Here is a 44,707-nt window from a genome sequence, read left to right on the forward strand (position 1 = left end):
TTTTCTCCCCTAACTGGGCCGCCACCGAGGACTGGGCCCACCCCTGGCCGAGGCTGGCCGAGGCCAGTCCCCTCGCGTCCAACCTCACTGCCGAGTGGACCATGTCCATCCCCCTCCGCACCGAGTACGAACGCCGGGCCGCCCTCGTCGAGTTGGATGCCCTCGTCTCCGTCCAGCTCGGCATCACCGCCGAGCAGCTGGCGGCGATCTACCGCGCCCGCTTCCCCATCCTCGCCGACTACGAGGCCGAGATGTGGTTCGATGCCAAGGGCCGCAAGATCGCCGGCAACCACAACACCTACGGCTACGGCCAGACCAAGGACGACTACCTCCAGCTCCAGGCCCACCTGGCCGACCGAACCGGCGCGACCCCACCCCCCGAGGGCTATACCGCCCCCTTCTACAAGGCCGACCGCGTCGCGGAGATGACCGCCGCGCACGCGCTCTTCCAGGCCCGGGTGGACGACGCGATCGCCGCCGGCGCGTGGACACCGCCTGCACGTTCCGACGCCACCTCCACGGACGGGATCACCTCATGACGGACCGTCGGCTCATCCGGCTTCAAGTCGAGAACTTCCGCAGCCTGCGGAGCATCGACCTGCCCCTCGGTGAACTCACCGTCCTGGTCGGGCCGAACGGCACCGGGAAGACAAACGTCCTCAAGGTCTTCGGCTTCCTCGCCGACGTGATCCGCTTCGATCTGGAGAGCGCGCTCGCCATGCGCGGCGGGTACGACGAGGTCGCGTTCTGGGGCGGGTCCCGGCCGCCAGAGACGATGCGGATCGCCCTCGACGCCGTGTGGACCGACCGGGCCACCTCCACCGTGCCCGACGAGTACGAGCTGGTGATCCGCCGCGCCGCCGACCTGGAGACCCCCGAGGGCTACCGCCTCTCCCGAGAGGAGACCTTCGCCTTCCAGAGTGCCGAAAGCCAGGCTCGCCGCATCAAGGTCAACGGCGAGGACGTCACCGTCACGGAACAGGAGGAACGCGAAGAGCCACCGTTCGCCTGGCGTACGGCGTTCGACTCCCCACCGCCCGCCGACCTCGACGACTCGGCCCGCCGCAGGCTCGGCATCCAGCGGCTCTCCTCCGGCCTGTCCACCCTTCCCCGTCTGGCGAGGACCGAGGGCAGCGAGGAGGTGGCGACCGTTGCCCAGCACCTGGCCGGTTTCCGGGTCTTCGACGTGGACGTCGAGTCCGCCCGGCAGCCCTCCCGGTTCACCGGGCGCGCGACACTGGGCTCCGACGCCGCCAACCTCGCGGACTTTTTGCTCACCCTCAGCCTGCACCACCCCGACGCCTGGGCCCAGCTCGCGGAGGACGCCCGGCGCGTCGTCCCGAACCTCGACGAGATCGTCTTCTCCCAGGGTGGCAGCTCCGCCCGCGAGGTCCGGGTCGAGCTGCGCGAACGCGGGCTGCGGCACACCACACCGCTGGCGGACGCCTCCTTCGGCACCGTCCGTCTGCTCTCGCTGCTCGCGCTGTTCCACGATCCCAACCCGCCCGCGCTCACCTGTATCGAGGAGATCGACCACGGCCTGCACCCGCACGCTCTCTCCCTGATCGTGGAGCGGCTCCGCGAGGCCAGTCAGCTGAGTCAGTACCTCGTCGCGACCCATTCACCGGCACTCGCGGACCGATTGCGGCCCGAGGAGCTGGTGGTGTGTGAGCGTGACGAGGACGGCGCCTCGCTCATCCCTGCGGTGGGTCTCGACCATATGCGGGAGATCGTCACCGCCGGAGACGGCCTGCCGCTCGGCGAGTTGTGGTTCAGCGGAAGCCTCGGCGGCGGCCTTGACTAGGCACCAACAGCCGTCGGGCAGGAACCGCAAGCAGGTGGTCGTGGTCGTGGGCGAGAGCGTCAACGACCGGGAGGTGCTCATCGAACTGACCCGGGCCCGCCTGGGCACGGCGACGGCAGGCGACTACACCTTCGTCCAGGACAAATCCGTCCATGCTCTGCGCGATGCTTCCGGGGCCGGCCTGGACTTCCGGGTCGGCAAGATCGTCTCACTGGCGAAGGCCCACGCGGCCCGTCAGCGCGGCACCCTGGCCGGGCTGCTGGTGCACTTCGACCTGGACCAGCAGATCGGGCCGCAGTACGACCAGATCCGCAGCCGGGTCGCCACCGCATTCCGATCGGGTACGGCCGCCCGCGTCGCCCTCGCTCTCGCCGCGGTGGAGACCGAGAGTTGGCTGTTGCTCTACCCGGACGCCTTCACTGCCGTGCACGCCGGCTGGAAGGTCCCTCAGCAGCAGCGTGGCAAGAACACGGCGCTGTCCCCGGATGATCCCAAGCGCATGCTCCAACGCGAGCTCGGCAAGCCCGTCTACCGTGAGTCGGACAGCCCCGCCGTGATCCGCAAGGCGATGGCACTGGACCTCCAACCCCTGGGCAGCAACCGCTCCCACCACGACTTCCTGACCGATCTGACCGACTGGTAGTCCGTCAGCCCACCGCCCCCGAAAGGCCGGAGCATCACCGTGAGGCCCACCCTGCAGGCACGCGGGCTCAAGGAGAGCCTGCTGCAGTACCTCTCCACCACCTACGCCCTCGTGGACGAGGGCGCGCGCGAGGCGCTGTACCGCTTCCTGGCAGACGACTCTTCCGGCATGTTCCGCGGGCCCTACCTCCGTATCCGCACACCGTTCCGCCCCGCCGACGAATCCTGGCGGCAGCACCTGGAATGGCAGCGGCCGGGTTTCACCCCGTACCTGCACCAGGCCCGCGCGTTCGCCCGGCTCACGAGTGCACACGGCCACACGCCGGAGCCCACCCTGGTGACCACCGGCACCGGCTCCGGCAAGACCGAGGCCTTCCTTTACCCGGTGCTGGACCACTGCGCCCGCGCGAACCGGGAGACCGGCCACAGCGGCGTCAAGGCACTGTTCCTCTATCCGATGAACGCTCTCGCCACCGACCAGGCAGAACGCATCCAAGGTCTGCTGACCATCAACAGCGAGCTGGAGGGTCTGCGCGCCGGCCTGTACATCGGGGAGAAGGCCGGCACCACCTACACCAAGGTCGCCACCCGTCGCTCGGAGATGCAGGTGTCCCCGCCCGACATCCTTATCACCAACTACAAGATGCTCGACCTCCTGCTCCAGCGCCCGGATGACGCCGCAATCTGGCGTGACTCACAGATCCGGTACGTGGTGGTGGACGAGTTCCACAGCTACGACGGCGCCCAGGCCACCGACGTGGCGATGCTGCTGCGCCGACTGGCCGCCGCGGTCGGTGCCTCCCGTCCGGGGGCGCCGCTCGGTTCGATCTGTCCGGTCGCGACCTCCGCGACCCTGGCGTCCGGTACCGACAACGAGGGCTCCGCCCGTCTGCTGGAAGTCGCCACCGACGTCTTCGGCACTCCCTTCACTTCCGAGGCCGTCATCGGCGAGGACCGGCTCGGTGTCGAGCAGTTCCTGGTCACGCCGAGCTTCGAAGAGCGCCGTGACATGCTGCTCCCGACCCCGGACGAGATCCTCGCCCTGCGCCCGCCCAAGGCCGATCCCGCGGACGAGGGCCTGCTCGATCTCATCGAGCTGGTGACGGGCGAGCGCGACGCCGACCCGATGCGCCTCGGTGAGCGTCTGCGCAGGCACCGCTACACCCGGGCCCTCCTGCTGACGCTGAACGGCGAGCTCAAGTCGACTCCCGAGGTGCTGGATCTGCTCGGGTGGAACGGCGCGGCCAGTTGGGACGAGACGATCGCATTCCGTCCGGAGCGGGCCGGCGAGGCGCTGGCCCGTTTCGTCGCGCTGCTCTCCTATGCGCGCGCCGATGCCGACGGCCGCCCCTTCGTCTCGATCGAGGTGCACCAGTGGGTGCGCTCGATCAGCCGGGTGCTGCGCGGGGTGCTGGCGAGTGGAAAGGCCGAGTTCCGCTGGGACTCCGCAGGGCAGGCAGCGGTGGCCCAGGGCGCCGACCGGACGGCACCGCTCACCACGGCGACCTCCGGCCAGCGTGCCAACCTCTTTCTTCCCGCTGTCTACTGCCGCGACTGCGGACGCTCCGGCTGGGCGGTCTTCTCGCCCGAGAGCGACAACCTCGCCGTACAGTTCGACAGTGTCAAGATCCGGCGGGCGACAGCCAGCCAGGACAAGGCCCGAGTGCGCAACCTGATCGCCGCCACCGACGGAGAGGCACGCGAAGGCTCCGGCGCGGCCTCGATGAGCCGGACCGGCACCGGCGCCGGGCTGCTGATGATCCTTGACGGGTCGAAAGGCCGGCTCCGGCTGCCGGACCCGGTGCGCGACTACGACCAGGCCACCGGCGCACCGCAGCTGACGGACGGTGACTCCACGTTCGTACTGGTCCACCTGTCCGACACGGCCGACACCGCGGCCCGTGAGGACTGGTGCCCGGCCTGCACCGGACGTAACGCCATCCGGTATCTCGGTACCGGCTCGGCAGCCCTGGCGGCAGCCTCGATCACCCAGCTGTTCACCGGTGGCGAGCTCGACCAGAACGCCGGCGAGGACAAGACCCTGATGTTCAGCGACTCGGTGCAGGACGCTGCGCACCGGGCCGGATTCGTCGCCGACCGCTCCTACACCTTCTCGCTGCGGGCACTGCTCACCGACCATCTCTCCACCGAGCGCCCCACCGCCCTCAACGACCTGGTCGCCAACGTGGTCGAGGCCACCACGGACCCAGACACCCTGGCCGCCGTCGTGCCGCCGGACCTGCACGGGCTGCGGGGCGTCGACCGGCTGCTGTCCGGCGCCGGACGCGGCGGCGATCTGGCCACCTGGCGGCTGCTCGGGCAGCGGCTCGCCTTCGACACCCTCATGGAGTTCGGGCACCGCTCACGCAACGGCCGCACCCTGGAACTGACCCGCACCGCCGCCGCCCAGGTCCGTATCCCCGACCCGGGTGCCGTCATCGCCGCCGCCCGTGCCGCACACGAGCAGGCGGTGGAAGGCAAAGTGCCACTCGTCGAGCACTCGGACGCCGACTACCTCGCCCTGGTCCGCATCCTGCTGGAGCGGGTACGTACCCGCGGTGGCATCACCCATGCCTGGCTGGCCAAGTACCTCGACGAGGCCGGCACCAGCCGCTACCACATCTGGGGAAAGCGCCCCGAGGGCATGCGTGCCTTCCCCAGAGGCATCGCCGCCCCCGTCTTCCTGCTCTCGGCCCACAAGAAGGACAGCGAGTTCGACTTCGCCGCCGGGCGGCTGTCCTGGCCCGAGCGCTGGGCAGGCAGAACCCTCGGCATCCCCCGCGAACTCGCTGCCGTCTTCTGGCAGCAGCTGCTGCCCGCGCTGGTCGGCCTCGGTCTGCTGGCTGTGCGCACTCCGAAGGACAGTTCGCTGCGCGTGTACGGGCTGCTCCCGGGCCACATCGCCGTGCGGCTGCTGGCCGACGAGGAGGCGAACACCGCTTTCGTCCGCTGCCCTGACTGTCTGTGGGAGCAGACCGTCGACCCCGAGCTGCTCGACCAGTGGCACGGGGCGCCCTGCCCCGGTTACCGCTGCCGAAGCGGGAAACTGCTCGCGGGAGACCGTGGTGAGGAGTCCGGCCGGCACCGCCGGGACCGTGACTTCACCAAGGACTACTACCGCCGCCTCTACCGCGACGCCGGCACCTACCAGGTGGTCACCGCCGAACACACCGGTCTGCTGACCCGCCCTCAGCGCGAGAAGGTCGAGAGGGCGTTCAAGCACCGGGCCGGGTTCAAGGACCCCAATGTCCTCTCCTGCACCCCCACGCTCGAGATGGGCATCGACATCGGCGACCTGTCCGCCGTCATCCTCGCCGCCCTGCCGCGCCGCGCCGCCTCCTACGCCCAGCAGGCGGGCCGTGCAGGGCGGCACACCGGCAACGCCTTCCTGCTCACCATCCCGGACCGCCGCCGGCGTGACCTGTACTTCCTGGAGCAGCCGAAGGAGTTGATCGCGGGCACGATCACCCCGCCGGGCTGCTACCTCTCCGCGATCGAGATCCTGCGCCGCCAGTACCTCGCCCACCTGCTCGACCTCGCCGCGGCCGGACGCCTCGCCCGGGAGGTCCAGGGTGAGAGGCTGCCGCTGCGGGCGCTACCACAGAAGGCCGGTCAGCTGTTCGGGCCATCGGGCTACCTCGAAGACCTGATCGCCACCGTTCTGCCGCCGGGTGAGGCACTTGCGGCGGGGTTCCTCGCCCTGCTGCCCACCGGCGTGAGCGAGCAGTCGCGGCAGAGCCTCCTCGCCTTCGCCCGAGGTGGGCTGCGCTCCCGCATCGAGGAGGCCGAGCGCGGCTGGTACCGGGGCCGGCAGAGCCTTCGCGACCGGCTGGCCGCCATCGCCGAGGCCGTGACGGACCTGCACGACACCGACCCCGAGCAAGCCCGCCAGAAGGCAGAGCTGGAGGCCGAGCAGCGAAGCCTCGGCAGCCGCCTCGCCTCGCTCGACCAGGAGCCCGCCCAGAGCACGCTGTGCGACCTCGGGCTGCTGCCCAACTACGCCCTGATCGACTCGACCACGGTGCTCTCCGCCACCCTCTACGGTGAGGACGGCGTCGACCCGAAGACCGGGAAGGTCAAGTACCGCTCCAAGCCGGAGGAGTACGAGCGCCCGCGCAGGCTCGCGCTGTCCGAATTCGCCCCCGGCAACACCTTCTACGTCAACGGTTACAAGCACCGGGTCACCGGCATCGAGATCACCAATGGTGGCCGCCAGGCCTGGCGCACCTGGCGCGTCTGTCCGGCCTGTGGGCACGTCCGTACCGAGAACGCAGCAGCCGATCGGACCCCGTGCCCGCGCTGCAACGGCACCCGTATCCAGGACGACGGCTGCCTGTTCCAGGTGGTCGAGCCCGCGGTGGTCACCTCCCGGGCCCGCCGCGAGGATGCGCGTATCCGGGACGACCGGGACGAGCGCGAGCAGCGCTCGTACACCCTGACCGACGCGGTCGACATCGACCCGGCCACCATCGAGCCCGGCGCCTGGCGGCACACCACGGCGACCTTCGCCGTCGAGTACACCCGCAGTGCCTGGATCCGCCGTTTCAACCTCGGGCCGCTGCGTTACGACACCCCGGCCCGTGACGCCTTCGCCGGGCAGGAGGTCCGGCTCAACCCCTTCCACGTGTGCACCGGCTGTGGTGCGGCCACCGCCGACGGCAAGCCGGTCTTCGACGAGGATTCCGACGCCGTCGAGGCGTCCACAGCAGCGGCGCGGAACCCGGAGCTACGGCACCACCGGCCCTGGTGTCCGCTGAGGCGCGGCAAATCCCCCAGGGAAAGCGGCGTCAGCCAGGAACCGGTCGTGCTCGCCCATCAACTGCCGACCGAGGCACTGCGGGTACTGCTCCCCGCAGCGGTCGTCGACGTCGACGCCAAGGTCCACTCCTTCCGGGCTGCACTGCACCTCGGCGTCGACCTCCACTTCGGCGGCGAGCCGCAGCACCTGGACACCACCCTCGCGGTGATGCCCGGCCCCACGCCTGGGGAGACCCGGCGCTACCTCGTACTCTTCGACCGGCTCCCGGGCGGCACCGGCTACCTGGACCGTCTCAAGGAGCCGGCGCCCTTCCGAGAGACGCTCGCGGCGGCCTACCGGCTGATCAGCACGTGTCCGTGTGCTGCCGAGAACCGACCGGCCTGCCACCGCTGCCTCTACCGCTACACCCCGGACCGTTTCCAGGACCTGGTCACCCGTCAGCAGGCGATGGAGATGCTGGAGGAACTGCTTTTCGCCCCGGGCGGCGGCGACGGCTGGGCGACGGACGCCATCGCCACGACTGCCGACGTCGGTTTGGAGGCCCAGGTCGACTCAGAGCTGGAGCGGCGCTTCCTGGCCGTGCTGCGCCGCTGGGCCAACGTCACCAAGGGCGTCTCGATGGACGAGGACGGGAACCTCAGCGCGCACCTTCGGCTCACCAATGACGAGGAGACCGTGCACTGGCGGCTGGTCGGCCAGAAGCGACTTCCCGGTACGGTCACCGACTTCACCTTCTCCCTGGTGGACGGTCCGCGCCGCGTCATCCACGCCTACCTGGAGGGGTACCGCTACCATGCGAGCCCCGAGCACAACCGGATCGCATCCGACGCGGCGAAGCGCACCGCCGTGCGAGCCGGAGGCGAAGCCATCTTCCAGATCACCTGGGACGACCTGGACCGATTCGAGGACCTGCCGGTCACTGGCGAGCCAGCCTGGCCGCCCTACCACGGCCAGGCGCAGGACCAGGCCAGGAACGCCTACGAACAGTACGGAGGCCGCCGCTCGGACTTCGGCGGCGCGGTCTTCGTCAATCCGCTGGAGACCCTGCTCGGCTATCTGCGCGACCCTGATCCCCAGCTCTGGGCCCGCCGCGCCCAGGCACTGGTCACTGGGCTCACCCGGCACTCGGGCACCCGTCCCGTGGCCCAGGCCTCGAGCCGGGAGGAACTCGTCGCAGCCATCCGACGCGAACTGTCCGGCCACGACGAGGCCGGCGGTGCCCCAGCCGCGCGAACGCCGATCGGCCCCGTGCACGTCTTCCGCAGCACCGACACCGCCGGGCTCGACCTGCTGGTTCTGCTGAACGCAGCACGGCCGGACCGGCTGCGCTGGAGCCTCATCGCCGTGCTCGACGACCGCCCGGCCGTCTTCACCGACGAAGCGGCGCACAAGAGGCGTTGGCAGGCCTGGCTCTACTGGACCAATCTCACCCAGTTCCTCCCCGACTCGGCGGCCGGTGGTGATGCCGTACAACTGGCGGTGAGTACGGGGGTCGAATTCGATCCCGAGGTGCTCGCTGCGTGCAGCGACCCTGTGCCCGACCAGGCGACGCCGTTGGAGCAGGCCGTGGCCCGGCTCGTCCGCGACGCCGCCTGGGACGAGGAGATCCTCGACCTCATGCGCGAGGATCCGGACGAGGCGCCGGAGTTGCTGCGGCTCGCCGAGCAGCTCGCCGACCGTGGCAAGCGCGCTCCGGTGTACGGCTACGAACTGGGCAGCGGACGCTGGCCGGCTGATTTCGCCTGGGACTACGGCGACGCGAAGATCGCCGTGGTGAGTGCGCGCGTGGGTGACGACGACCCTGAGGCCCAGCGCCGTGACGACGCCTACCTCGCCGCAGGGTGGACCGTCCTGACTCCCGCCGAGTGGCTGGCCCACATCGACGAGCTCACCGACCGCCTGCCGGACACCGATGCTCCTGAAACCCCCTCAGCTGACAACCTGGAAGGCAGTCTCCGATGACCGCTCGGCTGACTCTGTACCGCAAGGCCGAGGACGAGATCTACAAGCTTGACCGGCTGGTCAAGGCGAAGTTCTACGACTTCTGCCACATCTTCCGTCACAACCCCCACCACCCGGGCCTGCGACTCAAGAAGCTCAAGGGCGACTCACAGATCCACTCCGCGCGCATCGACCAGTCCTACCGCGCCCTGCTGACCCCGACCGGTACGGACGCCAACGGCACGTCGAGCTGGCTGGTCCTGGCCGTACGACACCGCAGGGACGTCTACCAGGAGCTTGAAGTCGCGGTGAACCGGGTGACCGGCGCGCTGGAGTTCGTCGACCTCGCCGTCGTCGGCGACAGCGCCCTGCGCCGGGCGGGTATCACGCTGACCCCGGTCGCTCCCGACCCGGACGAGCCCCCCGTGGAGGTGCTCGAGGCCGGACCGCTGGAGCCGGATACCAAGCGTCAGACCGCGCAGCCGCTGCTCGGCGAGTACGACGCGGACCTCCTGCGCGAGCTCGGTGTTGCCGAACAGCTGATCCCGGTCGCCCTCGTGGTTGTCGACAGCGATGAACTCGACCGGCTACTGGAGAACGCCCCGCTGCTCTCCAAGGACGTGCTGACCGGACTCGCCTCCGGCATGCCGGTGGAGGACGTACGCCAGGAGATCCTCGCTGCCCAAGCACTCGATCAGGCTCCTGATCCCGACGACTTCGCGGCGGCGCTAGCTCGCACCGAAGTCACCACCGTCGACGACGACGTACGCGCGAAGCTGGAGGAGGGCGACTTCCGCGCCTGGAAGGTCTTTCTGCACCCGTCCCAGGCGCGCGTCGTCGAGCGGGAATACAGCGGGCCGACCCGCGTCTCCGGCGGTCCTGGCACCGGAAAGACCATCGTCGCCCTGCACCGTGTCAAGTACCTGGTGAACCGCCTCCCTCCGGGCCAGGGCAAGCCGATCCTGCTGACGACCTACACGAAGAACCTCACCACGGACCTGCGGCAACGCCTCGCCTCACTGCTGGAGCCGGAGCAGCTCGCCCGCGTGGAGGTTGCCCACATCGACCAGCTGGCCGCGAAGGTCCTGGGTGAGAACGCCGTGCCGGGCCGATCCCGGCAGCGGATCACCGGCAAGGTCGCCCTCGACGAGATGCGTCAGCTTCTCGCCGAGCTCGGGGAGCAGAAATGGGAGGCGGAGTTCCTCCTGGAGGAGTGGGAGCAGGTCATCCTCGGGCAGGCCGAGCCCACCCGCTCGGCCTACTTCCAGGCACGCCGCGCAGGGCGGGGCCGGGGCCTGACCAGGCCCGAGCGGAATCAGGTCTGGCGGATTGTGGATCGCTTCACCGCGCGTCTGGACGACCGGCGGGTGGAGACGTGGAGCCAGGCGGCCGAGCGCGCCGCCCGCTACGAGATCGAACGGGCCCGTGGCATCGAAGAACGGCGGAAGGAGCTTCAGGAGGCGGGCAAGCTGGATTCCGTCGCCCTCGACGACCGATCCGGAGCACGGTCGCTCGTGAACTTCCGCTACCGGCACATCGTGGTGGACGAGGCCCAGGACCTCAGTCCGGCCCACTGGAAAATGCTGCGCGCTATGGCGGACCCGAAGCAGGCCAACGACCTCTTCATCGCCGGGGACACTCACCAGCGCATCTACGACAACCAGGTGGCACTCGGCTCCCTCGGTATCCACATCCGCGGACGCTCCTCGCGGCTGACCCTCAGCTACCGCACCACCAAGGAGATCCTCGCCGAGGCCCTGCGCCTGGTGGAGGCTCCCGGGATCTCGTACGACGACCTGGACGACGGAACGGACACCCTGGCCGGATACCGTTCCGTGCTGCACGGGCCTGCCCCCGAGCTTGTGCCGTGCACGAGTTGGGACGAGGAGCTGAACAGCCTCGCCGAGACCTTGGGGCAGTGGCGTGCGGAGTTGTCCCTGGACGACCGCGGTGCTCCACGTGACCCCGCAGGCCGGATCGCGGTATGCGTCGCAGACCGGGAACTCGTCAACGAGGTACGGCACCGACTCGGGAAAGCCGGTGTCACCTCCGCCGAACTCTCCAAGGACGGCCCCGTCGGAGACGGCATCGTCCATGTCGGGACGATGCACCGCTTCAAGGGCCTCGAGTACCAGCGCCTGGCCATCGTCGCTGCAGCGGATGGGGTCCTGCCCCGCAGGTCACACGAGCGCCTGCGCAGCGACGACCTGGCTAAGTACAACCGCGAACTGCGGAAAGCCCGTTCCCTACTCTTCGTGGCGGCCACCCGTGCCCGCGACACCCTCCGCATCAGCTGGCACGGGAGCCCCAGCCCATTTCTGAAGATCCCGGTTGAACAGGTCAGGTGAGTCCCCAACTCTCGGCTCCCTGCGGGCCAGCGCCTTGCGCGCCGTTCCTGAGAATGGCGAGATCATCGGGGTGGTAACAGCTCTGCGCGACCGGTATGGCTCGGGCGTTCCGAACCCGTCCGCCCGGTGGTGACCCAGTCGGTTCTTAGCCACCACCGACTCAACTGCCCTGGGGAGCGCACTTTTTACCCATCGCCGGTAAACGCGCCTGAGCAAGCTCTCAGTAACGGCCTGACAGCTCGATCCAATCAGCACACTTGCGTGATCATGGCGTATGGAAGGGTGTTAAGTCCGTTTCTGATAGCGACCACGCCCGGATCGGTCGAGGCATCCCTGACGAACGAGTCATCCCAGGCGGGAGCCGGTGACGTTGATCGAGGGCTCGTCGGTGGGCAGCCCGAGGAGTTTGTGTAGGTTCCGACCCCGAAAGCCCGCCCGGGATGCTCGTTGAAGGCGGTCACGATGCGCTGGCAGACGGTGGCGGCCAGGTTCACCTCGTCACCCCGGGCAGGGCTGGGGGGTGGTGAGGCGGCGGAGCATGCTGGCGGTGGAGGCCCAGTAGGCGCGGGAGGCGGCGTTGTCGGGCGGTGGTCGTGGCCGCGGGCGAGGCGCCAGTGGAGCATGAGCGTGCCGTTGGCCTGCTCGACCACCCAGCGCTTGGCCCTGGTTGTCGGGGTTTCGCCGGACCACCTCGATGGTGATGTCGTTCACTGCCCCATGGATGATCACGGCGTCCTAAAAGGCCTGGTCGACCAGGGCCTTCTCCAGGCGCGTCCCGCACCGTTCGGCCGCCTGGTCCAGCAGGGCGATGCCGGCGTCGTTGTCGTGCGCGCTCGTGGTCAGGACCACAACACCGATGGCCAGGCCCAGCACGTCGACGGCCAGTCCCCGCTTCCTGTCGGGCGCCTTCTTGTTCATTGCTGCGCCAAGCAGCCGCCCCAGCGATCGCAGACAAGCTACGACCAGCTGGCCTCGGCTTACGGGAGCGCGCCAATCGCCCTGTCAGGTTTCAACAACAGCAACTACATCACCGGGGTCGAATGACACATGCCCGAACCGAGGCACCAGCGGGGTACCCGAGCAACACAGGCACGCACAAGATTGCTCCCTTCGGAAGCGCTCGGCACAAGAGCGCCGCCGCCTTATCGCCACATCCGGGTTCACCCCGACCCTACAGGCATAGGCCGAAATCCAGCCGCTCATCGCCCGCCTGCGGAATTCGGAGCCACTTCCGACAAGGCGGATAATCCGCCCACCCACATAGCGATGCACAGCCTCGCCGCTCCTGATCCGCAAGGCCGGAACTTTCACGCGGTTTGCGCGGATTTGCCACCCACTAGCACACTTGACTCGAGCGCCCGGCAGGTCAAGGTGCACCATCATCAAACTCCCCACCCATCCAAGACATGACAGTGCACCAGCAGCAATCCGGGCAATCCGGGCACAAGCTCCGATATGGACGCCCTGGCGGCGCACCCGAGGACGCACCGTGACCGCGATTCCTTGGCCTTGATCCCCAGGTGGTCCCCAGCAAGATCGCCAGGGAGTGCTTGTCGCGGGCCCGATCCACTGACGTATCATCAGCAAAAAGGCCGCTGACCTGGGATTTCTCCCGGCCAACGGCCTTTCCGACTCCCGTCGGGACGACAGGATTTGAACCTGCGACCCCTTGACCCCCAAGTCAAGGGGTTCAACTATTGTCGGCAGCCGAGGCCTCAAAGCCTCGGCTGTTTTGTTGCTCAACTATCCTGAAATACAAGTGAGTTGGGACTTCTCGGCGGAAGCGGCGGCACAGAGAGCTGACAGTTGCTCAGTGTTTACTTCGTACAGAAGTGTCCGTTTCGGACCATCGGCGTCCATAGGCGCTCATCAGGTGTGGTCCCAAAGTGGTCCCAGGCCGACCGCCCCGCGACAGCTACGGCCCGTGATCGAGACCTGTCGGCCCTTCAGCAAGCGGCGTCGTTCCGGCCCGATTGCCCCCCGTGGCGATGCCGTTAGCCGGCCCACGGAGCCGGCGCCTGCGGGCGGATCACGGTCGCTTACCCACCAGTTGCGGATAGTGATCTTCCGGGCGGTGTGTCGTCTTGAGCGTGTCTTCGCCGTGTGGTTCTGACGTGCCTCGCGCGCTGCCCCTCACGCTCTGCCGCCACGCCCGGTCAGGCGGCGACTCTTGGCCCCAGGATCACCCGATCGGGAGAAGGGGAAGCTCATGGGACAGCGTGCACGGCGGGGCCGGGTCTATCGGCGGTGTGGTTGTTCGGACGGGCACTGAAAGCAGCTGGGTCCGTGGTGTGTGCGACTTCTGGAGGAGGCGGGTCACGGGTCGTGGACGTACTGCGTCGACCTGGCCCCGGAGGACGGGAGGCGCCGCACTCGCCGTCGGGGCGGTTTCGCCACCCGGGCCAAGGCGGCCCGGGAGATGAAGGCGGTGCTCGACGGCGAGCTGGGCGGGGTCTACGAGGACCGTCGGGCCACCGTGGCGAGCTTCCTGCGGGAGTGGCTCGCGGCAAAGAAGGAGGTGCTCGCGCCGAACAGCTACGCCGGGTACGCGGGCTGCGTCGAGCGGTACCTGATCCCCGCGTTCGGTCACTACCGGCTCCCCGACCTGCGCCTCAAGCATGTCGACGCCTGGGTCACGGCCCAGCAGCAGGCCGGCCGCGGCCGGGTCACGATCTACCGGGGCGTGACCACGCTGCGCAACGCGCTGAACCACGCGGTGTGCTCGTGGCGGCTTCGCTACAACCCGGCCAAGCACTCGGTCCCGTCCAAGCCCCGTGCCGCCGAGCGCGTCTGCCGGACGCCCGACGAGGCGGCAGCGTTCCTGCGCCACAACGCCGAGCACTATGCCGACCGGCTGACCGACCTGTTCGAGGTCAGGCTCGGCACCGGCATGCGCCGCGGTGAGATCCTCGCCCTTCACTGCTCCGACGTGCACCTCATGGACCGCAAGCTCTATGTCCGCTGGACCCTCTCCGCCGTCAACAACGGCAAGCTTCACCTCCGCGAGCCCAAGACCGAGGCCAGCCGCGCCTGGATCAGCCTCTCCCCCAGAGTCATGGCCGCCCTCCAAATGGCCGCCCACCCCGACGGCCGGCTGGAAGGCCTCGTCTTCGCCCACCAAAGCGGCCTGCCCCTACGCCCGCAGTGGGTCCTCGACCAGCTCCGCAAAGGCACCACCGAAGCCGCCCTCCCCACAATCGGCCTGCACGACCTGCGCCACACCGCCGCCAGCATCATGGTAGCCGAAGGCATCCCCCTCGCCGTCGTCTCCAAGCCCCTGCGCCACGCCACCCTCGCCACCACCATCAACCTCTACGGCCTCCTCCTCAAGGACTCCGCCGACCAGGCCGTCCAGGCCCTGAGCAGAGCGCTCGACCGCGCCGAAGCCAACCAACCCCGGGCCCGCTCACAGGATGTGCACCGACCCAACGGAGTCCAGGAGCTGGTTAAAGTCACTCCCTCATCACGCCCTGCGGCTCGCCATTGATTGTTACGGCCGGGTCGGTCTCCACCACGCGCACGGACATGTCGATCGGGGCGGGGCGGGCGTTGGCCGTTTCGGCCGCCGAGAGGTGTCGGACGTTGGCGGAGCCGTCGGCGAACGGGCGGACGGTGTGGGCCAAGAGGCGGGTCAATTCATCGTCGAGGCCGTGCTGCAGCGGGGTGCCGTCAGGGCCGAAGGAATCGATCTCGCGCTCGGCAAGCACCAAGCCGGTCTCCGCATGGGTGGCGGTGAAGCGCAGGATGCCGCTCTCGTTGTAGCGAAACTTGATCTCGATCTTGTTCCGTCGGATGTCCTGTTCGCGGGTCGGGAGATTCACCTCGATGTTGGCCAGGGGGAAAGCACGGTCGCTGTCGGCCGAGTGGCCGACCTCGCCCTCGATCACCGGAACGCGCACGAAGGAAGCGCCCGGCGTGTCCGGGTAGAAGTTGGCCGTACCCTCCGCGGGCAGCGTGGCGTTGCGTCGGATGATGGTACGGAAGCCCCTCTGTTCGCCAGCGCTCACGGCCGTTCCCAGGTCGTAGCTGGTCACCAGGGAGAAGTCGCTGTCGTCGCCGAGTTCGCCGTCGAGGGAGGCAGCATAGATGGCTGCCCCTCGGGCAACGGCGGTCATAGGCCGGCACAGACCGCTGTCGACGATGCGGTCATGGCCGAGGAGCTTACCCAGGGCGTGACGTACCTGGGGGATCTGCGAAGTGCCGCCGATCATCAGGACGGAGTCGATGTCGTCCGGGGTGATGGCCACGTCTTTCAGGGCCTGCTGAACCGGCGCTAGGGCGCGAGTGATGAGCGGGGTGATCACCTCGGTGTACTCGGCCGCGGTGATCGTGACTTCACGCTTCGAGATCGAGGAGGCGAGGCCGATCGGGAGGTCGAAGAAGAGCGCGCCGTCCATTGGCACGGAGGACAGGGCGATCTTCGTCAGCTCGACCGACCGGCGCCACCTGCGTCGTTCGGCCTTGGTGAGCTGGTCCGTGGTCAGGCCGATTTTCTGCTGGATCAGCTGGGCCAGCGCGTTGTCGAACTCCAAGCCTCCGAGGGCAGTGATACCGCGAGAAGTCTGTTCTTCGAAGAGGCCGTCGTCGTATTCGAGGACGGTCACGTCGATGGTGCCACCGCCCCAGTCGAAAACGAGGAAGCGGCCGGGGATCGGGACGTCGTGCGCGTACGAGATCGCAGCCGCGGTGGGCTCGTTGAGCAGGGCTCGAACCCTCAGTCCGCCGAGCGCTGCCGCGGCGCGGGTGCGGTAGCGGGCGCCGCCCGTGGCGTTGGCGGGGACGGTGACGACCGCGTCGGACAGATCGAGCAGTTGAGCGGAGGCGCCTTCCTTCATTCGACTGAAGAGGGAGGCGGCCGCGACCGTACTATGGAACTTCTCCGAGCCGACCCAAGCATGGTGCTCTTCGAGCCGGGCCACGACCTCGAGGCCGTCGATGTCGTCGCCCTTCTCGGCACCGGAGCGGGTGCCGAGCATGCGCTTGACGGCGTCAAGCGGCTCGCTGGTGGCGGTCTTCGCCTCCCAACCGAAGCAGAGGGTCCGCTGGAGGTCGCGAACGGACAGCACGGAAGGGAAGAGCTGCTCGAATTCCGACATCCGCCACTGGGCGGGTACGTTGTCGCCGTCGACCGGCAGCACTTCGGTGGTGTGACCGTTCCAGCGAGCCACCACAGAGTTGCTGGTGCCGAAGTCAATACCGAAGCTCATCGCGATTCCCTCCAAGTCATTCCGATCCGCCGGCTAACTGCGGCGCGCAGCGTCTGCCTGTAGGTCGGCTCCGGAGCCGTGACCGCCGTGCTTGACGGGGCATCGAGATCTTCAGCCTGCCCTGTACCCGGATCGCTGATTGCCGCTGCAGGAGCCGGTTGCTCAGCCGGGAGAGCCCTCAACCAACCGCGTTCGACGAGCTTCCCGGACTCCTTGTCGACATAGGCGGGCGCGACAAGTTCAAAGGTGACCGGGCCGCTCTTCATCACACCGGGCTGATCCTCCACGACGTTGAACAGCGACTGATCACCGGTGTCGCCGACGATCTGCAGGCCGGCCTTCGCCGCCTCGTGGTCGAGGCGGGTCAGCACCACCTGCAAGCTCTTCGCGTCCAGCGCCTGCCGATGCAGGACGGCCAGCTGCGCCAGGTGCATCTGACGCATGCAGATGCTCTCCAGCACGCCCTTGCGTACTGCTTCGGTGAACTGGGGAAGCACTCGGCGCATCAGCTCGGCCCGAAGAGTGGATACCAGATCGGCCTCGGTCTCCTTGTCGGCCAGAGCCGCGCCCAGATTCTCCGTCGCCCTCTCCAACTCCTTCTCCACCACGGGCAGGAGCGTCTCGTTGACCGACTTCAGGATCGCGGCGGCGTCCAGGGCCCCCGGGGTGAACTCGGGTAGGTGGCTCTCGGTGAACCGCCAGGGAGCAACCTCGGCTGCCCTGCACTCACCACGACTCCGCACGCTTCCGATGTTCGGCCCGCGTCCCCGGTCCCGCTGGGAGCCGTCATGGGGACTGGAACCACTGTCGCCGTTACCGGCTCCGTTGCTCACGATGTGCTGCTCTCTGGGTCTTCAAGGGCTGTGGTGTCTTCAGTACCCGGGGAGAGGCGTTCTGCCGCCCTGGTGATTATTTCTCTGGCCGCCTCGGCACGAGACCACGCACGGTCGCTTCCCGTGGGCGGCTCGGTGAGCCTCTGCAAAGGCTCGGGCGGGAGTTCCAGCCGATGGCTCGTGCCTGTGGGATCCTTCCAGCGGTACGGTGCGAGCGGAACGGCGAACCAGGGAACTTCCTGCTGTCCCCGCTCGGCCTTCTCGATCATGTCCTTGGCACGGTTGATCCGGACGCGGCCATTGTCGTCGAGTTCCTTCCTCAGGGCTCGCCAGGCCGTCTTCCAGTCGTCCGCCCCGTCGGGCACGCCGAGCACCAGATAGGGGTTGAGCGGCTGGTCCCGTTCTCCGAGGTGTCGGTCTTCCAGGAAGTCCCGATTCTTCCGCAGCACGGCCACGACACCTCCGCCGAGCTGGTCCGGCGCCGGGAGACGGCCTTCGGCGTCCTGCTTGAGGAGTTCGAGGGACTCCGTCATCTCCTGGCCGGCGCGCAGGTAGGCCTGGATGTTCTGAGCCTCCCAGCGCACCGGCTGCGAGTTATGGCGGAGCCTTGCGGTCATGGTGAGCGCCGCTTTCCTCCGCTGCTCCGCCATCTCGTAGGCCCCGCGGAGGAGGGCACGATGCATCTGCCGCACGGCCCTGATCAGGGTCCGAACACCGATCCAACCGTTGAACTTCTTGTTGCTCGCGCTGCGCACGCCGGGGTGGATCCGCTCCAGGAGGACCCACAACCGCTCGTCGGCAACGAGGTCGTCCGGGGCCTCCCCAATCCGCCGCACCTCGCGCAAGGCTTCGAGGAGCTTCTGAGTCGGCGGCAGGAGGTCGGTCCACTCCTCGGCGATGGCCTTGGCGTCGTTGGCCTGTAGCTTCACCAGTAGGTGCCAGTCCTGCGGCCAGTCACGGCCGGGTTCCGTTCCCGGACCGGCCTCCCGGCGCTCCCGTTCCAGGGGCCAGGCCAGCAGGTCCATCTCCTCGTCGCTGAGGGACACCGGGTCCAGGCGGGCGCGGAAGTAGGCAGCGCGGGACGTGCCGTCGCGCTCGGGTACCGCGCCGATCCACTCCTCGTCGATGTAGTCGTCGAGAAGCGGCCGGGGAAGCTTCACCAGGAGCGCCCTCTGCCGAGGGGCCGGCAGGTTGGTCCCCATCAAGCGACGGTCGTCCTGGTAAATCTGCCACATACTGCCCGGCTCCCCCAGGAGTGGCAGCGGCTTGTCCTCCATCAGAGCGCGGGCCCGGTCCAGGAGCCGGCCGTTAAAGACGTCCAGCCCGTGCTCCTGTGCCACGACGAGCAGGGAGACGCCCGCGACCGGGTCCTCCTGCCGAGATGCTGTCTCGGCCACGGCCCGGGCCAGCTTCTGCCCGGAGAACGCGCTGATCTCCGCCTTCAGCGCATCGGGCAGCACCATTTCGGTGAAGGAGCGGGCGCGCTCCCAGGCCTCCCGGTCGGTGAATCCTTCGGGGACCGGCTGGTGCATGACCGGTTCCGGCGCCGGCTGCCTCTGCGGCGGAACGACCGGAGCAGGACTGCTGGGGCCTTCCGACACCTCCGGGGCATTCCCAACGGTCCGGGCCTGGCGGAGGGCGAGACGGCGGGCGATCTCACGCTGCCGCAACTCCTCCAGGCGGGCCTGCTCGTCCTGGCCCGCTCCCAGCGGGATCCCTGCCGTCATCAGAGCTCCTCCGCGAAGATGTGCACCTGCTCGATCACCGCGGCAGGGGTCCGGTCCAGGCTGTAGGAGTCGGCGAAGGCGATCCTGGCTGCGAGGCCACCGCCACTAACCTCCTGACGGAGGGCCTGGAGTCGTTCGTTTCCGCACTCCTCGCCGGCGGACTCCAACGGATGCTTGACGCCGACCGCGACGGGCTCGCCGGTGAAGTCCGACCTGAAGAGCGCCACCGGTCCGGCAGCGGTCTCCTTCAGGCTGACAGTGGGCTCCTCGTCCGCCCAACCCTTCAGCAGGACGGCGTGCTCGTCCGGATCGATCTGCAGTTTCCGGCCGCGAAGGGCGTCGGTCAGATCGCGAGCGAGCCGCCAGTCGTACAGCGGGTGCAGGCGCATGTTCGAGTAGTCGCGCAGGCAGGCGTAGCAGGAGCTGCGGCAGTTCTGCGCATGGTGGTCGGCCTCCAGGTCGCGCACGTAACGGTCGACCGCCTGGAGGAACTCCTCAATGTGTTCCTCCGAACCGAGGTAGGTGCTGAAGCCAGCGCCGTTGTCGAGGCTGTCCGCCAGGTAGGCCATGACGGGAGCGGCCACCGGGGCGTCCGAGCCGTGGATGCCGCTAAGGAGTTCCTCCGGCTGCACGTCCAGGTGTGGGGCGGCGGCACGGCGCAGCAGGGCCGCCAGCGAGTACCAGGCGGCGCGCCGGCCGTAGTAGGCCTCGGGGAAGCCGTCGATCTGTTGGGACTTCGAGATGTCGAAGCGGAGGCCCCGGCCCGTGTCGAGGGCGCCCTTAGCCCCGATGAAGAGCATGTCGGTGTGCTGGGTGGCGCCGAGGGCGATCTCCATGTCGGCTTCCGCCTTGGGGTGGTCCAGAGCGACGTAGCCGCGCCACGGGCCGGTGTTCTTGGCGAACCGGAAGAGCTTTCCGGCGTTGGTGTTGACGATGTAGCGGTCGCCGCTGCCGGTGTGGACGACCATCCAGTCGTCGGCGGCACGGTGGATGCGCGGGGCGGTCTTCTCCAGGTCGGTGGCGGTCCGTGCGCTGGTGGCGTTGGAGCCGAGCTCCCGGTAGCCGTCGTAGTCCCGTGCTTCGCGGGCAGCCCGAAAGCCTGCGGGCTCTCGGAAGGGTACGGCCCTGTAGTACTTGCTCTCCGCGCCGCAGGCGGGGCAGGTGCCGGCGTTCCCGGTCTCCATGTCGACGGCGGCCTGCGGGTCCACGTGGGAGCAGATCCGGCACATGGCGATCAACTGTTCCGGCCCGAAAGGGTCCTCAGCGGCCTGCACTCCGCGACCGCTCGGGACGAGGGAGACCACTCCCATGGAGCGGAGCAGACGACCGTCCTGCGGGGTTTCGCTGCCCGGTGCGAACTTGCTGAGGGCGACGGCCAGGTCGCGGTTGACGGAGTCTGCCGGCGGCCAGGGGAAGGTCTTCTGCGGGATGTTCCGGTAGAGGAGACGGGAGCGGGTCGGGAAGCCGAACATGGGTAGGAGACCCGCCTCTGCAAGACGCTGGCTGAGGTCGGAGTGGCCGACCGTCCGGGCTGCCACTTCGTCGATCTGGCCGAGGAGTTCGCCGACGGCGGCCACCGGGTCGATGGCGGCGATGTTCTCGGGTGTTCCAGTCCGGAGGGCAGCGGCAGCGGCTCGGATGCGGTCCGTGCGCTCGGCGGTCCAGCGGCGGACGGCACCGCGGTGCACCGGCCAGTCGGCGGCCAGACCGAACTGTCCGTGGACGTTGGTCGTCATGTCCGGTCCCTTCCGCCGGTCTTCCGGCTGCAGCGGCTCGAAGGCCTGGCGCAGGACCTCTCCCAGCAGGACCCGTCGGAAGACGGAGACCATGCCGAGGACCAGGTAGGGCGGCGGGGTCGGGTCGTTGGTGATGGCTTCCGGTCGGGCGAAGTAGTGCTCGTCATGGCTGCGACCGCGGCAGACGGTGAGGGCCACGGCGACCGGGCTGTTGCGTCGGCCTGCGCGCCCCACCCGCTGCTGGTAGTTGAAGCGGGTGGGCGGCATGTTGGCCATGATCACTGTGTTGAGGGGACCGATGTCGACCCCGGCCTCCATGGTCGTGGTCACGGAGAGCAGTTCCAGGCCGTCCGCCTGCGGGACGTCGTTGTCGCCAAGGAAGACGTCCTGGAAGAGGCCCTGGCGACGCTGGGCCTCCAGCCGGTCCGTCTGGCCGGTCAGCTCCGCGGTGCGTAGGGGGAAGTCACCGGTGCGGTGGGCGGCCTTCCATGCGTAGTAGTCGCCTTCGAGGACTCCGCTGTACTGCTGGGGCACAGCGGGCAACGGGGTCAGGCACTTGGTGCACAGCCCCGTGCCCGGGTGGAGGTGCGGACGGTGGCAGGAACGGCATGTCCAGGTCTTGTTCTCGCCGGGGCGGAGCGCCACCTTCTCCGGCTTGATGACGTAGTCGACCACGGCGTCCTTCCAGACGCCGAGCACCCGGTCCTCAATCGTCTGCACATCGGTACCCTGCCGTTCGGCGACCTGCTTCCAGAAACGCTTCAGAGGCGCAGGCGGCCTCTGCAGGGAGGCACGTATCCGGGTGAAGCGCCGCATCAGGCCGATGATCCGCAGGCTGGCACGCGCCACGGCCTGATCGCTGTCCAGGCCGCCGATCTCCAGGGGCGAGCGGTCGTCGCTCAGGCAGAGCCAGCCGAGTCCGAGCGACTCGAAGTCACGGCCGCCGCCGGAGAAGAGACTGCCGATCGCCTCGAGGCGGAGGCGGGAGCGGAGCCGGTTGAGGAGTTCCTCCTGTGCCTGGGTCTCCACCACCGCTTCCCGGTCCCGGTCCCAGTTGTAGAGCGCGGTCCAGGGTTGTCCGGCCGAGGTCTGTTGGAGCGAGGCCGCGGGACCGGCGGGGTTGGTGCCGTACTTCAGCAGCATGCCTTCGAGGTCGGAGGCGAGGTCGTCCAGCGAGGGCAGTTCGGAGAACTTCCGCTCCAGGTCGGGCAGGAGTTCCGGTTCCGCGTCGAGGTCGTCGGCGAGGATCGCCTTCAGGCGTCCCCAGTCCGCCGGGTTGCGGTCCCTCAGTCGTTCCATGGCGGCACGGGTGCCCGCACGATCGACCGGTTCCCCGGCGTAGTGGGCCTTCACCAGTTGGAGGTCTCCGAACGGATCCCCTTGGTGCTCGACGGCCTGGGCGCTGAGCAGGCGGAGAAGGTCCTGGTGGTGGCGCAGGGCAAGACCGCTGGCGAGCTCGGAGGCGTCGTCACGGCTGTCGGAGAAAGCGATCGCCTTGCGCCGGCCGTCGGGAAGGTGGCCGAGGGCTTCGGTCACCAGCACCTGGTTGATCTTGTAGAAACCGGTGCGCATCCGCCGGACCGGCGCGTTGCGCAGCCGGTCAGGGGATTCCAGCGGAACGAAACGGCCGTCCCTGTCGTACTTGATCTCCCAGTCGTCGCCGCAGGCGGGGCAGCGGGTGGGGAAGGCCTGTAGCCGGGCCGGGTCGTAGGCCGGCTTCTTGCCCTCCTTGTCCAGGGGCACGGAGATGTGGAACGACCACCCGGTGTGCTGGACGTCCCGGTTCTCCAGGCGACCGGTGCCGGGCTGGTAAGCGCTGCGGCGGAACTCGAACTCGACCTGCGGCCCTCCGTCGGACAGGCTCGCGTGCCAACCGGGGGCGTCGAGGCCGAGACCCTTGGTGCGCGGCCAGTACACGACGTAGTTCGCTGCCGTAGGTGCGCCACTGGCCTCGTCGGGGAGCAGGTCCAGGTCGGGGAAGTCGGTGTGGAGGGCACCGGTGAACTTGCGCCGCCGGGTGTCCTTGGGGCTCGCGTACCCACCGAGCATGAGGTCGCCGCAGGCCTGGCAGGAGAGGAGTTCCAGTACGCGGGCCCCGCAGGTGCAGCGGGAGGTGGGCTCGGCGAAGAGCCGACCGACCCGCCGTTCGAGGCCGTGTTCCACGGGGATGTCGGGACAGTTCGGGTCGGAGCAGGCCCAGATGCCCTCGATGTTCCGGAAGAAGAAGTGGGCTCGGAGCTGGGGAAGTTCGGGGTCCTGGGCCGAGCCGATTACGCGCAGAACGCCGTGGAGGGCGGCTTGGCGGCGTTCGTCGGGGCTGTCCGGGAATAGGTTCTTCGCCAGTTCGGGAGCGGGCAGGGCACGCGGCTTGCCGCCGGGAGTGAGTGCGTGTTGGAGCGCCGGGCCGAGGCCGGTCTCCCGGGCCAGGGCGACGGCTCCGGCCTGGGTGACGGCGACCTCCGCCGCCTGCGCGAGGCGTTCGGTGTGCGCGGCAAGGTCGCCCCCGCCATGGATCTCCTTCGCCTTTCCAGGAATGACCACGCGCCGGGAGCCGGGCAGGGCGAATAACCCATTGAGGAAGTCGTCGTCCCGACCGGCCTCCAGGGAGGCGGAGGCTGCGAGCACACGCAGCTTCTCGGGGTTCTTGTCGAGGCCGAGGCGGTGGCGGAGGTTGCGCAGCAGGTAGGCCACCTCGGTGCCAGCCGTGCCGCGGTACATGTGGAGTTCGTCGAGGATCAGGGTGAAGCGGGCGTCCGGGGTTTCCTCCAGCCACTTCCTCGTGGCGCGGAAGATGTGCTCCTCCTGCTTGCGGAGCAGCATGATGTTCAGCATCGAGTAGTTGGTGACCATGATGTCCGGCGGCGCTGCCTGCATGTCCCAGCGGGCATGCATCTCCGCTCCGCCGAGGCGCGGGATGAAGGGCCGCAGCTCCTCGTCGAGCTTCTCGTCGGCCTTGCGTTGCCGTTCCTGAACCTCCCGTAGGTACTGCCGGAGACGGAAGTTGGCCGGCTCGGAATCGCGGCTGCCGGAGACGGGGGTGGCTCCGGTGTAGCGGCCGAAGTAGAAGCGGTGTCCGTTGCGCTTCCGGTCCAGCCACCCGTGGGCCTCACGGCTGTCCAGCGACTTCCGAAGCCGGGTCAACTGGTCGTCGGCGAGGGCGTTGGTGGGGTAGAGGATCAGCACCCGCATGGCGGCGGGGTGCCCGTGCTCGCCCCGTCGGCTGGGCACGTAGTCGCCGTCTCCTTGCCACCATTCCCGCTGTACCGCACGGGTGCCCGGCCAGTGGGCGGACTCGGCGACCAGGTCGGCGAGGACCGGCAGCAGGAAGGACTCCGTCTTGCCGGAACCGGTGCCTGCGGTGACCACGAAGTCCTTGCCCTCGCACGCGGCGACCAGCGCGTCGTGCTGATGCTGGTAGAGGCTGGTCACGCCGTCGGGGAGGGTGAAGCGGGCGAACTCGGCCGCGTCGGGGTGCGCTCCTGCTTCGGCGAAGGAGTCCGCGATGCTGACTCCCCGGGAGGCGTACTGCGGGCGCAGCTCGATCAGCGGGCTGCGCCAGGCCCCGTTGTCCCGGTCCAGCAGGTTGCGCCGTTCCTCCATGACGGAACGGTCGTCGACGCCGAAAGGTGTGTCGTAGTAGCGGAAGAGCGCGCTGCGTAGGTCGTCGAAAGTGCCCATGACGTCTTGAACATCGGTGTCCGCCACCGCCGCTGTCTGCTGTTCGACGCTCACTTGGTCCTCCCGCCGGTGGCCGCCACCGATCGCGGCATGATCTCCAGGTTCTGCTGCAGCGAGGCTGCGATCGCCTCGGCGAGCGTCCTCGGTACGTTGTCATACGCGCGGGTCTTCGTCTGCGCAGCCGCCGAGGGCGGGAAGCCGCTGCACAGGACGGCTGCGCGCTCGTGCAGGGCGGGGAGGGGCGCGTACCGGTCGACGAGGAGCCGGCCGATACCGGCGCGGCCCTTGCCGGACTCTGGCCGCCACCGCATCGCACCTGTGCGATGGCGAGCGAGCTCCAGGTAGACGCCCGCCTCGCGTTCCACCACATGAAAGACACTGTTGTGGCGGACGCGGGTCAAGCGTGCGTAGTCGGCCCCGCGCCACCGGTACAGGCCGTCCTCGTCGTCCCTTTCCACGGGGACGAACCGCTGGAGGCGTAGCTCGTACTTCTCCAGCGTGTTGGCGGTGCTCCCACCGGGCGGTGCGGACTCGGGGCCCATCGCCGCCTGCGGAAGGAGCTCCGTCAGCTGCCGAGCGGCGCAGGGCACGTAGCGGGCGCCGAGGAGCTCTGCGGCGCCCTGCAGGGTCCGCAGGTCCTCGTACTGGAACAGGAGGGTGTCAGGCAGCGGCGCCTCACCGGCCTCTGGCCGGTGAGGGACAGTGATCAGCTCCATCCACTCCTGTGCCGCCTCCTCGATACGCGTGCTGATCTGCGCGGTGCGCGCACCGGTCAGCAACGCGAGCCCGTCGGCGTGGGGCAGCCGGGTCAGCACCGGTGGGGCCACCGACCAGCGGTCGGCGCGCAAGTCCACGTCGATGAAGCCGAGAGCGGCCGCCTTGCGCATCCAGTCCCAGTCGGCGTACTCCTTCAGCTCCAGGCTCCATGCCCGGGCCTGGTTGCGGACCCCTTCGCGCAGCGCGGACGCCTTGCCGCTGCGGCTCTCGCTCAGCCAGCGCACGAGGATCCCACCGAACTCGTTGCTGCTCATCGGTCCAGCTCCTTCGCCGCCTGCACGTACGCGGCCCAGGAGGGCTCGACGGACGCCTGCTGAGCGTTGACGACGGCGCGGGCCCAGGCCCGCGGGTTGCCGGCACTCCTCGGCTTCGGCGTTCCGGGATTCACCGGGTGGCCCTTCCAGCGTCCGCTCCGGCGCTCTAGGAGCCAGCCGCCGATGCCGTGGAAGTCGGCCTCGAAGCGGAGCGGGGCGGGGGTGTCAGGAAGACGTTCCGTCCACCAGTCCGGTTGTTCCGGGGCCTCCAATGTCCACAGCCGCCCGTCGGCCGCCGCGAACAGCACCTCGTCCGCGTCCCGACGGCACAGCTCCATGACGGCTGCCGCGTCCTGGGGCGTGGCGCTCGTGCAGTCGGCGCCGGTGATGCCGGTCGGCAGGGTCTGCTCGACGAGGAGCGAGGGCGACTCCGAGGCCTTGCCGTCCACGACGGCGAAGCCGCAGATCTTCGTGGCCTTTGGCTCGATGACGGCCTGGTCCGTGGTGGCGAAGCCGATCTCCCCGCCTACGTAGTTCACCGTGTGGCGGCCAGGATCCAGCCGCAGCAGGGCCAAGGGGACGGGGCGGCCCGCGACGATCGCCTTCCTGAGCTCGGGGCGCTCCTCGCCGTCGATCAGGAGGGTGCCAGTGCCCTCCGTGACGTCCGGGAGGACCACCTGGGGCTCACCTCCCCGAAGGTACAGGTGGGCGTCGAGCGAGGGGGCGAGCTTCAGTCCGCCCTCGAGGCGGAGCTTGAACTGGGCCGGGGGCTGCAGGAGGCCGACCGCACCCTGGACCTCCTGGAGCGCCCGGCGCAGGCTGACCGCGTCGTCGAAGGTGACGGGCTTGTGCATGGACCAGCCCTGCGGCACCCAGACCAGCTTGCTGGTGTCGGCGCTGCGGCCCGTGGTCGCGGCCTTGTCAAGCAGCCGCTGCACGTCCCGTTGCGCGGTCGGGGCGGCGAGCACCACGTGTGCCTCTCCCGTGCGGAAGCCGTCGGTGCCGGCCCAGACACCGAGCACGTCGTCCCGCGCGAGCACCAGGATGGAGGAGGAGGGGCAGCTGAGCACCAGACCGTCCCCGTCCCGGCGGATACCCTTGCTGAGGGTGTCCGCGCTCGGGGCGGGCAGGCCCGTGACCTCGTAGTAGGCGGTGTCGCCGAGCTGCTCGAGGACGACGCCGTCCTTGAGTTCAATGCGCTTCTTCTGCTCCGCGGACCGCAGTCGCGCCACCCAGCTGAGACGCCCCGCGTCCAGCCGCACCAGGAGTTCGGCCCGGGTGGCACCGGTGGGCACCAGCTCGTCCGAACCGTCCCAGGAAGCGGCGTAGTTGCCGATCAGCTTGGCGAGGAAGGGGCGGAACTCCCCCTCCTGCAGAGCGTTGCGGAAGCCCTTGGAGAAGTGCTGTTCCATGCCCCGGATCTCGATCTGGGCCAGCAGCCTCTCTCCCGGCAGGGGCCAGGTCGTGCCGTACTCCCGCAACGACCGGAAGAACCTCGGTATGAGGGAACGGTCTGCACCGCTGAGAAGCGCCTGGGACTGGGCGAACCCGATCATGCTGCGGTTGGAGGGCAGGTCGGCGGGGGCGGGAATGGTGCAGAGACCCCGTGCACCCTTCTGGCTGTACTGCCAGGAGGCCAGCACCTTCCACATACGGGAGACGGGCTCGTAGTGGTGGCTGCCCAGTTGCCTCTCGTCGCCGGTCAGCAACTCGGAGAAGCGGGCGTGGTAGGCGGTGGCCCGGTGGTTCCGGTCGTTCACCATCCGGGACGCGGCCATCACCGAACAGGCCAGCAGCGGCAGGAAGGCGGGAACGCCGTCCTTGTCCTGCTGCCACCTGCGCCACCGGTAGTCCTCCAGCGCGCCGTACGGTTCCGCGGTCCCCGAACGCAGGAACCTGCCCACGCTCCGGGGAAGGGACTCGTCCATGCCGTATCCGTGCCTGAGCTCCTGCTCCACGTCGTCGTCGACGTAGAACAGCGTCGGGTGGCCGGCGTGCTGGCGTCCGAAGAACTCCTCGGCCAGCACTTCCTGCCACGCCCCGTAAGAATGGTCCACCCTGTCCCCAAAAGAGAGGTTCCGATGCCCTGGTCGTGAAATTTCCCGGCATGGAACGGTCTTCCGCGTCACCATAGACCCGCCGCTGACCACTACGGGCCACTTCCGAACACCTTCTCAGCCTCTACTGCCACTGCGCTGCGCAACCCGGACGGGACACAACACGCGTAGACGTCCGCCCGCCCCTCACCTGCGTGTCCAGCGGCCGAGAGCAACCTCCTGCAGAACGTGAGCCATCGGCGAAGCAACGGATCAGCCCTGCCGTGCCCAGCGATCGCCACAATGGCTTTCCAGATCGCAAGCGCCGACGAGCAAGGTCGCACACGGTGCGCAGTCAGGGCGTCAGTGGGGAACCATCGGTCGCGCCCCGCGGGCGGCGCTTGTCGACAGAGGCGCCGGCCGAGCAGATACGGCGCCAAGGAGCCCACAACTTAAGCCTGTTCAGCTCGACAGACCCCGGATCCTCCACCTCAACTCGCTACGAGGGTCGAGGAGCGCGCCACATCACGGTGGCGAGCCTCCTGTGGAAGCGGCTCGCCGCGAAGAAGGAAGTTTGAATCCTTGCTCATTCTGCCACTGGGCTTGGCGGACACGCCGACGACTCGGTTGAGCCTCCCGACCTCCTCGTCGGCATGTCTTCCCAACACCTGCAGAAGCACCCCTACTCGAGATCGCCGAAGAGCTCGATCTCGTAGATCCGCTGAGCCGTCGGACGGACCGGCCTCAGCCGGCCCGGGTACACCGTTACGACGCCCTGCTGGGGCACCGGGACCGGCTTCGGGCGGGGCCGGCGCTTCCGGCGGGGCGGGATCGTCGCCTTGGGCCGACGAGTGGTCGCCGGGCGCGTGCTGCGCTGCCGGCTCTTGTGCTGGATCGAAGTCATAGTCGTCCCTTGAATGGTTCGTTGGGATACTGACGAGCCCGAGCCGCTTCACCGGATGGATTCCGGTAACCGGCCAGGATGTTGGTGGCTCGATGGCGCGCCAGGCGACCATCATCGAGCTCGGGCTGATGTCACGGCAGCGTGGCAGATGCCCCTGTAGGCCATCAACTCTGATGCGTTAAACGAACGTTAAAGGCCCTCCGGAGGCTCATGCGATGCTGTCCAAGACGCGGCCATCGGGCCAAGTCGCGCTTTGACATTGGGGATTGACATGAAGTTTCGCCTGCTCGGACAGTTGGCCGCACTCGACGACGGACGATCTGTCGATGTTCCGTCAGGCAAGACCCGCGAACTCCTGGCTCTTCTACTGCTGACCCCGGGCGAACCGGTTTCCCATCGAGAGGTTGTTCGATTTCTTTGGCCGGGCGAGGACACGAAACCCTTGAACATCCGGCAGTACTGCCTCAGATTGCGCCGCGCCGTGGGACTGGAAGTGGGAAACAGCGGCGGCACCACCCACATCCAGGTCGACCCCGCCAGCGTCGACCTGGTCCGTTTCCGGAGCCAGTACGCCATCGCGCTCCGCACCTCGAATCCACAGAATCGGCGTGACGCGCTGTTGACTTCGCTGGCCGAGTGGCGCGGAGCCGCCCCGCTAGAGGACCTGCCAGGTGAAGCTTTCGCCCAGCGGCGAACCTGGATCCTCCGCGAGCTGCACGACGCGTTCGCGGACTGCGTGCGCACCGACTTGGAGTGTTCCGAACCCCACATCGCGCTCCAGCGGGCCGACGACGCGCTGGTGCACTGGCCCGACAGCGAGACTCTGCTTGGCCTGAAAGTCCAGTCGCTGGGTGCACTGGGCCGCCACTACGCGATCGACCCGCTGCTCGCTCAATGGCAGCGCCGCTTCAACCTGCCGACCGCCCATCTGCTACTAGCAAGGACGAGCCAGGAGAACATCATCACGTCCGGCATCACGTCACCGGATCTGGGGCTCCCCGAGCGGCTGAACCAGCTGCCGGCCCAGCAGAAACAGCTGATCGGCCGCCGATCAGAGCTGAAGCTCCTCGCCGACGTCGTACTGGGCAGGGAGCCCGGGTCGGGGCCGATCGCCGTTGTGACGGGCCTGGCGGGCGTCGGGAAGACTTTCCTCGCGGTTGCCGCGGCCCAGCACCTCGCGCCGAGCTTTCCGGACGGGATCCTGTACATCGACCTGAGGGGATTCTCCACTCTCGAGCCCGAGGAAGTCGCCTCCGTCCTGGTCCGGTTCCTCAACGACTTGCGGACGACCCCGGCCACCGTAAACGTCGACGGGCTGGTATCGGCCTACCGTTCGGCGCTGTCGGGTCGCCGAGTGCTGGTCGTCCTGGACAACGCAAGGAACGAGGCACAGGTCCGACCGCTGCTGCCTGGTCAGGGCCGAAGCGCCGCGATCGTCACCAGCCGCCGACGGCTGGAGGGCCTGGTCGTCAAGGAGGGCGCGAAGCCGATCAATCTCGCGCCGCTCGACCGCCCCGAGGCCGCCGAGTTACTGAAAGCATCCCTGGGAGAGGAACGGATGGGACTTGCCAGACCATTCGCCGGCTCCTTGCTCGACTACTGCTCCGGCTTGCCGATCGCACTGCGTATCGTGTCCGCCCAGATCGCCCGCCGCCAGCCCCAGGACTTGCCGGGCGTCGTCCGCAGGTTGCTGGCGGAAGGTTCCGGGCTGCGCCCTCTTGACCTGCGTACCGACGAGTTGAACGTCAGCTCCCTGCTGGAGAGTTCCTACCGGCTCTTGTCCGTGTCTGCCGCCAAGCTGCTGTGGCAACTCTCCGTGCATCCCGGCCCGACGATCAGCTGGCGCGCGATTCAGGCGCTGGGACACGACCATGCCACAGTCGGGCGATCGTTGGACGACCTAATCGACATGAGTCTGGTGACCGAGCCCACCCTCGACCGATACGGCATGCACGACCTGGTCCGCATCTACGCCACGCAGCTGGCCGCTCAGCAAGCTCCTGGGGATCATGACGAGTGCCTCCACCAAGTACTGGAGTTCCTGCTGCAGAACGCCTGGTCGTGTGATCTGGTTCTCGACCCGGATCGCCGACTGCCGATCACGGCGAGCGAGGAGTTCGCCGTAGTCTCACCCCCGAACCACGCGGCCGCGACGACCTGGTTCGACGCCGAGTACGCCACCCTGAGCGCCGCACTCCAGCTGGCCTGGAGGCTCCGGCTCGACCGGTACACCTGGCTCCTGGCCCTCACTCTGCTGACCTATCAATGGCGGTCCCACCGATACCTGGACGCCCTCGGTCACCTCACCAACGCCCTCCCGGCAGCCGAACGGATCGCCAGGCCGGAAGACGTGGCCATGATCCGACGCCTGCTCGCCGGAACCCACCGCGGACTCGGCGATCGTGCGAAGGCCATGGCGGAACTGCGTGGAGCGATCCGCACCAGCCAGGACCACGGCGACCTGAAGGGCACCGCGTTGGGCCGTTACAGCCTGGGCATCATGCTGCACGAGGACGGCACCACCGACCAGGCAGTGGTGGAACTCCGGGCCGCCCTGACTGACTTCAAAGCACAGGACGACCGGCTCGGACAGGGAGCTGCGCTCGACGGACTCGCCAACGTCCACCACCGAGCCGGCGACCACTTCTCAGCCCTCGAGTACTGTCGCCGGTCGTTGGCTCTGTTGGAAGGCACCGCCGACCTCAACGGCCAAGCACACGGCTCGTTCACCATGGGCCGTGTCCAGGCTGCGCTCGGCGAGCACGACGCGGCGGCGACTGCCTATCGTCATGCGCTGATGCTCTACCGCTCGATGGCTTACCCGAGTCGGGTTGCCAGGACGTTGGTCCGGCTCTCAGACGCGCTCAGCGCACTGGGCAACGACCAGGACGCCGAGCAGGTCGTCGAAGAAGCCCGTGTGCTCCTCGCGACGCTCGGTGAGAAAGACCTCGACGCTGCGGTGGAGCGTCAACGGCAACTCTCGTAACCATCCCTCCCGGGCTCATCGGGCCGGCTCGACCAGCCGGAAGTACGCCGAGGGGTCGGGGCGGGCGGCCTTCGGGCTCCGGGGGGAGCCGAACGTCGGCAGCCAGGTGGCGAGGTAGCCGCGAACGTCCGAGATCTTGGGACGCTCACGCGGGTCGACGGCGACCATCGCGAGACCGAGGCTCTTCAGCTCTTCGGGCATCTGAGAATCGAGTCCGTTCGGGAAAGCCGGCTCCGTCTCGCCGGGTGGGCCCTCGACACGGCTGTACGGCAGTGTCGAGGTCATCATCTCGAAGAGCAGGACACCGAGGGCGAAGACGTCGGACTTCGCGGTGGACTCGGCGCCCAGCACGTACTGCTCGGGAGCGGCGTAGCCGGGTGTCCCGCGGGGGTCATAGTTCGGCGTTGAGAAATCCGTGGAGTTGCCTACGTCGAGGAGTCGAATCCGCCCATCGGGCTGAATCATCACGTTGTTCGGCGTCACATCCCGATGAACGTAGCGCTCGTGCACCAGCGCCAAGGTCTCGCAGAGCTGGGCCACCACACAGGCCGCGTCGGTGGCGAGCACCGGTTGGTGTCGGCCCATCCAGGAGCGAAGGGTGGCACCGTCGATCAGTTCCATCACGATGTATCGCCGCTTGCCCCAACCATCGTGCGAGCCATCGCCCAGAACCCGGGGAATCCCCGGCACCGATTCCATGAACACCAGTCGGGCCAGCTCCTCCTCGAGCGGCTCGGCTTCCCCGGAATATTCAGTCAATGATTGACCGAAGCGTCGAAACTGAGCCTTGACAGCAACATCTCGACGATCGTATTCATCACGGGCAACGAAGAGTTCTCCTTCGCCGCCTTTGCCGAGTTCCCGTAGGACCCGAAAGCGGTTGTTCAGGAGGGTGCCAGGACGCACGACGCAAACTCCAAGACCAGATCTGCCCGGTACCCGGGTTCGGAGAGCAATGGACATGAGGTGAGGGAGAGTATGGCAGGAATCTGGCCGCCCGAAGGCCTGATCGAACGTTCTTCCCTGGTCGACATCCGGCTGGGGATGTTCGGACCGGAACGCTACCGGTGCCCGGCGTCGGACGCGCTCAAGGCGCGCAGAATGCGCCCGGCCGGATCGGCCGCATGGAAACCCGAGGCATTGGACACGTTCACCAACGGCCCGTTCATGGCCGAGCTCGACCGGATCGAACTGCCGGGTGACGGCGGGGAGTCGGGCAGGTCCACCAGACCCGCCCACGACGGGGTCCGCCAATGGACCTGGCATGCCCTCCGAATGTACGAGACGGCCTTCGCCGACAGCCCGGAGCTCCGACCGGCCCCGCGTCACTGGATCTACCGGCACCGCGGCTCACGAGGCGGCGGGCCCGCGAGCACGGAGTACCGGATCAGCGCCTGGGGGCGGTGCTTCGAATCGGCGGATGGCCGCCTGCGAGAACTCCGGCTCCCAGTGAACCGACTGCGGAAGCGTACGGACGCCGAGCGAGCGATCGCGGCCCTGGTCGTGGCGGAAGGCGATCCCGACGATCGGCTGGAGCACGTCCGGGTGGTGCAGTTCGCGCTCTCCGACGGTCGGACCGAAATGCTGTTCGACGGCAGCCGGGCAGAAGCGCTGGCCCTCTATCGACAGGACGGGGCGCCCGCGATTCGGGCGCTCCTGGACCGTCCGGAGTATCGGCCCGGGTCGGCCTGCACGTCCTGCCGGGTGGCACCTGTGTGCCCTGCGCTGCCGCGAGCCCCGGGATTGCTCGGGATAGCCGATCGCACCCGACCGCGCCGGAGCTGGTCCCCGACCACGGGCCGCGGGCACAAAGCCTGCCCGGCGCGCGCTTACCTCCGCGGCCTGCGGCTCCCGGTGGACGACTCCGTCGAACGCAGTGCCGCGGCCGAGCGCGGACGCGCCGTCCATGCTTTCCTCTCCGCCCGGCACGGCCAGGAGCAACGGACGCCGTGCACCTTCGATGTACCCGCCGACTGGGTCCCCGACGGTTACCGGCTCCCGCAATCCGAGCGTCTCCTCGGTGCCCGCCTCCTGCGTCATCACGCCGAGGTGTGCCCGCTCCGCATCGCCGATCCGCAGTCCGAGAGGACGCCGGAACCCCTCCTGGTGTTCGACGACCCCGCAGCTGATCTGCTGGTGCTGACGGAGCCCGACCTGCTGTACCGCGAACGCGGCTCGTGGGTATGGCGTGAGACCAAGACCTCCGCCGGCAGGAGGATGCCGCGCGACCTGCTCTCGGCCTACCCTCAGCTGGCGCTGGCGGTAAGGATCATCGCCAAGGGCATGCTGGCCGCCGACCGGGTTGAGCTCGAACTGCTACGCCCCGGCGGCGTGGACCTCCGGAGCCTCGACCCGTTCGCGCCGAAGACCGTAGCCGCAGCCGAAGCGGTGCTGCGCGATCAGGTCACCAGCTGGCACCAGGAGCGACTGTTCGAAGCAACGCCGAGCGCGGAGTGCGACAGCTGCGAGATGGCGCGCTGGTGCTCGGCACGCCGACTGTCAGAGCCTTCGCAGGAGGCGCCGAAGTGAGCCCGGACTTCGAACTACTGGCGGCGGTGGCTCGCGGCGTGCTGGACCTGAGCGACGTTCCCCGTCCGGCGGCGCTCCGGCTCCCGTACCCGGCGAGCACTCAACTAGCCTTCGATCGTGTCGTGTGGACATGCCTCAAGCAGGACCGGCCGGCACCCCTGAGCGTTCCCGATCTGCTGTCCCGCTGCCGGGACCTCCTCACGACCTGGCCGCTGGCACTCCCGCCAGGCGTCCTTACCGATGACGCCCGACTGATCGACCGAGGCTCAGCCGAGCCGACCCGAACGTGTGCCGAACTCGCCTCATACGGCCGCCTCGGAAGACTCGAACAAGGCGCCGACCGAGTGATCGCCGATCTCGCCAACGCCTGCGGGGCCCCCGAGCGGTTCGCCTCCTGTCGGGACTTCCTGATCGCGCACCCCGTCATCCTGAACCCTGACAGCTCCAAGCTCATGCGTCCGGCCACCATCCGCATCTGGCGACTGGTTCGGGAGCTGTACGAGCCAGTGCCCGAGAACTTCTTGACCGACCACACGGTCTCCACCTGCACAGAGTGCCTACTTTTTGCCAAGCCGACAGAGGGCGCCGGGGCGTGGTGCGAGGGAGAGTGCAGGAAGCGGCCCGGAGGGCTCGAGAAGGCGGAGGTGCCCAAGCACCCGATCGCCCTCCCCCGCGCTGTCCGGCTCTTCCTCACCCTCCCCGCCCGCACCGAACTGGCCTTGCGCGAGAAGCTGGCTGGTTGGTCCGGGCTTGTTCCGACGGGGACGGGCAGCCTCCGACTCGTCCACGAGGACGGGACGGACAGGGCCGTCCGGGTGCTCGACCGTGAGCAGCCGGCGCTGGCCGCGTTCAGGGCCTCCGAGTTGGCCGCCCTCGAAGACTCCCCGCTCGATGTCGTGATGCCCGACGCAGTCGTCGACCGACCGGGCTACCGGAAGGCCTTCGACCACAACCTTCCCGATGGCGCCCTGGTGCGGCTCAGATCCGTCAGCGAATTCACAGCTCCGTATCAGAACGACCGACCCGGGAGAACTCGTGCGTAGCACTGCCAAGGCCCTGCACCAGGTGGTGCGGGAGCTCCGCTCCAGCGGCTCTGCACTGCCGCGCCGCAAGCTGGTCGACCTGTGTGAGATCGAACTCGGCCTGTTCCTCCAGGAACAGCTCACTCCCGGTGCTCCTGCCGCGGAGGGCTGGACCCTGTTCAGCGGCTATCCGTTCGCTCGTGAGCGCGACGACATCTCTGACCGGCAGGAGCACATCCGTCGCACCGCGCGCTACGCCCTGTGGACCTGGGGGCGCCGACTGGCCTGGTCCGAGGCGCTGAAGGACTACCAGCAGCAGGACCGCCAACTCAGAGCCTTCGACGTACCGGACCTGAACGCCCCCGCCGTCCGCCGTCCGTCGCTCTCCGTGGCGGAGGACCGGTGGGCCTCCTACGAGCGCCTGCTGAACCAGGCGCCGCCGTTCACCGGAGAGCCGGCCACCTTCGCCGCCCCCGGCCGGTACGCCTTCCCCATCGGCCGGCACCTGACCACCGTACTAATCCCGGAACATTCAGCCCCCACTCCGCCCGGTCACGACCTCGGACGGCTTCCGGTCCATGCGGGCAGGCCGCTGACCTTCACGTGGAAGAAGCTGATGATCACGGCTGCGACCATGGACGCCCGGAAACCGGCCGGCTGGCTCACCCGCCTCAAGGCGATCCGGCTGTCCACACGCCGCCGCGGAGGCTTCCGTCCCGCCCGCGACTTCTCCGTGTCCGGCATCGAGCACCTGCTCGGGATCGTCGGAGCCGGCAAGAGCACGCTTCGGGACGTCTTGGCCGTGCACCTCGCCCGGCAGGGACGGAACGTGACGGTGGTGGTCGGCGACGTCGCGGAGCAGCTCAAACTGGTCGAGCTCTACAACACCCACGTTCCCGCCTCCGCCGCACCCATCCTCGGCGCGACGGGCCGTCAGCAGCACGCCGAACGGCTCCACCGAAGGACCGCAGGACGCGGCGAACCCAACCTGCTCGCCCACCTGGACCCCGGCTTCCAGTACCTGAGCACCTCCTGTGCTTTGAACGCGCTGCGCCACGCCGACGGCCACCCCGCCGACGACCTCCTGGGATTCGGCGAAGCACCGTGTACCAGGCTCCAACCGCCCAAGAAACGCGAGGTGGACCCCGACGACCCGTGGACCTCGTACCGGACTGCCTGTCCGTTCTGGTCCCAGTGCCCGCGCCATCACGGGCCACGGTCCCTGGTCGACGCGAGGATCTGGGTATCCACCCCGCCCAGCCTGGTGGATTCCCGTGTCCCACACCCACAGAACCCGGAGCGCATCCGCTACCTCGAACTCGCCTGCCGACGCAGCGACCTGGTGATCGTCGACGAGGCGGACCGGGTGCAGATGCAACTCGACCGCATGTTCGCCCCTGCCATCCCACTGCTCGGCGGTGGCCCCGATACCCGCTCGTTCCTCGACGAGGTCAACCAGCACCGCATCCGGGAGCTGGCCAGCGCCGGACGGGTGCAACTGTCCGATCGCGACGTGGAGAACTGGTCGGCGGCGGTGAACACCACCCAGGCTGCCGCAGACCGGCTGGTGGCGATGCTGGTCCGCGACTTCGACCTGCGCAAATGGGTCCGAACCGGCTACTTCAGCGCCGGAACCCTCCAACTGCGCCTGCTGGAGGAACGCTTCCCCCTGCCGGAGGACTACGACGGCCAGGCTGGGCCCCCAGCCGAGGACCCGCACCGGGAACCGCGGAAGCACCTGATGGAACTCCTGGACGCCTTCCGGGACAACCCGTTCGGGGACCGGCGACCGCCCAAGGACGACACCCTGCCACTGCTCGGGTTGCTCGGAGAACTGCTCCACACCAACTACCGCGAGCACACCCGTGCCCGGCTGCGGGAGGTGGTGTGCGACCTCTTCGAGATCACCCCGCTCCTGGGGGAGGAGGAGGCGAACCAGGACCGATACCGCGAGCTCAGGTCACTGGTGAACGGGAACCGGGACACATCGGCAGGGCAGGAGGAGAGTGCTGGCAAGAACACGAAGCGACGGCGACGCGCTCCCCTTCCCGAAGACTCGAACGACTGGCTGGATGCCCTGCTCGACCGGTTCGAATTCACCCTGCTGCTCAGCGCTCTGGAGCCCAAGCTCGCCCTGATCAACACCATGTGGCCGCGGGTCGCGGACGCACTCAGCCTCGGCTTCAACGAGATGTACCGTCGCCCCCTCGACTACGCGCCGATGGTCCCCGAGTCCCCGATGGGCAATGTAATCGGGTTCCAGTTTCTCCTGGAGGGGCGCGACGAGGGCGGTGTCCGCAGCGGCGAGCTCCGTTTCTTCCGCTGCAGCGGGGTGGGGCGTGAACTGCTGCGCGCCATGCCGGACCTACCTGTGGTGGACGGCTTGCCGGGGACCAACGTCCTGCTGATGTCTGGCAGCAGCTGGGCCGACAAATCCAGCCGCTACCACGTTCCGGTACCGATCGGCACACTGATCGAACCCGACCCTGCGGAACTGGAACGGATCGCCGACCAAAGCGAGTTCCGCTTCGAGTTCGTTCGAGAGGCCTGCGCCTGCCCGACGCGGTGCACCTGCGACAGTCCAAGCGAGGCCCTGCGGCTTTCCGGAGCGCCGATCGACCGGCGCGAAGACGTGCTGCGCCGGATGGCCACCGAGCTCGGCCGCAACGACCGAGGCCAGGGGCGCCTCCTTCGGGAACTGCATAGACTACCGGAACCCCGTCGGCACATCCTGCTCCTGGTCGGCAGTTACGACGAGGCCGCATTGGTGGCGGACACGCTGCACACACTCAACGAGCGTTGGCGCGGCAAAGTCCGGCGGCTGGTGTCCGACGACGACCCGGATGCCGCCGGCCGTCCACTGGACGACGAGCACCACGCCCCAGTACTGCGCCGCGGTGACGTCGAGACGCTCGCCGCCACGGACGCCGAGATCTTGGTGGCGCCGCTGCTCGCGGTAGAGCGCGGGCACAACATCCTCGCCGTTGACAGCAAGGAGGCCGCCATCGGCTCGGTCTACTTCCTGGCCCGGCCCAACCCCCGCCCTGACGACCTCGGCCTCGCGGTGCACGCGATCAACGACTGGATCGTCCGGCTTATGGACGACACCGGGTTCTCCGATCTGGTGCGCGGCGCGCCCACCCTCGGTCTGGGTGCGCGTAGATTCCGCGACGCCGCCCGGTCCAAGTGGTTCCACGTCCTCGCCAGGAGCATGGCTTGGAGTCACCTCGACGAAGAGGACCGCGTCCAGGTCACCTGGGACATGCTGGTTCTGATCTGGCAGGTCATCGGCCGCTCCGTCCGGGGCGCGGTACCCGCCCGGGTCGCCTTCGTCGATGCCGCGTTCGCGCCCTGCCTGGCAGCGGCCGACTCAACTGGGCCCACCGACACGCCGGAAACGAGCCTGCTGTACAGCATCCGCGCCGTGCTCACCCCCTACTTCGGCCCTGACAGCACCGCGCCGAAGGCCGAGCGCCGCATCGTCCGGGCCCTCTATCGGCCGCTGTGGACTGCTCTCGACCGCTGTCTGACCGAGACCACCGAAGAACGAGGCCCCACATGTACCCACTGATCCACCACACCGCCTACGAGCCCGACCCCGACCACGGGCCGTGGTTCGAGCAGTTCCGCGTGATGCACTTCCCCGAGGCGTGGCGCACCGAGTTCCTGGACCTCTACCACCGCCGGTGGCGCCGCCGGGACCAGCCCCAGGGCCTGCCGATCCGCAGGCTCAATGCCCTGCTGAGGGCCGTCGCACCCGGTGTACTGGCGACCGGCCGGGGAGCGGGATCCAGCTCCGAGGTGCCGTGGTTCTACGCCACCGAGGACCAGCCGGCCGAGTTGATGGCCCCGATTCTGGCCTCCTGGGTGATGACCTTGCCCCCTGGCACGGACAAGGAGCCGATACGGGCCGCCGAGCACGAGGCCGCATTGGACCGGGCACTCGCCTTGATTGACGACGTAACCCCGGGCTGGCGCCACGAGTCCGTCGACCTCACCGCCACGGAACTCTCCGCAGGCGGCACCGCCGAACCCGACCGACAGCTTTACCACCTGCTTCCGGAGCGGATCGGCGCACTGCTCGCGGCCAGGCCGCTGTTGATGAACGGCGTTGAACTGCGTTTCTGTCAGGTCACCCGGGACCAAGGGGTGGAACTGGTCAGCTGGCCACCGCGTGCTTACACCAAGTACAAGCGCACCTGGTACTACTCGGCGCTCGTGACGGTAACCGTGCAGACCGTGCCCTTCACCGATCGCTTCCGGGTACACGTCTCGTACGGCGTGCGGCGCTGGGCCAGCGGTTCTCCGGTGAAGCTGCAGAACGGCAGTGGGGCAACCGTCCTACTCGACGCACCGATGCCCTGGTCCGAGGATTCCAAGCCGCGCCACCGGCTCGCCGTCAACTCGATCTTTCTCGACCGGACCCTCGGCGTACCCATGTGGAGCAGGCGGAGCCTGGTCGACCTCTTGCCGGAGCTGGACATCCAGCACGTGTACCCGAAGCCCGTCGAGCTGACCGCCGAGCCGGCCGACTGGCTGACAGGCCGGGACGGGGTGGCCGCCGGCATCCTCTACGACACCGACTTCGGCAAGCACGGGGTCGGCGCCGGCCTGATGCCGCTGGAGCGAATGCTCCTCGACCGGTGGGTCGAGGAGGGTATCCGCCCGTTCCTGCGCCGGGTACCGGCCCTCGAACGGGTGCACCGCCGGTCGAACCCCAGACTGCTCGCCGCCTCACACTCCAAGGACCCGGAGAAACTGGCCGAACGCGCCCGGCTGCGCGTCGAGGCCAGGCGCGCTGCCATCCGCGCGGTACTCGACGGCCAGCCGCTCTCCGTGGACGTGGTCTGGCAGACCGAGGAGACCCGGGACGGACTCGTCGCGGCACTGCGCCAATGGCTCGACCTCCCGTCTGCCGTCCCCGATGCGGACGGCACGTACGAGTGGCACGCCGACGGGCTGTGTGTGGTGCTCCGTGCCCGTCCGCTGGAGTCTCTCGGCAGCGCCCTCCGGTTGGTCCGGGAGACCGGCATCTCGCGCGCCCAGTCGGTGGCGACGGCCGTTCGGGAGCGCGCGGCACGGATGACCGCCAGGCTCGGCGCGCACCGGGAGACGGTCGGAATCGCATTCGTGGAGATCCTCGGACGCGACCGTTTCCCGGCGACCGATACCGATCCCAAGTCGGCACTGCGTCTCGGGTGCGCTGGAGCCGGGCGGGTGAGTCAGTTCATTGTCGTCCCGGAGGACGCTGACGGCCCGCTGCCCGAACGGGCCGGCTCTGCGGTCGCCGACGGGATGCGCCAACTCGGCGCAATGATCCCTCCTGAACAGAAGCTCGACGAGGCCCTGACCGCCGACATGCAGTACCTGGCGCTCTGGCACGTCCGCCATCAGGCCGGTGGCTCCACCCGGCAGGCCGGCCGTCACCTCGTCGCACTTCGCATCCGCCCGCGCGACCCGGTGCACCCGGTCCAGGGCTGGGACGAGGCCAAGAAGAGCTGGGTCCCGTACGCCCGACTGCTGCTCACCATCGCCGCCTCCGGCGCCGCTCCGGTTCACCAAGAGGAAACGGACCCGGCTGGCACAACGGCGGCGGAGGCCCGCTACGAGGCCGAACGGCAGATCAGGTCACTGCTGTACCAGGTCCGGGACTGTCCCACCCTGTTGCTCGCCAACAGCGGCAACCTGCGCAAGGTCTGGCCCGGCCTGAACAATGGCCAGCTGGTCAAGGACAGCCTGGTCTTCCATGGAGAACGACCCGCCCGGCTCTCGCTGTTCGGCGCCGACCTGCGTGTGGTCCTGCTCCGGGACGCCAACAGCCGCGAGGAGACCGCCGAGTGGTACGCGCCAGGGGCCCAGGAGGACGACACCCCTGGGGTGTCCATCGGACTGTGGGCGCCACAGGGCGCCGATCCGGACAACCGGGTCTTCACCAGCACGGTCGGGAAGCCGCCGTCCGCAGGAACGGTCCGTACCGACCTGCGCAAGCTCGTCCCGACCACGCGCTGGCCACACGCCCCCGCAGCCACCGCCTGGAACCCGCAGGCGCTCGAGCTCACCGTACTCGGCTGCCTCTCCGAACAGGCTCTGGAGCAGACCCGTCGGACCGACTGGCCCGCGGACCGGCCCGCGCTGCTGGCCGCCGCCGTGCACCAGTTGCGCCTCCACGACGAGTACCATCCGCTCTCCCGGCCGCTGCCGCTGCACCTCGCCAAGCTGGCCGAGCAGTACCTCCTGCCTCTCGCCGCAGAGGCGACGCCGACGGCCGAGGCGGCAACCAGCGACGACGTCGAAGCCGGTAGTCCGTCAGTGGAGCAATAACACCAACCGGTCCGTCACCGTCCCTGCTTCTGGCCAACCGCCCTGCGGGCAGCCGGAAGCAGGGGCCGTGCTTGCCTTGATACGCGGATGAATGCGGCATAGGTCCCCTCCTGTTCCGTCTGGCACCCACTGGGTGAACTTCAGGCGTAAGGATCGCGAAGCGGCCGCGGTTCCCGTACGCCTCGAACGATGGCTTCGGGAAGGTCCGAGCCAGCGGTGTAGTAGCGTCCTTGGGCCTCGCCCCGGGCAGCAAGCCAGCCTGCGCGGACGAGTTCGCGGATGTCACGTTGGGCCTGCTGCTCGCTGAGCTCGGCGTCGGCCTGGTAGGTGGCGCGGCGCAGGCGGTTGCCCATGGCCGCGGGGTAGAGGGCGTAGAGCATGCGGTCGGGCCAGCCGCGCTGCTCAACGGCTTCGTCGAGGGCGCTCCAGACCTCGCGGGTGGTGTTCACCTGGCGCTCGACGCTCTGGGCCTGCTGATGGTGGGCGCGCAGGCAGAACCGCACCCAGGGCAAGGTGTCGCGGTCGGGAGTCCAGACGGGGCCGCCGACGTCGGCGAGTATGTCGTAGTAGCGGTAGGTGTTGCGGGCCCGGCCGAGCCATTCCTCGATGCTGGAGAACTCCGGCGCCATGATCCCCTCGCGGGCCAGGACCAGGGTGTGCAGGGCGCGGGACATCCGCCCGTTGCCGTCGGACCACGGGTGGATCGCTACCAGGTTCAGGTGCGCCATCGATGCCCGCACTAGCCCCGGTGCGTCGAGGCTCCCCTCGTTCAGCCACTCGACCAACTCGCCGGTTAGGCCGGCCAACTGCTGGGCATCGGGGGCGGTATAGGCAGCGATGGTCGGGTCTTCGGCGGAGGTGACGTACACCGGCCCGGTACGCCACCAGCCGGGCCGTTTGATCAAGTGGTGGCCCTGCATCATGAAATGCAGCGCGTTGAGCAGGCCCTTGCTGTAGGCGAAGTCGTCGCCCGCTTCGGCGAGGCGCTGGATGTAAGTCATCGCCTGCCGATAGCCCTCGATCTCGGCCGTGACGGTGTCGTTCGCATCGATCGGCGCTTCGCCGACCATGATGTCCTCGACGTCCGACACGCTCGCGGCGTAGCCCTCGATCGTGTTCGATCCGGCGATCGCCCGCGCCGTGAGGTTACGCCGCAGCTGCCCTTCCCAGCGACGTGAAGTGCGCAGATGGAGACGCAGCCGGTCGCGCATCTCGTCGATCTCCGCGAGGACGGACTGGTCGATGTCCTGCAGCGATGGCACACCATAGAGCATGAAGCAATGACACCATGACGGCATCAAACAAGCAAGGTGAATCGGCACAACCATGGTGCATGAACACTTCAACACACCCCTGGAAATCAGCCACCCCGGACCCGTTCAGCGAGATCACCACCGCCGACCCTCCCGCTCCGCCGAGCGCCCTGCGCTCGCAATACCGCACTTCACCACTCACCAACCTCCGCCCGCCGGCCAGCCAGGCCGCCCCGGCCCAGACGCAGGCATGGGCCAGCTTCCTGGCAGGGGCCGTCCACAACGGGCTCGACCCGACGCTGGTCACCCAATGGCTGACCATCCTGGCCGACGCCACCGGCAGCCCCGTCCTCCCGTCTCTGGCCTCCATACCGTTGGGCGACTATGTCAACCTCTGCCTCCCGGTCATCCTGACCGGCCTGGAAAGCACCACACACGCCCCCTACCTCGCCGGCTGGCGCCTGCGAATCGAGCCCGAACTCGGGCCGCTCCCCCTCCGCCTGATCACCACCGCTCTCATCACTGCGGCGGTTCTCGGCTGGATCGCCGATGGCTGCAGCCGCTCCACGATCAAGAACACCCTCGCCATGCTCTCCCGCATCTTCGAACAGGCCATAGTGGACGGCATCCTCGAACGTAACCCCGCCCACATCACCGGCTGGCAACACGAATTCCAGCAAGCCGAGGACGAACTGCGAGACCCCCGCACCCTGGCACTGCGCGACTGGGATGCCCTTATCGAACTCGCCGACGCCCTGGTCGAAGCCTCGTACAACCGCTACCGCGGCTGGGGCGACGTCGTCGTCCACAGCGCTTGCACCGCCACCCGCATCGGGGAGGTCTCTGGAGTTCGGGCCCGCGACGTCGACACCGACAAGTGGCTCCTGACCTGCCGCCGACAGACCACTCCCGCACCCGGCGGTCTGGTCGACAAGCACACCAAAGGCCGGATCGCCCGCTTCATCCCGATCATCGAGCCGCTGCGCCCGCTCATCGCCCGCCGACTGCAGGCCACCCGCGGCGACCCCGACGCTCGCCTCTACACCGGCCCGCGCGGCGGCCGCATCAGCACCGCCGTCCTACGCGACGCCACGCACTGGGACGAGGTCATTAGCGACCTCGGCTACGAGCACCTACGACGCCACGATCTGCGCCACACCGGGCTCACGTGGATGGCGGACGCTGGATACCTTCCGCACATCCTCATGGAAATCGCGGGACACCGGCTCATCACCACCACCCAGCGCTACTTCCACCCTGACGTGCTCCGGATCCTGGAAGCCGGCCAAGCCCTCACTCATCACCTCGAGAAGCTCCAATGCGACGGCCAGATCACGCGCCGCTGGTGACACACCGTGACCACCATTGCCTCGAAATGGCCACTGCCAAGCCGCTTCGAGGCGGCCCGAGTCACTTCACAGCAAGCAGCAGGCATCAGAAAGGCCTTAGAAATACCCCGATATGAACCAGTTTGACCCACTTGACCGATGCCCGGCGCACTTGACCGAAGGTCAAGTGCGCCACCACGCCTCGCTCCAGCAAAACGGCAAGGAGGTCTCGCACTTCACCTTGAGATCGAAGAACAATCCGCATACCAGCCACTGGAGCAACGGGTGGCGACGGACCCATGGCCAAACCTGGGGACCATTTTGGGACCACCCGGGACCAAAAACGGGCCCTGAAAACCAGCAAGAGCGGGCACCTGGTTTCCCAAGTACCCGCTCTCACAACCGACTTCACAGTCGGGACGACAGGATTTGAACCTGCGACCCCTTGACCCCCAGTCAAGTGCGCTACCAAGCTGCGCCACGTCCCGTGGTCTCGTGGCCCGGGCGGAGCCTGGGGGGGCTCTGCTTCGGGTTTCTCGACCTTGTCGGCCGGTTGTCCCGGCGACGAGGAAAACAATACAGCACGTCGGGGGGTGCTCGCTGCAGGGTTGTCGGGGGGTGG

General features: G+C 68.5%; 21 protein-coding genes and 1 tRNA gene. 12 read left to right on the forward strand and 10 right to left on the reverse strand.

Annotated elements, in window-relative coordinates; translation table 11 throughout:
• The 5 genes from ADK60_RS33000 to ADK60_RS33020 all read left to right on the forward strand — a co-directional run.
• The coding region (locus ADK60_RS33000) for a hypothetical protein (protein ID WP_159400688.1) at positions 1 to 539 on the forward strand (539 nt) is incomplete at its 5' end.
• On the forward strand, positions 536 to 1,804 hold the full coding sequence (locus ADK60_RS33005) for an AAA family ATPase (RefSeq protein WP_053650631.1): 1,269 nt from the start codon (positions 536 to 538) through the stop codon (positions 1,802 to 1,804). The genes ADK60_RS33000 and ADK60_RS33005, both read left to right, overlap by 4 nt.
• Before the next feature lie 34 nt (positions 1,805 to 1,838).
• Complete coding sequence (locus ADK60_RS33010; protein ID WP_053650632.1) at positions 1,839 to 2,447, forward strand: hypothetical protein; 609 nt, start codon at positions 1,839 to 1,841, stop codon at positions 2,445 to 2,447.
• A gap of 39 nt (positions 2,448 to 2,486) precedes the next feature.
• Positions 2,487 to 9,167 (forward strand): DEAD/DEAH box helicase, encoded by a 6,681-nt coding sequence (locus ADK60_RS33015; protein WP_053650633.1) that lies wholly within the window; start codon positions 2,487 to 2,489, stop codon positions 9,165 to 9,167.
• Positions 9,164 to 11,494 (forward strand): UvrD-helicase domain-containing protein, encoded by a 2,331-nt coding sequence (locus ADK60_RS33020; RefSeq protein ID WP_053650634.1) that lies wholly within the window; start codon positions 9,164 to 9,166, stop codon positions 11,492 to 11,494. Before ADK60_RS33015 ends, ADK60_RS33020 begins: the two co-directional genes overlap by 4 nt.
• Before the next feature lie 735 nt (positions 11,495 to 12,229).
• Here the strand turns inward: ADK60_RS33020 and ADK60_RS48545 are convergent.
• Positions 12,230 to 12,412, reverse strand: a complete 183-nt coding sequence (locus ADK60_RS48545; protein WP_234371411.1) for a hypothetical protein — start codon at positions 12,410 to 12,412, stop codon at positions 12,230 to 12,232.
• Positions 12,413 to 13,787: 1,375 nt separating this feature from the next.
• Between ADK60_RS48545 and ADK60_RS33030 the strand changes: the two genes are divergently transcribed.
• The gene (locus tag ADK60_RS33030; RefSeq protein ID WP_159400689.1) at positions 13,788 to 14,981 is read left to right on the forward strand and encodes a tyrosine-type recombinase/integrase; all 1,194 of its coding nucleotides are present in this window, start codon (positions 13,788 to 13,790) and stop codon (positions 14,979 to 14,981) included.
• Here ADK60_RS33030 and ADK60_RS33035 read toward each other — a convergent pair.
• Genes ADK60_RS33035 through ADK60_RS33060 form a run of 6 tightly spaced genes read right to left on the reverse strand, consistent with a single transcriptional unit; the run spans position 14,947 to position 27,763 of the window.
• Positions 14,947 to 16,701: an Hsp70 family protein gene (locus tag ADK60_RS33035; protein ID WP_053650636.1), complete on the reverse strand. Its 1,755-nt coding sequence runs from the start codon at positions 16,699 to 16,701 to the stop codon at positions 14,947 to 14,949. The genes ADK60_RS33030 and ADK60_RS33035 overlap by 35 nt on opposite strands.
• On the reverse strand, positions 16,698 to 17,534 hold the full coding sequence (locus ADK60_RS33040) for a hypothetical protein (RefSeq protein WP_159400690.1): 837 nt from the start codon (positions 17,532 to 17,534) through the stop codon (positions 16,698 to 16,700). The genes ADK60_RS33035 and ADK60_RS33040 overlap by 4 nt, the downstream gene beginning before the upstream one ends.
• Positions 17,531 to 19,261, reverse strand: coding sequence for a hypothetical protein (locus tag ADK60_RS33045; protein WP_053650638.1), 1,731 nt, complete (start codon positions 19,259 to 19,261; stop codon positions 17,531 to 17,533). The genes ADK60_RS33040 and ADK60_RS33045 overlap by 4 nt, the downstream gene beginning before the upstream one ends.
• Positions 19,261 to 24,729 (reverse strand): DEAD/DEAH box helicase, encoded by a 5,469-nt coding sequence (locus tag ADK60_RS33050; RefSeq protein WP_234371412.1) that lies wholly within the window; start codon positions 24,727 to 24,729, stop codon positions 19,261 to 19,263. Before ADK60_RS33050 ends, ADK60_RS33045 begins: the two co-directional genes overlap by 1 nt.
• On the reverse strand, positions 24,726 to 25,706 hold the full coding sequence (locus tag ADK60_RS33055) for a hypothetical protein (RefSeq protein WP_053650640.1): 981 nt from the start codon (positions 25,704 to 25,706) through the stop codon (positions 24,726 to 24,728). The genes ADK60_RS33050 and ADK60_RS33055 overlap by 4 nt, the downstream gene beginning before the upstream one ends.
• On the reverse strand, positions 25,703 to 27,763 hold the full coding sequence (locus ADK60_RS33060) for a hypothetical protein (protein WP_159400691.1): 2,061 nt from the start codon (positions 27,761 to 27,763) through the stop codon (positions 25,703 to 25,705). Before ADK60_RS33060 ends, ADK60_RS33055 begins: the two co-directional genes overlap by 4 nt.
• Positions 27,764 to 28,917: 1,154 nt before the next feature.
• Between ADK60_RS33060 and ADK60_RS33070 the strand changes: the two genes are divergently transcribed.
• Positions 28,918 to 31,632 carry an AfsR/SARP family transcriptional regulator gene (locus ADK60_RS33070; protein WP_079008888.1) on the forward strand — a complete coding sequence of 905 codons (2,715 nt, stop codon included), beginning with the start codon at positions 28,918 to 28,920 and terminating at the stop codon, positions 31,630 to 31,632.
• Positions 31,633 to 31,647: 15 nt separating this feature from the next.
• On the opposite strand, the gene ADK60_RS33075 is transcribed toward ADK60_RS33070, so the two are convergent.
• Entirely contained in the window at positions 31,648 to 32,538 is an 891-nt protein-coding gene (locus ADK60_RS33075) for a serine/threonine-protein kinase (RefSeq protein ID WP_159400692.1), read from the reverse strand.
• A gap of 72 nt (positions 32,539 to 32,610) precedes the next feature.
• Between ADK60_RS33075 and ADK60_RS33080 the strand changes: the two genes are divergently transcribed.
• From ADK60_RS33080 to ADK60_RS33095, 4 genes are read left to right on the forward strand one after another with little or no spacing between them, the layout of a single operon-like run.
• A complete protein-coding gene (locus ADK60_RS33080; RefSeq protein WP_079008891.1) occupies positions 32,611 to 34,161 on the forward strand; it encodes a PD-(D/E)XK nuclease family protein in 1,551 nt (516 codons plus the stop codon).
• The gene (locus ADK60_RS33085; RefSeq protein ID WP_053650645.1) at positions 34,158 to 35,204 is read left to right on the forward strand and encodes a pPIWI_RE_Y domain-containing protein; all 1,047 of its coding nucleotides are present in this window, start codon (positions 34,158 to 34,160) and stop codon (positions 35,202 to 35,204) included. The genes ADK60_RS33080 and ADK60_RS33085 overlap by 4 nt, the downstream gene beginning before the upstream one ends.
• On the forward strand, positions 35,197 to 38,754 hold the full coding sequence (locus tag ADK60_RS33090; protein ID WP_053650646.1) for a pPIWI_RE_Z domain-containing protein: 3,558 nt from the start codon (positions 35,197 to 35,199) through the stop codon (positions 38,752 to 38,754). The genes ADK60_RS33085 and ADK60_RS33090 overlap by 8 nt, the downstream gene beginning before the upstream one ends.
• Complete coding sequence (locus ADK60_RS33095; RefSeq protein ID WP_053650647.1) at positions 38,742 to 41,504, forward strand: pPIWI_RE module domain-containing protein; 2,763 nt, start codon at positions 38,742 to 38,744, stop codon at positions 41,502 to 41,504. The genes ADK60_RS33090 and ADK60_RS33095 overlap by 13 nt, the downstream gene beginning before the upstream one ends.
• A 140-nt stretch (positions 41,505 to 41,644) precedes the next feature.
• On the opposite strand, the gene ADK60_RS33100 is transcribed toward ADK60_RS33095, so the two are convergent.
• The gene (locus tag ADK60_RS33100) at positions 41,645 to 42,766 is read right to left on the reverse strand and encodes a Fic family protein (RefSeq protein ID WP_353651783.1); all 1,122 of its coding nucleotides are present in this window, start codon (positions 42,764 to 42,766) and stop codon (positions 41,645 to 41,647) included.
• A gap of 71 nt (positions 42,767 to 42,837) precedes the next feature.
• Here ADK60_RS33100 and ADK60_RS33105 point away from each other — a divergent pair, with 71 nt between their 5' ends.
• Entirely contained in the window at positions 42,838 to 44,106 is a 1,269-nt protein-coding gene (locus tag ADK60_RS33105) for a tyrosine-type recombinase/integrase (RefSeq protein ID WP_079008890.1), read from the forward strand.
• 393 nt (positions 44,107 to 44,499) lie between these two features.
• Here the strand turns inward: ADK60_RS33105 and ADK60_RS33110 are convergent.
• A tRNA-Pro gene (locus ADK60_RS33110) sits at positions 44,500 to 44,573 on the reverse strand.
• Between the last annotated feature and the right edge of the window lie 134 nt (positions 44,574 to 44,707).

The sequence above is a fragment of the Streptomyces sp. XY431 genome (assembly GCF_001279805.1).
In the GTDB taxonomy this organism is placed as follows: Bacteria; Actinomycetota; Actinomycetes; order Streptomycetales; family Streptomycetaceae; genus Kitasatospora; species Kitasatospora purpeofusca.

Excerpts from the sequence above, each read along its gene's own strand:
- ADK60_RS33080 (WP_079008891.1), top strand. The coding sequence starts at position 32,611 with ATGGCAGGAATCTGGCCGCCCGAAGGCCTGATCGAACGTTCTTCCCTG.
- ADK60_RS48545 (WP_234371411.1), bottom strand. The coding sequence starts at position 12,412 with ATGAACAAGAAGGCGCCCGACAGGAAGCGGGGACTGGCCGTCGACGTG.
- ADK60_RS33020 (WP_053650634.1), top strand. The coding sequence starts at position 9,164 with ATGACCGCTCGGCTGACTCTGTACCGCAAGGCCGAGGACGAGATCTAC.
- ADK60_RS33035 (WP_053650636.1), bottom strand. The coding sequence starts at position 16,701 with ATGAGCTTCGGTATTGACTTCGGCACCAGCAACTCTGTGGTGGCTCGC.
- ADK60_RS33005 (WP_053650631.1), top strand. The coding sequence starts at position 536 with ATGACGGACCGTCGGCTCATCCGGCTTCAAGTCGAGAACTTCCGCAGC.
- ADK60_RS33105 (WP_079008890.1), top strand. The coding sequence starts at position 42,838 with ATGAACACTTCAACACACCCCTGGAAATCAGCCACCCCGGACCCGTTC.
- ADK60_RS33070 (WP_079008888.1), top strand. The coding sequence starts at position 28,918 with ATGAAGTTTCGCCTGCTCGGACAGTTGGCCGCACTCGACGACGGACGA.
- ADK60_RS33045 (WP_053650638.1), bottom strand. The coding sequence starts at position 19,261 with ATGACGGCAGGGATCCCGCTGGGAGCGGGCCAGGACGAGCAGGCCCGC.
- ADK60_RS33055 (WP_053650640.1), bottom strand. The coding sequence starts at position 25,706 with ATGAGCAGCAACGAGTTCGGTGGGATCCTCGTGCGCTGGCTGAGCGAG.
- ADK60_RS33095 (WP_053650647.1), top strand. The coding sequence starts at position 38,742 with ATGTACCCACTGATCCACCACACCGCCTACGAGCCCGACCCCGACCAC.